This window comes from Cypionkella sp., from assembly GCF_034376685.1.
Classification (GTDB): domain Bacteria; phylum Pseudomonadota; class Alphaproteobacteria; order Rhodobacterales; family Rhodobacteraceae; genus Cypionkella.
On the sequence record NZ_JAXMJJ010000091.1, the window covers coordinates 1 to 55,643 of the forward strand.

The 55,643-nt window shown below is 60.0% G+C and carries 56 protein-coding genes and 1 pseudogene (1 of these 57 running past the window's edge); 31 read left to right on the top strand and 26 right to left on the bottom strand.

Going from position 1 to position 55,643, the window contains the following annotated elements:
- Positions 1-199: pseudogene (locus tag U1A24_RS16920) on the bottom strand (uroporphyrinogen-III synthase); the annotation flags it as partial.
- Between the two features lie 45 nt (positions 200-244).
- Here U1A24_RS16920 and tsaD point away from each other — a divergent pair.
- The 4 genes from tsaD to U1A24_RS16940 are packed head-to-tail and all read left to right on the top strand — an operon-like array spanning position 245 to position 2,978.
- On the top strand, positions 245-1,342 hold the full coding sequence (tsaD, locus tag U1A24_RS16925; RefSeq protein WP_322323158.1) for a tRNA (adenosine(37)-N6)-threonylcarbamoyltransferase complex transferase subunit TsaD: 1,098 nt from the start codon (positions 245-247) through the stop codon (positions 1,340-1,342).
- Positions 1,339-2,289: an NAD(P)H-dependent glycerol-3-phosphate dehydrogenase gene (locus U1A24_RS16930; protein WP_322323159.1), complete on the top strand. Its 951-nt coding sequence runs from the start codon at positions 1,339-1,341 to the stop codon at positions 2,287-2,289. The genes tsaD and U1A24_RS16930 overlap by 4 nt, the downstream gene beginning before the upstream one ends.
- A 3-nt stretch (positions 2,290-2,292) precedes the next feature.
- The gene (locus tag U1A24_RS16935) at positions 2,293-2,562 is read left to right on the top strand and encodes a YciI family protein (protein ID WP_322323160.1); all 270 of its coding nucleotides are present in this window, start codon (positions 2,293-2,295) and stop codon (positions 2,560-2,562) included.
- Entirely contained in the window at positions 2,562-2,978 is a 417-nt protein-coding gene (locus U1A24_RS16940; protein WP_322323221.1) for an EVE domain-containing protein, read from the top strand. The genes U1A24_RS16935 and U1A24_RS16940 overlap by 1 nt, the downstream gene beginning before the upstream one ends.
- A 179-nt stretch (positions 2,979-3,157) precedes the next feature.
- On the opposite strand, the gene U1A24_RS16945 is transcribed toward U1A24_RS16940, so the two are convergent.
- The 3 genes from U1A24_RS16945 to ahcY all read right to left on the bottom strand — a co-directional run bounded on the left by U1A24_RS16945 (position 3,158) and on the right by ahcY (position 6,363).
- Positions 3,158-4,354: an MFS transporter gene (locus U1A24_RS16945; RefSeq protein WP_322323161.1), complete on the bottom strand. Its 1,197-nt coding sequence runs from the start codon at positions 4,352-4,354 to the stop codon at positions 3,158-3,160.
- Positions 4,355-4,437: 83 nt separating this feature from the next.
- A complete protein-coding gene (locus tag U1A24_RS16950) occupies positions 4,438-4,782 on the bottom strand; it encodes a DUF2853 family protein (RefSeq protein WP_322323162.1) in 345 nt (114 codons plus the stop codon).
- Positions 4,783-4,974: 192 nt separating this feature from the next.
- On the bottom strand, positions 4,975-6,363 hold the full coding sequence (gene ahcY / locus U1A24_RS16955) for an adenosylhomocysteinase (RefSeq protein ID WP_322323163.1): 1,389 nt from the start codon (positions 6,361-6,363) through the stop codon (positions 4,975-4,977).
- 102 nt (positions 6,364-6,465) lie between these two features.
- On the opposite strand from ahcY, the gene U1A24_RS16960 reads away from it, so the two are divergent.
- Positions 6,466-7,059: an HD family hydrolase gene (locus tag U1A24_RS16960; protein ID WP_322323164.1), complete on the top strand. Its 594-nt coding sequence runs from the start codon at positions 6,466-6,468 to the stop codon at positions 7,057-7,059.
- On the opposite strand, the gene U1A24_RS16965 is transcribed toward U1A24_RS16960, so the two are convergent.
- Positions 7,056-7,184 (bottom strand): hypothetical protein, encoded by a 129-nt coding sequence (locus U1A24_RS16965; RefSeq protein WP_322323165.1) that lies wholly within the window; start codon positions 7,182-7,184, stop codon positions 7,056-7,058. The two genes, U1A24_RS16960 and U1A24_RS16965, sit on opposite strands and share 4 nt — an antisense overlap.
- A gap of 97 nt (positions 7,185-7,281) precedes the next feature.
- On the opposite strand from U1A24_RS16965, the gene U1A24_RS16970 reads away from it, so the two are divergent.
- A complete protein-coding gene (locus tag U1A24_RS16970; protein ID WP_322323166.1) occupies positions 7,282-8,157 on the top strand; it encodes a LysR family transcriptional regulator in 876 nt (291 codons plus the stop codon).
- A gap of 31 nt (positions 8,158-8,188) precedes the next feature.
- On the opposite strand, the gene U1A24_RS16975 is transcribed toward U1A24_RS16970, so the two are convergent.
- The 3 genes from U1A24_RS16975 to U1A24_RS16985 form a co-directional block, all read right to left on the bottom strand.
- Positions 8,189-8,503 (bottom strand): H-NS histone family protein, encoded by a 315-nt coding sequence (locus U1A24_RS16975; RefSeq protein ID WP_322323167.1) that lies wholly within the window; start codon positions 8,501-8,503, stop codon positions 8,189-8,191.
- A 67-nt stretch (positions 8,504-8,570) separates the two neighbouring features.
- Positions 8,571-9,125: an ActR/PrrA/RegA family redox response regulator transcription factor gene (locus U1A24_RS16980; protein ID WP_322323168.1), complete on the bottom strand. Its 555-nt coding sequence runs from the start codon at positions 9,123-9,125 to the stop codon at positions 8,571-8,573.
- Between the two features lie 63 nt (positions 9,126-9,188).
- A complete protein-coding gene (locus tag U1A24_RS16985; protein WP_322323169.1) occupies positions 9,189-9,809 on the bottom strand; it encodes an SCO family protein in 621 nt (206 codons plus the stop codon).
- A 92-nt stretch (positions 9,810-9,901) separates the two neighbouring features.
- On the opposite strand from U1A24_RS16985, the gene regB reads away from it, so the two are divergent.
- The 8 genes from regB (at position 9,902) to trxA (ending at position 21,821) form a co-directional block, all read left to right on the top strand.
- Complete coding sequence (regB, locus tag U1A24_RS16990) at positions 9,902-11,290, top strand: sensor histidine kinase RegB (RefSeq protein WP_322323170.1); 1,389 nt, start codon at positions 9,902-9,904, stop codon at positions 11,288-11,290.
- A gap of 146 nt (positions 11,291-11,436) precedes the next feature.
- Complete coding sequence (locus U1A24_RS16995) at positions 11,437-12,963, top strand: PAS-domain containing protein (RefSeq protein ID WP_322323171.1); 1,527 nt, start codon at positions 11,437-11,439, stop codon at positions 12,961-12,963.
- A gap of 50 nt (positions 12,964-13,013) precedes the next feature.
- Complete coding sequence (gene tsaE, locus U1A24_RS17000) at positions 13,014-13,481, top strand: tRNA (adenosine(37)-N6)-threonylcarbamoyltransferase complex ATPase subunit type 1 TsaE (protein ID WP_322323172.1); 468 nt, start codon at positions 13,014-13,016, stop codon at positions 13,479-13,481.
- On the top strand, positions 13,478-14,488 hold the full coding sequence (locus U1A24_RS17005) for an aminoglycoside phosphotransferase family protein (RefSeq protein WP_322323173.1): 1,011 nt from the start codon (positions 13,478-13,480) through the stop codon (positions 14,486-14,488). The genes tsaE and U1A24_RS17005 overlap by 4 nt, the downstream gene beginning before the upstream one ends.
- The gene (locus U1A24_RS17010) at positions 14,470-15,153 is read left to right on the top strand and encodes a nucleotidyltransferase family protein (protein ID WP_322323174.1); all 684 of its coding nucleotides are present in this window, start codon (positions 14,470-14,472) and stop codon (positions 15,151-15,153) included. The genes U1A24_RS17005 and U1A24_RS17010 overlap by 19 nt, the downstream gene beginning before the upstream one ends.
- Positions 15,146-18,121 carry a double-strand break repair protein AddB gene (addB, locus tag U1A24_RS17015; RefSeq protein ID WP_322323175.1) on the top strand — a complete coding sequence of 992 codons (2,976 nt, stop codon included), beginning with the start codon at positions 15,146-15,148 and terminating at the stop codon, positions 18,119-18,121. Before U1A24_RS17010 ends, addB begins: the two co-directional genes overlap by 8 nt.
- Positions 18,118-21,435 carry a double-strand break repair helicase AddA gene (gene addA / locus U1A24_RS17020; protein WP_322323176.1) on the top strand — a complete coding sequence of 1,106 codons (3,318 nt, stop codon included), beginning with the start codon at positions 18,118-18,120 and terminating at the stop codon, positions 21,433-21,435. The genes addB and addA overlap by 4 nt, the downstream gene beginning before the upstream one ends.
- A 59-nt stretch (positions 21,436-21,494) precedes the next feature.
- On the top strand, positions 21,495-21,821 hold the full coding sequence (trxA, locus tag U1A24_RS17025; protein ID WP_322323177.1) for a thioredoxin: 327 nt from the start codon (positions 21,495-21,497) through the stop codon (positions 21,819-21,821).
- A gap of 62 nt (positions 21,822-21,883) precedes the next feature.
- Here trxA and U1A24_RS17030 read toward each other — a convergent pair whose 3' ends face one another.
- Complete coding sequence (locus tag U1A24_RS17030; RefSeq protein WP_322323178.1) at positions 21,884-22,732, bottom strand: hypothetical protein; 849 nt, start codon at positions 22,730-22,732, stop codon at positions 21,884-21,886.
- A gap of 104 nt (positions 22,733-22,836) precedes the next feature.
- On the opposite strand from U1A24_RS17030, the gene hslV reads away from it, so the two are divergent.
- Entirely contained in the window at positions 22,837-23,394 is a 558-nt protein-coding gene (gene hslV, locus U1A24_RS17035; protein ID WP_322323179.1) for an ATP-dependent protease subunit HslV, read from the top strand.
- A 40-nt stretch (positions 23,395-23,434) separates the two neighbouring features.
- Here the strand turns inward: hslV and U1A24_RS17040 are convergent, their stop codons facing one another.
- Positions 23,435-23,917 (bottom strand): pyridoxamine 5'-phosphate oxidase family protein, encoded by a 483-nt coding sequence (locus U1A24_RS17040; RefSeq protein WP_322323180.1) that lies wholly within the window; start codon positions 23,915-23,917, stop codon positions 23,435-23,437.
- Between the two features lie 80 nt (positions 23,918-23,997).
- Between U1A24_RS17040 and hslU the strand changes: the two genes are divergently transcribed.
- Complete coding sequence (hslU, locus tag U1A24_RS17045; protein WP_322323181.1) at positions 23,998-25,293, top strand: ATP-dependent protease ATPase subunit HslU; 1,296 nt, start codon at positions 23,998-24,000, stop codon at positions 25,291-25,293.
- A 270-nt stretch (positions 25,294-25,563) separates the two neighbouring features.
- On the top strand, positions 25,564-26,670 hold the full coding sequence (locus tag U1A24_RS17050) for an alpha/beta hydrolase (protein ID WP_322323182.1): 1,107 nt from the start codon (positions 25,564-25,566) through the stop codon (positions 26,668-26,670).
- A gap of 658 nt (positions 26,671-27,328) precedes the next feature.
- Here U1A24_RS17050 and U1A24_RS17055 read toward each other — a convergent pair.
- The 3 genes from U1A24_RS17055 to U1A24_RS17065 form a co-directional block, all read right to left on the bottom strand.
- The gene (locus tag U1A24_RS17055; protein ID WP_322323183.1) at positions 27,329-27,919 is read right to left on the bottom strand and encodes a Smr/MutS family protein; all 591 of its coding nucleotides are present in this window, start codon (positions 27,917-27,919) and stop codon (positions 27,329-27,331) included.
- A 2-nt stretch (positions 27,920-27,921) separates the two neighbouring features.
- Positions 27,922-28,941 carry a murein transglycosylase A gene (locus U1A24_RS17060; protein ID WP_322323184.1) on the bottom strand — a complete coding sequence of 340 codons (1,020 nt, stop codon included), beginning with the start codon at positions 28,939-28,941 and terminating at the stop codon, positions 27,922-27,924.
- Between the two features lie 117 nt (positions 28,942-29,058).
- Complete coding sequence (locus U1A24_RS17065) at positions 29,059-29,718, bottom strand: Tim44/TimA family putative adaptor protein (protein WP_322323185.1); 660 nt, start codon at positions 29,716-29,718, stop codon at positions 29,059-29,061.
- A 111-nt stretch (positions 29,719-29,829) separates the two neighbouring features.
- Between U1A24_RS17065 and U1A24_RS17070 the strand changes: the two genes are divergently transcribed.
- Entirely contained in the window at positions 29,830-30,306 is a 477-nt protein-coding gene (locus U1A24_RS17070; RefSeq protein ID WP_322323186.1) for an FxsA family protein, read from the top strand.
- A gap of 54 nt (positions 30,307-30,360) precedes the next feature.
- Positions 30,361-30,837, top strand: a complete 477-nt coding sequence (gene secB / locus U1A24_RS17075; protein ID WP_322323187.1) for a protein-export chaperone SecB — start codon at positions 30,361-30,363, stop codon at positions 30,835-30,837.
- A 53-nt stretch (positions 30,838-30,890) separates the two neighbouring features.
- Here secB and U1A24_RS17080 read toward each other — a convergent pair whose 3' ends face one another.
- The 5 genes from U1A24_RS17080 to U1A24_RS17100 are packed head-to-tail and all read right to left on the bottom strand — an operon-like array spanning position 30,891 to position 34,671.
- Complete coding sequence (locus U1A24_RS17080; protein ID WP_322323188.1) at positions 30,891-31,904, bottom strand: NAD-dependent epimerase/dehydratase family protein; 1,014 nt, start codon at positions 31,902-31,904, stop codon at positions 30,891-30,893.
- Positions 31,905-31,963: 59 nt separating this feature from the next.
- Positions 31,964-32,659, bottom strand: a complete 696-nt coding sequence (gene dnaQ, locus U1A24_RS17085; protein WP_322323189.1) for a DNA polymerase III subunit epsilon — start codon at positions 32,657-32,659, stop codon at positions 31,964-31,966.
- Positions 32,652-33,239: a dephospho-CoA kinase gene (coaE, locus tag U1A24_RS17090; RefSeq protein WP_322323190.1), complete on the bottom strand. Its 588-nt coding sequence runs from the start codon at positions 33,237-33,239 to the stop codon at positions 32,652-32,654. Before coaE ends, dnaQ begins: the two co-directional genes overlap by 8 nt.
- Positions 33,236-34,075 carry a shikimate dehydrogenase gene (locus U1A24_RS17095; protein WP_322323191.1) on the bottom strand — a complete coding sequence of 280 codons (840 nt, stop codon included), beginning with the start codon at positions 34,073-34,075 and terminating at the stop codon, positions 33,236-33,238. Before U1A24_RS17095 ends, coaE begins: the two co-directional genes overlap by 4 nt.
- On the bottom strand, positions 34,072-34,671 hold the full coding sequence (locus U1A24_RS17100) for a Maf family protein (protein WP_322323192.1): 600 nt from the start codon (positions 34,669-34,671) through the stop codon (positions 34,072-34,074). The genes U1A24_RS17095 and U1A24_RS17100 overlap by 4 nt, the downstream gene beginning before the upstream one ends.
- Positions 34,672-35,069: 398 nt before the next feature.
- Here U1A24_RS17100 and hemJ point away from each other — a divergent pair, with 398 nt between their 5' ends.
- The 7 genes from hemJ to U1A24_RS17135 all read left to right on the top strand — a co-directional run bounded on the left by hemJ (position 35,070) and on the right by U1A24_RS17135 (position 42,566).
- Positions 35,070-35,519: a protoporphyrinogen oxidase HemJ gene (gene hemJ, locus U1A24_RS17105; protein ID WP_322323193.1), complete on the top strand. Its 450-nt coding sequence runs from the start codon at positions 35,070-35,072 to the stop codon at positions 35,517-35,519.
- A gap of 140 nt (positions 35,520-35,659) precedes the next feature.
- Positions 35,660-36,931 carry a transcription termination factor Rho gene (gene rho, locus U1A24_RS17110; protein ID WP_322323194.1) on the top strand — a complete coding sequence of 424 codons (1,272 nt, stop codon included), beginning with the start codon at positions 35,660-35,662 and terminating at the stop codon, positions 36,929-36,931.
- A gap of 126 nt (positions 36,932-37,057) precedes the next feature.
- Positions 37,058-38,341 (top strand): tRNA uridine-5-carboxymethylaminomethyl(34) synthesis GTPase MnmE, encoded by a 1,284-nt coding sequence (mnmE, locus tag U1A24_RS17115; RefSeq protein ID WP_322323195.1) that lies wholly within the window; start codon positions 37,058-37,060, stop codon positions 38,339-38,341.
- An 11-nt stretch (positions 38,342-38,352) separates the two neighbouring features.
- The gene (mnmG, locus tag U1A24_RS17120; RefSeq protein ID WP_322323196.1) at positions 38,353-40,218 is read left to right on the top strand and encodes a tRNA uridine-5-carboxymethylaminomethyl(34) synthesis enzyme MnmG; all 1,866 of its coding nucleotides are present in this window, start codon (positions 38,353-38,355) and stop codon (positions 40,216-40,218) included.
- Positions 40,215-40,841 (top strand): 16S rRNA (guanine(527)-N(7))-methyltransferase RsmG, encoded by a 627-nt coding sequence (gene rsmG, locus U1A24_RS17125; protein ID WP_322323197.1) that lies wholly within the window; start codon positions 40,215-40,217, stop codon positions 40,839-40,841. Before mnmG ends, rsmG begins: the two co-directional genes overlap by 4 nt.
- Complete coding sequence (locus U1A24_RS17130) at positions 40,834-41,661, top strand: AAA family ATPase (protein WP_322323198.1); 828 nt, start codon at positions 40,834-40,836, stop codon at positions 41,659-41,661. Before rsmG ends, U1A24_RS17130 begins: the two co-directional genes overlap by 8 nt.
- Complete coding sequence (locus U1A24_RS17135; RefSeq protein ID WP_322323199.1) at positions 41,661-42,566, top strand: ParB/RepB/Spo0J family partition protein; 906 nt, start codon at positions 41,661-41,663, stop codon at positions 42,564-42,566. The genes U1A24_RS17130 and U1A24_RS17135 overlap by 1 nt, the downstream gene beginning before the upstream one ends.
- Before the next feature lie 12 nt (positions 42,567-42,578).
- Here the strand turns inward: U1A24_RS17135 and hemW are convergent, their stop codons facing one another.
- The 4 genes from hemW to rph are packed head-to-tail and all read right to left on the bottom strand — an operon-like array spanning position 42,579 to position 45,437.
- A complete protein-coding gene (gene hemW / locus U1A24_RS17140) occupies positions 42,579-43,736 on the bottom strand; it encodes a radical SAM family heme chaperone HemW (protein ID WP_322323200.1) in 1,158 nt (385 codons plus the stop codon).
- A gap of 2 nt (positions 43,737-43,738) precedes the next feature.
- Entirely contained in the window at positions 43,739-44,113 is a 375-nt protein-coding gene (locus U1A24_RS17145) for a RidA family protein (RefSeq protein WP_322323201.1), read from the bottom strand.
- Positions 44,110-44,718: an RdgB/HAM1 family non-canonical purine NTP pyrophosphatase gene (gene rdgB, locus U1A24_RS17150; RefSeq protein ID WP_322323202.1), complete on the bottom strand. Its 609-nt coding sequence runs from the start codon at positions 44,716-44,718 to the stop codon at positions 44,110-44,112. Before rdgB ends, U1A24_RS17145 begins: the two co-directional genes overlap by 4 nt.
- Complete coding sequence (rph, locus tag U1A24_RS17155; protein ID WP_322323203.1) at positions 44,718-45,437, bottom strand: ribonuclease PH; 720 nt, start codon at positions 45,435-45,437, stop codon at positions 44,718-44,720. The genes rdgB and rph overlap by 1 nt, the downstream gene beginning before the upstream one ends.
- Positions 45,438-45,551: 114 nt before the next feature.
- Between rph and hrcA the strand changes: the two genes are divergently transcribed.
- On the top strand, positions 45,552-46,622 hold the full coding sequence (hrcA, locus tag U1A24_RS17160; protein ID WP_322323204.1) for a heat-inducible transcriptional repressor HrcA: 1,071 nt from the start codon (positions 45,552-45,554) through the stop codon (positions 46,620-46,622).
- Positions 46,623-46,660: 38 nt separating this feature from the next.
- Positions 46,661-47,194 (top strand): nucleotide exchange factor GrpE, encoded by a 534-nt coding sequence (locus U1A24_RS17165; RefSeq protein ID WP_322323205.1) that lies wholly within the window; start codon positions 46,661-46,663, stop codon positions 47,192-47,194.
- Between the two features lie 107 nt (positions 47,195-47,301).
- Here U1A24_RS17165 and mutS read toward each other — a convergent pair whose 3' ends face one another.
- Positions 47,302-49,947: a DNA mismatch repair protein MutS gene (gene mutS / locus U1A24_RS17170; RefSeq protein WP_322323206.1), complete on the bottom strand. Its 2,646-nt coding sequence runs from the start codon at positions 49,945-49,947 to the stop codon at positions 47,302-47,304.
- 114 nt (positions 49,948-50,061) lie between these two features.
- Between mutS and U1A24_RS17175 the strand changes: the two genes are divergently transcribed.
- Positions 50,062-52,317 carry an NADP-dependent malic enzyme gene (locus U1A24_RS17175; protein ID WP_322323207.1) on the top strand — a complete coding sequence of 752 codons (2,256 nt, stop codon included), beginning with the start codon at positions 50,062-50,064 and terminating at the stop codon, positions 52,315-52,317.
- Positions 52,318-52,329: 12 nt separating this feature from the next.
- Here the strand turns inward: U1A24_RS17175 and U1A24_RS17180 are convergent, their stop codons facing one another.
- The 3 genes from U1A24_RS17180 to U1A24_RS17190 are packed head-to-tail and all read right to left on the bottom strand — an operon-like array spanning position 52,330 to position 53,898.
- On the bottom strand, positions 52,330-52,740 hold the full coding sequence (locus tag U1A24_RS17180) for an NUDIX hydrolase (RefSeq protein WP_322323208.1): 411 nt from the start codon (positions 52,738-52,740) through the stop codon (positions 52,330-52,332).
- 9 nt (positions 52,741-52,749) lie between these two features.
- Positions 52,750-53,016, bottom strand: a complete 267-nt coding sequence (locus U1A24_RS17185; protein WP_322323209.1) for a hypothetical protein — start codon at positions 53,014-53,016, stop codon at positions 52,750-52,752.
- Positions 53,017-53,898, bottom strand: coding sequence for an SPFH domain-containing protein (locus U1A24_RS17190; RefSeq protein ID WP_322323210.1), 882 nt, complete (start codon positions 53,896-53,898; stop codon positions 53,017-53,019).
- Between the two features lie 181 nt (positions 53,899-54,079).
- On the opposite strand from U1A24_RS17190, the gene U1A24_RS17195 reads away from it, so the two are divergent.
- Together U1A24_RS17195 and gndA are read left to right on the top strand one after the other, a co-directional pair.
- Positions 54,080-54,973, top strand: a complete 894-nt coding sequence (locus tag U1A24_RS17195; RefSeq protein WP_322323211.1) for an SMP-30/gluconolactonase/LRE family protein — start codon at positions 54,080-54,082, stop codon at positions 54,971-54,973.
- Positions 54,970-55,643, top strand: partial view of an NADP-dependent phosphogluconate dehydrogenase gene (gene gndA / locus U1A24_RS17200; protein ID WP_322323212.1) — the 5' end (the start) only. 736 nt of this gene lie beyond the right edge of the window; only the first 674 of its 1,410 coding nucleotides appear in the window; its start codon is at positions 54,970-54,972; its stop codon lies off the right edge, out of view. Before U1A24_RS17195 ends, gndA begins: the two co-directional genes overlap by 4 nt.

Genomic DNA, 55,643 nt, shown 5'->3' on the forward strand with positions numbered 1-55,643 from the left:
CGGAAATCCGCCCGGCAGCTGCAGCTCCGGTTTCAGAGGTCAGCACCACGGCGGCAAAATCACCAGCTGGCAGCGGCGGGGTCAGAAACTCCGGCCGCATCAAGGGTGAAATCACCGCACCGCCGATCTGCCGCGCGAACCGCTGACTTTGCGCATCGGGCCGGGTCAGCAGGATGGTGGGGTGGGATTGTCTGGCCATGCCCTTGGTGTTACCTGCGATAAGGCAAGCAATCAACGGCGGACCATGACGGAAACCCTTACCTTTCTGGGCATCGAGTCCAGCTGCGACGATACCGCCGCCGCCGTGATCCGTCATGTGCCGGGGCAGGTGCCGCAGGTTCTGTCCTCGGTGGTCGAAGGCCAGACGGCTTTGCATGCCGCTTTCGGCGGCGTTGTGCCCGAAATTGCCGCACGTGCCCATGCCGAGCGGTTGGATCATTGCGTAGAACAAGCCTTGGCTGAAAGCGGCGTTGCACTGTCGGGGCTGGATGGCATTGCCGTGACAGCGGGTCCGGGGCTAATCGGCGGCGTGTTGTCGGGCGTGATGCTGGCCAAGGGTTTGGCACTGGCCACCGGACTGCCTATGGTCGGGGTAAACCATCTGGCGGGCCATGCGTTGACGCCACGCCTGACCGATCAACTGGCGTTCCCCTATTTGATGCTGCTGGTGTCTGGCGGGCATTGTCAGTTCTTGATTGTGCATTCTGCAGAACAATTTCAACGACTTGGCGGCACGATTGATGATGCCCCCGGTGAGGCGTTTGACAAGACCGCCAAGCTTTTGGGTCTGCCGCAGCCCGGCGGTCCCGCCGTGCAGGCCGAGGCTGCACTGGGTAACGCCAAGCGCTATGCCTTCCCGCGCCCTCTGCTGGATCGGCCTGGCTGCGATATGTCGTTCTCGGGCCTGAAAACCGCCCTGCTGCGCGCCCGTGATGCGGTTATCGCCGAGAATGGCGGTTTGACCATGCAAGACCGCCGCGATCTTTGTGCCGGGTTTCAACTGGCCGTGGCCGAGGTTCTGGCCGAAAAAACCCGCCGCGCCTTGGCGATTTATGCGGATCTTTCCCCCGCCCAGCCCGCACTGGCTGTCGCAGGTGGTGTGGCAGCAAATAGCCGTATTCGGGCCATGTTAGAGACTGTTTGTGCGCAATCCGGCACGCATTTCCTTGCCCCGCCACTGCGGCTTTGCACCGACAATGCCGCGATGATCGGCTGGGCCGGGATCGAACGCTATCGCGCAGGCAGTGTCGATGGCATGGATCTGATCGCCCGCCCACGCTGGCCTCTAGACCCCACCGCCGCGCCGATGATCGGATCGGGAAAGAAGGGGGCCAAGGCATGATCGGCATTGTCGGCGCAGGCGCATTCGGTACGGCCTTGGCAGTCGCTTTGGGGCGCGAAGGCCGGGAGGTTCAGCTCTGGGCGCGGGACCGCGATCATGTTGCTGAAATCCTGCGCTCGGGGGCCAATGAGGCCCGACTGCCGGGTGTGAAGCTGCCAAAAACAGTCTCTGTTACTGCGGAAATTGCGAATTTGACGAGGGCAGAGGCCGTGCTGCTGTCTTTGCCGATGCAGGCGCTGCGCGGGTTTCTCGTTGGCAATCCTACGCTGAACGGCCTGCCTCTGGTCGCCTGCTGCAAAGGCGTTGATCTGACCACGCTGAAAGGTCCGACGGCTCTGATTGAAGCCGCCTGTCCAGACTCGACCTGCGCCATTCTGACTGGCCCCAGTTTTGCGGCAGACATCGCACGCGGACTTCCAACCGCTTTGACGCTCGCCTGCGCCGATGGCGAGGCACTGCAACATTTGCTGTCGACGCCAAGTTTGCGGCTTTATCGCACCCCGGATGTGATCGGGGCCGAGTTGGGCGGCGCGTTGAAAAACGTGATCGCCATCGCGGCAGGTATCGTGATGGGTGCGGGTCTTGGCGATTCCGCCCGCGCGGCGCTGATGACGCGCGGCTATGCCGAGATGACCCGACTTGCACTGGCTTTGGGCGGACGGGCCGAAACGCTGGCTGGGCTGTCGGGCTTTGGCGATCTGGTGCTGACCTGCACCTCTGCACAATCGAGGAATTTTCGCTTTGGTCAGGCACTTGGCGCGGGTCAGGCTTTTGATACCAATGTCACCGTCGAGGGGGCTGCGACCGCAAGGGCAGTCTCTAACATGGCCAAAAAGATGAAAATTGACATGCCGATCACCAGTATGATCGCCGCACTGATCGACCAACAAATCACCTTGCCGCAGGCGATCTCGGCCCTGCTGTCCCGCCCTTTGAAACAGGAGTAACCCATGCGCGTCGCCCTTATCTGCAAAGACAAACCCGGCCATCTGCAAACCCGGCTGGACAATCGCGCAGCACACCTTGCGCATATCGAAGCCTCGGGCGTGGTCGAAATGGCGGGGCCGTTTCTGAACGATGGCGCGATGACTGGCAGCCTTGTGGTGCTGAACGTGGAAACCTTGGCCGAAGCGCAGGCTTGGGCCGCAGCTGACCCCTATGCGATTGCCGGGTTGTTCGATAGCGTGATGATCAGCGAATGGAAAAAGGTCATCGGCTGATGGGCTACTGGCTGTTCAAATCCGAGCCCGACACCTGGGGCTGGCCCGATCAGATCGCACGCGGTGCGGCAGGCGAGGAATGGCACGGTGTCCGCAACTATCAGGCCCGTAACAACATGCGGGCGATGAAGGTCGGCGATCAGGGTTTCTTCTACCACTCCAACATCGGCAAAGAGATTGTCGGAATTGTTGAGGTTTGCCGCGAATCCACGCCTGATAGCACCACCGATGATCCTCGCTGGGATTGCGTTTGCCTGCGCGCGGTACGGCCGTTGCTGCGGCCAGTCACGCTGGAAACCTGCAAGGTGCAGCCGGGGCTGGAGAACATGGTGTTGATCAACAACTCTCGGCTGTCAGTCCAGCCTGTTTCGCCGGAAGAATGGCAGATTATCTGCGATCTGGGCGGTTTGGGCTAAGCAGGTTGGAAACGGGGGGCCCATTACCCCTAAAGGACCCCCCATCCACCCCACGTGCTCCCTCCGCACCACACGTGTTCTGTAAAAGGTCCTAGGCTACTGCCTGTTCCTTCAACTTACGGAAGTGCCCCAAGTCGCGCAAACGACAAGTGCTTGGGAATTACATCAAATCGGAGCGATCAGGCCTTCGGCTCTGGAAGGAAGAACGCAGCCAGCCCCAACAGCGGCAGGAAAGCGCAGATTTTATAAACCGCTACAATGCCCCAAGCATCCGCCAGAACGCCAAGCCCCGCCGCACCGAAGGCTGCGATGCCGAACGCCAGACCGAACAGCAAGCCTGCCACCATGCCCGTGCTCTGCGGCATCAAATCTTGCGCATAAACCACCATTGCCGGGAAGGCAGAGGCGAGCATCAACCCTGCCAGTGCCGCGACAACAACGGTGGGCACCAAGGGCAACCAGGGCATCGCCAAGGTCAGCGGCAGGATGCCAAGGATCGACCACAATATCACCTTGCGGCGTCCGATCTTGTCGCCGATAGGCCCGCCAATGATCGTGCCAGCCGCCACAGCTGCCAGAAAGATGAACAGGCAAATCTGCGATTGCCCGACCGTCAGGTCAAACCGCTCGATCAGATAGAAGGTGTAGTAGTTCGACAAAGACACCGAGTAGAGGAATTTCGAGGTCATCAGCACGATCAAAATGAACATCCCCAGCTGCACCGTGGCTTTTGGCACCGCCACCGCTGATCGTGCCCTGCTCCGCCGTGCCAAAGCCCGCCCCGCGCCCACGGCAGTATACCAGCGCCCGACCAGCCACAGCAGCACCATGCCCAGCATGGCAACCCCGGCGAACCACTCAATCGAGACTTGCCCGCGCTCCATCACCACAAAGGCTGCCGCCAGCGGACCCAAAGCCGAGCCCGCATTGCCACCGACCTGAAACAAAGATTGTGCGAAACCGGGGCGCATCCCGGCTGCCAAACGCGCGATCCGCGATGCCTCGGGGTGGAAGATCGACGAACCCAGCCCGATCATCGCAACCGAACCCAGCACCGCGCCGAACGTCTGTGCATGCGCCAGCAGAATCAGGCCGATCCCGGTCGAGGCCATCCCTGCAGCCAGGGCATAGGGCAGGGGACGTTTGTCGGTATACAGCCCGATCAGCGGTTGCAGGATCGAAGCCGTGCCCTGAAACACCAATGTGATCAACCCGATCTGCGCAAAGGAAAGCGCCAGATTGTCCTTCAGCAGCGGATAGGCTGCCGGGATCAAGGATTGCATCAGATCGTTGAGAAGATGCCCTAAGGTGACGGCCAGAATGATCGGCAGCACCGTGGCATCGGCGGTTTGCGTAGGCTGAGCTTCGGCTGACATGATAGACCTTTCGCAGAAAGCCCCGCACCATCGCGCGGCTTTCTGGAAATGGCAATGTCTGACAAACCAGCGCGGCCCGCAGATTATTTCGCGTAGATCGCTTCTTTGCCGAAATGCTTGGTCAGCATGTAATAGACCACAGCGCGATACTTGTTACGCTCACCCCGGCCATAGGTGTCGATCACCGCGTTGATCGCTTCCATCAGCGCGGGGCTGTCGGCCAGACCCAGTTTTTTGACGAGGAAATTGTTTTTCACCGTCTCAAGCTCGGAATTGTCCGACCCCGCCACCGTCTCGCTGTCCGCGTTGTAGATCGCCGGTCCGCAACCGATGGTCACTTTGGTCAGCAGACCCATATCCGGGTTGATCTTGCACTTGGTTTTCAGATCTTCGGCATATTTGGCGATCAGATCGTCACGCTTGCTCATTCTATTTTCCCTCGTTTGTCGGACCGATAAAGCTGCCAGATCGGGCAGGCTGGCCGCACATTAGGGGATGGAGTAATTCACTCAAAGGGAAATATCGCCACAGGTTCCCCCCTCGGCAAAGACCCTCTGACGCAACGTCACAACGCAAAAGGCCCGAGGTTTCCCTCGGGCCTTCGCAGAAATAGTCAGAACTCAGTAGCGGTAATGCTCGGCCTTGAACGGGCCTTCGACCTTCACACCGATATAATCGGCCTGATCCTTGCGCAGTTCGGTCAGCTTGACACCGATTTTCTTCAGGTGCAGACGCGCAACTTTCTCATCCAATTCCTTCGGCAGAATGTAGACGCCCGGCGCGTAATCGTCGCCCTTGGTCCACAACTCAATCTGCGCCAGAACTTGGTTGGTGAACGAGGCCGACATCACGAAAGACGGATGGCCAGTGGCATTACCAAGGTTCAGCAAACGGCCTTCCGACAGCAGGATGATCCGGTTGCCCGAAGGCATCTCGATCATATCGACCTGCTCTTTGATGTTGGTCCACTTGTGGTTCTTCAGCGCGGCGACTTGGATTTCGTTGTCGAAGTGGCCGATGTTGCCGACAATCGCCATGTCCTTCATCTCGCGCAGATGCTCGATGCGGATCACGTCACGGTTGCCGGTGGTGGTGATAAAGATGTCGGCGTTGGCGACTTCATCTTCCAGCAGCGTCACCTCATAGCCGTCCATCGCGGCCTGCAGCGCGCAGATCGGGTCCACTTCGGTGACTTTCACGCGGGCGCCAGCACCGCGCAACGAAGCCGCCGAGCCTTTGCCGACATCGCCATAACCACAGACCACAGCGACCTTACCGGCCATCATGGTGTCGGTTGCGCGGCGGATGCCATCCACCAGCGATTCCTTACAGCCATACTTGTTGTCGAATTTCGACTTGGTCACCGAGTCGTTGACGTTGATCGCCGGGAACGGCAGTTGGCCGTTCTTATGCAGATCATACAGGCGGTGGACGCCGGTCGTGGTTTCTTCGGACACGCCTTTGATCGCCTCCTTGGTCTTGGTGAAGAAACCGGGGGTTTCTTTCATCCGCTTGGCGATCTGCTTCTTAATGACTTCCTCTTCCTCGGACTGTGGAACGGGGATGATTTCTTCTCCAGCCTCGGCGCGGGCACCAAGGAGGACGTACAGCGTCGCATCGCCGCCGTCGTCGAGGATCATGTTCGCGCCCTCTGGGAACATGAACGAACGATCCAGATAATCCCAATGCTCGGTCAGGGTCTGGCCCTTGATGGCGAAAACCGGGATGCCAGCTTCGGCAATCGCCGCAGCCGCGTGATCCTGGGTCGAGAAGATGTTGCACGATGCCCAGCGCACATCGGCGCCCAAAGCGGTCAGCGTTTCGATCAGGGCTGCGGTCTGGATCGTCATGTGCAGCGAGCCCACAATCCGCGCGCCTTTCAGCGGCTTGGTGGTGCCGAATTCCTCGCGGCAGGCCATCAGGCCCGGCATTTCGGTTTCAGCGATGACCAACTCTTTGCGGCCATACGCGGCAAGGCCAATATCCTTAACGATGTAATCATTCGCCATCTGGCGCACTCCTTGATCCTGTGGTTGCGGGGCAGATAGCATTTACAGGGCCTCTCGACAACCGAGGCCGTGAATGGCAGGAAATTGCGGCAGGAGACCGTCATGAAACAACCACGCGCATGGCAAAGGATGCTGTCTGGCCGCAGGCTTGACTTGCTTGACCCGACACCGATGGATATCGAAATCGCCGACATCGCGCATGGGCTGGCGTTCGTGGCGCGCTGGAACGGCCAGACGCGCGGCGATTTTGCCTATTCGGTGGCAGAACATTCTTTGCTTGTCGAAGAAATCTACGCGCGGCAGAACCCGGCCAATCCGCGCTGGCAGCTTGCAGCCTTGCTGCATGACGCGCCGGAATATGTGATTGGCGATATGATCAGCCCGGTGAAATCGGCGGTGGGGCCAAGCTATGGCGAGCTGGATCTGCGGCTGACAGCGGCGGTGCATCTGCGATTTGGTCTGCCGGCGGTGCTGCCGGTCGTGGTGAAAAAGGCGATCAAGGCGGCGGATAAGATCTCGGCCTGGCTGGAGGCGGTGCAGATTGCGGGGTTTTCTGAACCCGAGGCGGACAAGCTGTTTGGTCGGCCGGATACGGCGATGTTGCGTGGGCTGGAGATAAAACTACGTCCGCCCGCACAGGTGCGGGCGGATTATGTCGCGCGGCATCTGGATTTGCTGGCGGGCCTCAAGATCTAGACCCGATCGCTGGTTTGCTTGGTCCAACGGGTTTCCGTCGGGCGGCTGGGAAAGCGATCACGCGGCGTCGGCGTTGGGCTGGCGCGCAGGGCGATCAGCAGGGCATCTGCGAGAATGTTTAACATGACTTGCTCCTATTTGCTTGTCGTCATAGCGTATTTATAGCGCATTTCGGCCTAGGCACCGAGTCAGCGATTTTTCCAAACTGTTAGATTGGCTATCATGTCTGTAGACTGGAAAAGCTTCCCCTCACTGACGGCTTTACGGGCGTTTGAGGCGGCTGCGCGATTGCAAAACTTCTCCCGCGCGGCCCGCGATCTGAATGTCACCCACGCTGCCATCGCCCAACAGGTGCGCAGCTTGGAGACCGATCTGGGGCGCGAATTGATCTATCGGCAAGGTCGTGGGCTGGCGCTGACCGCCGAGGGCGCGAAGCTGGCGCAGGCGCTGACCGACGGCTTTCACGGCATCGAAGTGGCGATCAATGATCTGCGCGGTGCCGATCCCAATGCGCCGCTGCGGGTGACGCTGACCCCGGCTTTCGCCGCGCAATGGCTGATCCCGCGCTTGGGCACATTCTGGAAAGCGCATCCCGAAATCGGCCTGTCGCTGCATCCCGAACATCGGGTGATGGATCTGCGCCGCGACAGCATTGATCTTGCGATCCGCTTTGGCGATGGCAAATGGCCGGGGGTCGAAGCCGAGTTTCTGACCTCGGCGCATTACATCATCGTCGCAGCCCCCGCGCTGTTGCAGGGGCGCAAGGCGCTGACCACGGCAGAAATGTCCGCAATGCCTTGGGTGATTGAACCGGATTGGCCCGAGGCTTTGGTGTGGCTGCGCAGCTTTGGCCTTAAGCCAGATGCGATGAACATCACCTATATTCCAACTGAAGAATTGGCGCTTTCAGCCGCGCGTCAAGGCTATGGTCTACATGTCGAGGCGGCGGCCTTGGTAGAAAAAGATCTGGAAAACGGTGATCTGATTGCGGTCGGGGAAATTAAAGACGAAAGCCTTGCCTATTATTTGGTCACAAGACCGGGTCCAAAACGGGCAGAATTGAAAACATTCATGAAATGGCTAAAGGCCGCCATTTAAGGCGGCCTCAGTTTTCTCAACTACCACAAGTTTAGATTGCCATATCGTCTGGCTGCTTGCCTGCAGCCAATGCCGCTGCAAACCAACGCGGTTTGCGGCCACGCCCCGACCAAGTATCCGCTGAATCCGCCGGATTGGCATATTTCGCAACAGCGGGAGAGCGTTTGCGTGCAACCGTCACCCCGGTCAGTTCCGCCAGGGAAAAGCCTTTGGCACGTGCGAACTCTTCAATCTCTGCAAGGGCTTCTTTCTTTTTGCGATCCTCATAGGATCCAATAGCTTTTGCCACTTGCGATTGCAGATCTTTCAACTCTTTAAGCGACAGGCCGTTGATATCAATGGTCACGAAAGCATCCTTTCAGGATTTGGGTGTTGCCTTTTAGGCTGAAAGGATTGTTGGTTCAAGCGTTGGCTTATTTTGGGCTGCGTTTGGCAAGAATCCGCTGCAAAGTCCGCCGATGCATCGAAAGTCTGCGTGCGGTTTCCGAGACATTGCGCTCACACATCTCATAAACCCGCTGGATATGTTCCCACCGCACCCGATCTGCCGACATCGGATTTTCGGGTGGTTCCGGCATCGCGGCACCCTTTGCAAGCAGAGCCTGCGTTACATCATTGGCGTCGGCTGGTTTCGACAGATAATCTGTCGCGCCAATTTTAACGGCCGCCACCGCCGTTGCAATCGCACCATATCCGGTCAGCACCACAATGCGGCAATCCGGGCGACGCTCACGCAGGGTTTCCACCACATCCAGCCCGTTGCCGTCTTCCAGCCGCAGGTCAATCACCGCATAGGCTGGCGGCCGCGCCAAGGCTATCGCCCGCCCTGCCGCCACGCTCCCGGCGGTCTCTGGCACAAACCCGCGCTTCTCCATCGCTTTGGCCAAGCGCTTTACAAACACCTCATCGTCATCGACCAACAGCAAGCTGCGATCCGGTCCCAGTTCTGCGCCATGATCGTCTGCCATCAAATCCCCCCAAATACTCTGCTATCGAACCTAGGGCGCGACGGGCCCAGCGTCAAACACGGCTTAGCTTTTCTCGATAAAGCAAGCGGTACGCTCGGCCATTTGTTCCGCCGTGTCATCGCGCGTGAAGAAATCGGCAAAGCCGCTGCCCGGCAACATCAGATAGGTGAAGGTCGAGTGATCCATCAAGTAATACTGATCGCCGGTGTCCTGCTTTTTATAATAGGTCTTGTAGGCGCGCGACGCCGCCTGAATTTGCTCGGGCGTGCCGGTCAGGCCCACCATGTCGGGATGCAGGTTCTCGGTGAAATCCTTCAGTGCTTCGGGGGTGTCACGCTCGGGATCAATGGTGATAAACACCGGGGTCACATCCAGCCCCTTGGCCTTCAGCAAATCCACCGCCTCGGCATTGCGCGCATTGTCCAGAGGGCAAACATCCGGGCAAAAGCTGTAGCCGAAGTAGATCAGCGACGGCTTGGTCAGCACGTCTTTATCGGTGACGCTTTTGCCGCTTTCATCCACCAAGGTAAAAGGACCACCAATCGCCCCGCCGCCGCCCGCCACCGCCGAGGCCCGGCAATCGGCAAACGGATCATTGGCGCTCCGTTGCAACGCCACAAAGGCAGTGCCACCCAAAAGGCCTGCCACCGCAACAACCGCCAAGCCGGCATAGATTTTCAACATGGTGCTGCTCTCCTTTGCGCATTGATCCGCGCCGAACCAACCCTTATCAATCGTAAAGCCGCCGTAAAGGCCAGCCCTTGCCAAGGCAAACCATGTCAAACCAGCGTGACATAATCGCCCAATCCGCCAGTTTCCGGCCCGAGCGCGCCGATTGGCTGCGGCTGCGCACGTTGATTTTTCAGCGCTGGATGGCCAGCTTTGGCCAGCTGGCGGCGTTGGTGGTGGCGACGCGCTACTACGGCATGCAACTGCCATTGGGACTGTGCTTTCTGGCAGTTGGCCTTGCGATAATCGCCAATCTGCTGTCGATCTTCCTGTTTCCGCAGAACAAACGCCTCTCCGAAACCGAGGCGATGCTGACCCTGCTGTTCGACCTGGCGCAGCTGTGCTTTCTGTTGTTCCTGACAGGCGGTCTGACCAACCCGTTTGCCTTGCTGGTGCTGGCCCCGGTGACCGTATCAGCCAGCGCCTTGGCCCTGCGCAGCACCCTGATCATCGGCGCGATGGCGGCCGGTTTTGTCACGCTGATCGGCCTGTTCAACGTGCCGCTGCGTTTGGCCGATGGCCGCATATTCCAAATCCCCGGCCTGTTCACCTTTGGCTTCTGGCTGTCTCTGCTGATTGGCATCGCGTTTCTTGGTCTTTACTCGCGTCGGGTGGCGACAGAGATGCGGTCGATGTCCGATGCGCTGCTGGCCACACAGATGGCCTTGGCACGCGAGCAGAAGCTGACCGATCTGGGCGGCGTGGTGGCCGCCGCCGCACATGAGCTGGGCACGCCACTGGCGACGATCAAACTGATCAGCTCCGAAATGATTGACGAGTTGGCCGATCATCCCGATCTGGCCGAAGATGCGCGGCTGATTCGCGAGCAGGCCAACCGCTGCCGCGATATCCTGCGTTCGATGGGCAAGGCTGGCAAGGATGACCTGCTGCTGCGCCAAGCGCCGTTGGCAACGGTGCTACAAGAGGCCGCCGAGCCGCATATGGCACGCGGCATCGAGGTGATTTTCAGCATGGCGGGCTCGGGTCCGCCGCCGGTTGTGTTGCGCCGACCAGAGCTGATCCACGGCCTGCGCAATCTGGTGCAGAACGCGGTGGATTTCGCCCGCAGCAAGGTCTGGGTCGATGCGCAGTTCACCCCCGAGCATATCACGCTGCGCATCATCGACGATGGCGAAGGCTTTCCGGCGCAGGTGCTTGGCCGAATCGGCGACCCTTTCGTGCGCTCGCGTCGGGATGAGCAAGATCTTGACCGCCGCCCGGAATATGAAGGCATGGGGCTTGGCCTGTTCATCGCCAAGACATTGCTGGAGCGGACCGGGGCGGAATTGTCTTTCGCCAATGCGGCAGACCCTTTCCTGTCCCCGGAAGAGCGCCCAGCGCGGTCAGGCGCGATCGTGGAAGTGACATGGCAGGCGGCCGACATTGTTGCCGAAACGGCCGGCGGCTTAGGAGAGAACCAGTTGTTTGACCAATAGCGCAGAAAAGCCACGTTGCAGCTGCGTCCTTAACCCGCTGTTAACGATCCGCTCCCTAGGCTGAGTCAAGTATGGGGCTTTCCCCTTCTGGATGAGGCTTTCGGATGTTCCTCCCACTTGTTCTTGCCGCGGTTGCAGCCTCACTGATGGCGGCCAGTATTGCGATGATCGTGCTTTGGGTATTGCCGCCGCGAGAATCTCCAACGCAAACCAGCATCTTTGCCGAAACCGCCCCCGAGACGGTATTCCTGTTTGACGGCGAAACGCTGATCGACAGCACTGCCAGCGCGCGTGCGCTGCTGGCCGCAAGCCCGATGAAAGGCGCCGCTTGGGGTCGGCTCATGGCATTCTTGGCGGCACGGTTTGAAAATCTGGAGGCGCAACTGCTGCGAGTCCCGATTGAAGGCGCGATAGAGCTGGCACCGGCAGACCGTTCCAAACCATTGATCTTAAAAGCAGAGCACGCCGGTGGCCTCACGCGGTTGACACTGTTGGATGTCACGAAAGATATACCTGCCTCTGGTGGCGATGTGATCACCCAACGCGCAATCTCGGATGAACTGTCGCTGCTGCGCGACACGATTGCGGCCGCGCCGATGCTGCTGTGGCGCGAAAACGCTGCGGGCGATGTGATCTGGGCCAACGGCCCCTACCTGTTGCAAGCCTACGCCACGCTTGATGAGAGCAAAGAGATGGGCTGGCCATTGCCGCGCCTGTTTAGCCGCGCAGCGGCCAAATCCGGTAAAGATCAGCGGCAAAGCCTTTCGATCTCTGGCAAACCGACGATCTGGTTTGATATCTCCAGCCAACCAGAAACCAATAGCGATCTGATGTTCGCCATTCCCGCCGATTCTGCCGTGCAGGCGGAAAGCGCCTTGCGCGATTTCATGCAAACCCTGACGAAAACCTTTGCCCAGCTGCCCATCGGCCTCGCGATCTTTGATCGCCAGCGCAAATTGCAATTGTTCAACCCGGCGCTGATGGATCTGACCCAGCTGCCCGCCGATTTCCTCTCGCTGCGTCCCTCTCTGCTGGCCGTGCTGGACGCGATGCGAGATCGCAAAATGCTGCCCGAGCCGAAGGATTATCGCGACTGGCGACGGCAAATTATTGAGATTGAAAAGGCGGCGGCCACCGGGCTTTATGAGGAAACCTGGAGCCTGCCGGACGGCCAGACCTACAAGGTGATCGGGCGCCCGCACCCCAATGGGGCTTTGGCCTTGTTGATCGAGGATATCTCGTCTGAGATGCTGCGCACACGACGCTACCGTGCAGATCTGGAACTCGGCCAATCGGTGATTGATCACATGGACGACGCGATTGCGGTGTTTTCGCAATCGGGGCAGCTTGTGATGTCAAACAGCAGCTACGCCACACTTTGGGGCCATGATCCGGCGGAAACTCTGGCGGACAACACCGTCCGCACCTTGTCAGCACATTGGCGCGCACAATCGGCACCCAGCGCCATCTGGGCCGAAGTCGAAGAATACGTCGCCACCGTAGGCGACCGTGACAGCTGGCGCGGAGAGGCGCGCCTGCTGGATGGTCGGCTTGTCGGCTGTCGATTCGCCCCCCTGGCGGGCGGCTCGACACTGGCAACGTTCCGCTCAGTGCCGCCCTTGGAATCCGGCCAGACCCGGCTGGCCGACAGCGTGGGCTTGCGGCGCGCCTGAACTTCGCGACTTGCGGCGGCGGGTGGGCAGGATAGACTTGCAGCATGGAGATGCCACACACTGTTTCAGCCTTTCTGCCCTCTGAAGGGGAGACCGCCGATCTTGGCCGCTGGCTTGCTCCGCGGCTGGTTGCGGGCGATTGTGTCTTGCTGGAGGGGCCGATTGGGGCGGGAAAAAGCCATCTTGCCCGCGCCTTGATCCGCGCCCGGTTGGGGCGGATGGAAGATGTGCCCTCGCCAACCTTTACCCTCGTGCAGACCTATCAAGCCGATGTCGAGATCTGGCACGCCGATCTCTACCGGCTATCGCATCCCGACGAGGTTGCCGAGTTGGGGCTGGAAGAGGCGTTCTCGCAAGCGATTTGTCTGATTGAATGGCCGGACCGCTTGGGCCATCTGACACCCGCTCACGCCATTCGCATTGCGCTAACCGCCAGTGGCGAGGGCCGCAACGTCTCGCTGGCGGCACCCGGCCACCCCGACCTGCTGACGGACTTCACACAAAGTTGGCAAAGATGAACGCCCGATCCGTTCTATCACAGGCATTTCTTGCCAAAGCCGGCTGGGGCGATGCCAATCGTCGGTTTCTGGCCGGCGATGCTTCGGACCGCAGCTATGAGCGGCTAAGCCGGGGCTCGGAAACCGCCGTGCTGATGGATGCGCCGCCCGGAAAAGGCGATAACCCCGCAACATTTCTGGCAATTGCCGCGCATCTTTCAGCCATCGGCCTGTCTGCACCGAAGTGCTACGCGCAGGATCTGGAAAACGGGTTTCTACTGCTGGAAGACTTGGGCGACAGTATCTATGCCAGCCTTCTGAAAACCACTCCCGCCCTTGAAAACAGTCTCTATACAGCCGCAACGCAGGTTCTTGCACATTTGCAAAGCCATCTACCTGCCGCCAATCTTGCCAATCTGACCGCGCAGGACTGGGCCGATGCCGCCTGTTTTGCCCTCGATTGGTATCGCTTCGCAATCACAGGCGAACGCACCGACCCTGCCGATTTCCGCACCGCGCTCACCGAAGTAATGTCGCGCCACGCCGACGGCCCGCGCGTGATGATCCTGCGCGATTATCACGCTGAAAACCTGCTCTGGCTGCCAGATCGACCCGGCCTTGCCCGCGTCGGCCTGCTGGATTTCCAACTCGCGCAACTCGGCCAGCCCGGTTACGATCTCGTCTCGCTGCTGCAAGATGCGCGCAGGGATGTTTCACGTGAAACGGAGGCCGCGATGAGCCGCGCCTTCTGCCAACAGACCGGCACCCCAGTCGATAGCTTCCGCCCCGCCTATGCCACGCTTGGCGCCCAGCGCGCCCTGCGCATCATCGGTATTTTCGCCCGCTTGTGCCTACACGGCGGCAAACCCGGCTACCTCGCCCTGATCCCCCGCGTCTGGCAGCATCTGCAACGCAATCTCGCAGAACCAGAACTCGGCCCCCTCGCCAAAATCTGCGCCCGCTTGCTGCCCGAACCAACTCCCGAAGCCCTTACCCGAATAGGTGCCCAATGCGGCCACTTCCGTTAATGCTGTTCGCTGCGGGTTTTGGCGCGCGCATGGGCGCCCTGACCGCACATCGCCCGAAACCCCTGATCGAAGCGGCCGGAAAACCGTTGATTGATCACGCCCTGCATTTGGCCGAAGAGGCTGGGATCTCAAAGATCGTGGTGAATTTGCACTATCTCGGCGAGCAGATTGCAGACCACCTGCAACATCGCAACCTCATCCTGTCTTGGGAGCGCGATCAGATTCTGGAAACCGGCGGCGGGCTCAAGGCAGCTCTGCCACTGCTTGGCGACGGCCCCGTGCTGACCCTCAACACCGATGCCGTATGGAGTGGTGAAAACCCCCTTATCCAACTGCTGAACGCTTGGAATCCCGCGAAAATGGACGCACTTTTGCTGCTGCTTCCCGCTGAAAATGCGCTTGGGCACAGCGGTATCGGCGACTTCTTTCTTGATGACCAAGATCGGATTTCACGTGCAAACGGCAACAGCGCCCCGGTCTATCTCGGCGCGCAAATCCTGAAAACCCAAGGTCTTTCCGCCATATCAGAACCTGTTTTCAGCCTGAACCGCCTCTGGGATATCGCCATCGCCAACCAGCGCGCCTATGGTTTGATCCATAAGGGTGGCTGGTGTGACGTGGGCCGCCCCGAGGGTATTGCGCTGGCCGAAACCCTCCATGTTTAGCCCGGACACCTCCCGCATCTTCGCCCTTCCCCCCGGCACCGATTTCCCTGCGGAATTGGTCAGCGGATTGATCGAACGCATGGCCCAGCAGACACCACAAGCGATGGCGCGCGTGACGATCTATCTCAACACCGCCCGCATGGCGCGCCGCGTCCGCGATCTTTTCGCGGCCCACGGCGCACGGCTCTTGCCCCGCCTGCTGCTGCTCAGTGATCTCGCAAAAGACCCCAGCCTTAACCTTGCCCCCGCCATTCCCCCCCTGCGTCGCCGCCTGCAAATGGCCGAACTCATCGCCAAACTGCTCGACGCGCAGCCCGATCTCGCCCCCCGCTCGGCGCTCTATGATCTCGCCGACAGCCTCGCCAATCTGATGGATGAGATGCAGGGTGAAGGCGTTTCCGCCGAAGCCATCGCCGCCTTGGATGTTTCAACCCATTCCAAACATTGGGAAAGAACCCAAACCTTTCTGCGCATCGTAGCCCCACTGTTCACCGATTCCACCGATGCCGAATCCCGCCAGCGCCTTGCTGTGCAGCAACTCGCCCAGCGCTGGCAAAGCAACCCACCGCAACATCCGGTGCTGATTGCAGGCTCCACCGGTTCGCGCGGCACCACCGCCCTGCTGATGCAGGCCGTTGCAGCCCTGCCGCAAGGCGCTCTGGTCCTGCCCGGCTTTGATTTTGACACGCCCTCCAGCGTCTGGCAGGCGATGGACGATGCCCTGACAGCTGAAGACCATCCGCAATATCGCTTCCGACACCTGATAGACCTGCTGCAGATCTCCCCCGGCGATATCAAGCCGTGGCGCAACACAGCTCCCCCAGACCCTAACCGCAACCGCTTGATTTCACTCTCGCTTCGCCCCGCCCCTGTCACCGATCAGTGGCTGATCGAAGGCCCATCATTGCCCGACTTGCCCCGCGCCACCGAAAACCTGACGCTGATCGAAGCCGCCTCCCCCCGCGCAGAGGCGCTTGCCATCGCGATGATCCTGCGCGAAGCCGCCGAATCTGGCACCAAGGCCGCGCTGATCACGCCTGACCGCAACCTGACGCGCCAAGTCACCGCCGCCCTCGACCGTTGGGCAATCCTGCCCGACGATTCTGCAGGCCGCCCCTTGGCGCTCTCCGCCCCCGGCCGCTTCCTGCGCCACACCGCCGCCTTGCTGGGCCAAAGGCTGACCGCCGACATCCTGCTCACCATCCTGAAACACCCGCTGACCGCCTCTGGCCCCACACGCGGGCCGCATTTATTGCTGACCCGCTATCTTGAACTCAAGCTGCGCAAAACCGGCCCCGCCTTCCCGACTGGTCCCGATCTACTGGAATGGGCGAAAGCGCGCACCGACAACGCCCTGCCTTGGGCGCAGTTTCTCGCCGACACCCTGCACGGCCTTGACCAGATCCCGCACCGCCCGCTGTTCGATCACGTCAGCCAACACCGCGCGCTGTCCGAGGCCTTGGCGCGCGGCCTCGATCCCTCTGGCAGCGGCGATCTCTGGAACAAAGCCGCTGGGATCGAAGCCCTTGCCCTGATGGAAACCCTCACGGCCGAGGCTCCCCACGGCGGCACCTTCTCCGCCGCCGAATATCGCGATCTGTTTGAGGCGCTGGTGAACAAAGGCGAGGTCCGCGAACCTGTGCAAGCCCATCCCAACATCATGATCTGGGGCACATTAGAGGCCCGCGTCCAAGGCGCCGATCTCGTGATTCTGGGCGGCCTGAACGATGGCATTTGGCCGAAACTGCCCGAGCCTGACCCGTGGCTCAACCGCTCCATGCGCAAAAAAGCGGCTCTATTACTGCCAGAACGCCAAATCGGCCTGTCCGCGCATGACTATCAACAAGCCATCGCCGCCCCCCGCGTGATCCTCTCCCGCGCCACCCGCAATGCCGAGGCCGAAACCGTCCCCAGCCGCTGGCTCAACCGCCTGATGAACCTGATGGACGGCCTGCCACAGCAAAGCGGCAAGCAGGCACTGGCTGACATGCGCGCGCGTGGCACCAAATGGCTCAATCTTGCCCGCGCCCTGGAACAGCCCACCACCGCACAGCAGGCTGACACCCGCCTGCGCCCCGCCAAACGCCCCGCCCCACAGCCGCCCATCGCCGCGCGCCCGCCGAAACTGTCGCTCACCAATATCGAGCGCCTGATCCGCGACCCCTATGCCATCTACGCCCGCTACATCCTGCGCCTGAACCCGCTCGACCCGCTGCACCAAACCCCCGACGCCCGCGATCGCGGCATCATCGTGCATGAGGTGCTGGAGCGTTTCGTCAAAACCCGCCCGCCAAATGAAACCCGCGCCGAGGCCCGCACCCGCCTGCTCACCCTCGCCCGCGCAGTGCTGGCCGAGGAATCCCCCTTCCCCGCCGCGCGCGCGTTGTGGTTAGCCAAACTAGACCGCGCCGCCGATCATTTTCTAACCCAAGACGCCAAGCACAGCGGCACCCCGCTTGCGCTGGAAACCAAAGGCGCGCTCCCGCTTACCCCGCTCGATTTCGCCCTGTTCGGCACCCCCGACCGCATCGATCGCCTTCCCGATGGCACCCTGCATCTGATTGATTACAAAACCGGAGCTGCCCCCAAAGCCGCCCAACAAAAGCAATACGCCAAGCAACTGCTCCTCGCGGCTGTAATGGCCAATCGCGGCGGTTTCGCCGATCTCGGCCCCTCTGATGTCGCCAAAATCAGCTACATCGGCCTCGGCACCAGCGAGGATGTGGTGGAAACCGACATCACCGAAGCCCTGCTGACCGAACACTGGGAGAAACTGCTGAACCTGATCTCCCGCTACCTGCGCCGCTCCACCGGCTACACCGCCCGCCGCGCGCTATTTGAAACCCGCCACGCAGGCGATTACGACCACCTCTCGCGCTTCGGCGAGTGGGAAATGTCCGACCGCGCGATTCCTGAACAGGTTGGACCCGAACCGATTTGCCCCGAACAGATCGAGGCCCCAGAATGACCCGCAACGACGCCTCCGAACGCCAGGTTCAGGCCTCCAACCCCGCCGATACCGTCTGGCTTTCCGCCAACGCAGGCTCCGGCAAAACCCGCGTGCTGACCGACCGAGTCGCCCGCCTGCTTTTGCGCGGCGTCGAACCCCAGCACATCCTCTGCCTCACCTACACCAAAGCCGCCGCGACAGAGATGCAGAACCGCCTGTTCCGCCGCTTGGGCGAATGGGCGATGAAGCCCGACGCCGACCTGCACCGCGCCCTCGCCGACCTTGGCGACGATACCCGCCACGCCCCCGGCGCGCTGGCAAAGGCCCGCCAACTGTTCGCCCGTGCGATAGAGACCCCCGGCGGCTTGCGCATCCAGACCATCCACAGCTTCTGCGCCACCCTGCTGCGCCGCTTCCCCCTCGAAGCAGGCGTCTCCCCGCAATTCACCGAACTCGACGACCGCGCCGCTCGCCTGCTGCGCGAAAACATCATCGAAGAAATGGCCGAATTCCGTGCGCCCGAAGTCATGGCCGAAGTCGCCCGCGCCTACACCGGCGAAGACTTCACCGCGCTGATGGAGCAGGTTTCAGCCAAACGCGCAGGCTTCACCAAGCCGCTGACCGAAGCGCAATCCCGCGATTTGTTCAACGTTCCCAACGAAGAAACCACTCAAACCCTGCTGAATGATGTGCTGCTCGGCATTGAATCCGACCTGATCGCCAACATCCTGCCCGCTCTGCAAAGCGGCGGCCCGACCGATAGCAAAACCGCCGCCAAACTCGCCGCCCTTGATCTCACCGACCCCAGCCTTGTCACCCTCAGCGCCCTTGAAAACACCCTGCTCTATGGCGGCACCGCCAAATCCCCTTACGGCGCAAAGATCGGTGCCCTCCCCACCAAGCCCACACAAAAGCTGATCGGCAACCACCTGCCGCAACTCGATGCCTTGATGCTCCGCACGGAGTCCGCCCGTCCCCGCCGCATCGCCCTGCAAGCCGCCCAGAAAACCGCCGTCCTGCACCGCTTCGCCGCCGCCTTCCTCCCGCTCTACGAATCCGCCAAGTCCGCCCGTGGCTTCCTTGATTTCGACGATCTGATCACCCGCGCCAAAGCCCTTCTGACCGATCCTTCCGTCGCCGCATGGGTGCTGTTCCGTCTTGACGGCGGCATCGACCATATCCTTGTCGATGAAGCGCAAGACACCAGCCCAGACCAATGGCGCGTGATCGAACTGCTCTCCGCCGAATTTACCGCGGGCCTTGGCACCCGCGATGAAACCCGCACCCTGTTCGTCGTCGGCGATAAAAAACAGTCGATCTATTCCTTCCAAGGCGCAGACGTCGCCGCCTTCGATGAAAAGCAAAACGATTTTCAGGCCAAGTTCCACGCCGCCCAAAAGAACTTCGTCCGCCTCGATCTCGAATATTCCTTCCGCTCCTCCACTGCGATCCTGCGCGTGGTGGATGAAACCTTTGCCGACCGCTTCCCAACGGCGATGGGCGATAACGTCCACCACCTCGCCTTCAAATCCGATCTGCCGGGGCGCGTCGATCTCTGGCCACTGTTGGAGAAATCCGAAGACCCCAAAGACGAAAACTGGGAAGACCCCGTTGATCTGATTTCAGAAACGCACCACACCGCGCGTCTTGCCGAAAAAATCGCCAACCATATCAAAACACTGATCGCCGCGGGCACCCAGATCCCGACCGATGATGGCCCACGCTCCCTGCACGCAGGCGACGTGCTGATCCTCGTGCAACGCCGCTCGGCTTTGTTCTCCGAAATCATCCGCGCCTGCAAAAAAGCCAATTTGCCCATCGCAGGCGCAGACCGCCTGAAACTCGGCGCCGAACTGGCGGTGAAAGACCTCGCCGCGCTGCTGTCGTTCCTTTCCACCCCCGAAGATGATCTGTCGCTCGCAGCCCTCCTCCGTTCCCCGCTTTGTGGTTGGACCGAGGCCGAACTGTATACCCTCGCCCAGCCCCGCAAAGGCTTCCTGTGGGAAACCCTGCGCGACACCACCACCCACCCCGAAACCCTGTCGATGCTGCACGATCTGCGCAACAACGCCGACTTCCTGCGCCCTTATGATCTGATCGAGCGCGCCCTGACCCGCCACGACGGCCGCCGCCGCCTGCTGACCCGGCTAGGCCCAGAAGCCGAGGATGGCATTGACGAATTCCTCTCCCAAGCCCTCGCCTTTGAGCGCAGCGAGATCCCCAGCCTGACCGGATTTCTGATCTGGCTGGAAACCGACGACATCGAGGTCAAGCGCCAGATGGACAGCGAAGGCCACCGCATCCGCGTGATGACCGTCCACGGCGCGAAGGGTCTGGAAGCCCCCTTGGTGATCCTGCCCGACACCTGCGACCGCACCCCGCAAGACCGCGATGAGATTTACGCGCTGGATAACGGCATCCCGGTCTGGAAAACCCCCTCCGACGAAAGCCCAGCCCAGATTGCCACCGCCCGAGCCCTGCGCAAAGACAAGGGCGAGGAAGAAAGCCTCCGCCTGCTTTACGTCGCCCTCACCCGTGCGCGCACTTGGCTGATCGTCTGCGGCGCGGGCGAGGCGAAGAAAGACGGCGCTTGGTACAAGCTGGTTCAACAAGGCATACAGGCTGCCGGATGCGTGGCCATCGCTGACGGCGCGCTGCGCCACAGCTTTGGCAACTGGCCCGATCCGGTGACAAAACAGTCTCTAACACAGCCCAAAACAGCCGAACTTCCCCTCTGGGCCACCCAAGCCGCAACCGCGCCCGATCGCCCCGCACAACTGCTTTCGCCCTCTGATCTCGGCGGCGCAAAGCTGCTGCCGGGTGAAACCGATGGCTCTGGCGAAGACGCCGCGAAAGCCCGCGGCACCGCCCTGCATCTGCTGCTGGAACACCTGCCCAACGCCCCCCGCGTCGATTGGCCCACCCTCAGCGCCACCCTGATCCCCGATGCCGCCCAGCGCGCCGCCCTCTTGCCCGAGGCCGAGGCCGTCCTCACCGCGCACCCGCAGATCTTCGCAGCCGAAGCCCTCGCCGAAGTCACCTTCACCGCCACTCTCAATGGCCAACCCATGCTCGGCACCATCGACCGCCTGTTGGTCCAACCGGACTACGTCCTCGCCGTCGATTTCAAATCCAACTTCCGCACACCAACCACCGCAGCGGATACCCCCGAAGGCATCCTGCGCCAAATGTCCGCCTATGCCGAAGCCCTGCGTCAGATCTACCCCAGCCACCGCATCGACACCGCAATCCTGTGGACCCGCACCGCCACCCTGATGCCGCTGCCCCCCGATATTGTGAGGGCAGCTATGCAACGCAGCACTATCCCTTGACGCAGCAGCCTGCCGTCCCTAGGTTCAATGCCTGACATTTCCCCCTAGGAGATCCCATCATGGGTGCCAATACCGTCGCTGTAACCGACGCCACTTTCGACGCCGAAGTCCGCAAATCGGATATCCCGGTCGTCGTGGATTTCTGGGCCGAATGGTGCGGTCCTTGCCGCCAAATCGGCCCGGCTTTGGAAGAACTCGCCGCCGAATACGCAGGCCGCGTCAAGATCGTGAAGATCAACGTCGATGAGAACCCCGACAGCCCCGCCGCCCTCGGCGTGCGCGGTATCCCGTCGCTGTTCCTGTTCAAAAACGGCGAAGTCGTCTCGAACAAAGTCGGCGCGGCCCCGAAAGCTGCCCTCGCCAACTGGATCGCCACGGCGGTCTAAGCCTACCGAAAACCCGATCAAAGGCTCCCTTCGGGGAGCCTTTTTTCATAGCGGCCAAGTTTTCATAGTGGCCAACCATGCGCCCGCAGCCGCGCCGCGATCTGCGCAGCGCTGTCATCGCCCACCTCGCACAACGCTTGTTTCTTGAAAAACCAGTGCAGATAATCCGCATAGGGCGGCACCCGCTGCACCGCCTCAAACGCCCCCGCCACGCCCAACCGATGCACCGAGGCTGCGATGTGGTGAAAATCAATCCGCGCGAACAGCACCGCAGGCTTGCCCGCAAAGAACCCGGTCAGCGCCAGCGAGGAATTCTGCGTCACCACATAATCGCAGCCCGCCAGCCACGGCAACGAGCCCGTCACCAGTTCAAACCGCTCAATCCCCCGCAGCGCCTCCAGCTCCGCCTCAGAGTAAACCTCCCGAGGATGCAGCGTCGCCACGATCCGCCGCGCTGGGTCCGCCGCCAAAGTCGCCCGGATCATCTCAACCGGAGACGCAGTCTGAAAATGCCGCCGCTGCAGCAATTTCCCCTGCAACGGCATGAAAATATAGCCGCCTTGGGCAATCGTCAGCCCGCGAAACAGCCGCTCGGCCCAATAGTTTTGAAACCACGCCTGCCCCGGTTTGCCCGGAAACGGCAGCCCGGCAACCTCCCAGTCCCATCGGTCATTCGTCGCCTCAATCCGGTAATATTTTTCCAGATAACAACGCCTTAAGCTAAAGCAGAACGGCCCCTCCGTCGGGCGGTTATAGACAAGGTGATAACCCTCACCTGCAATATCTGCCTCTTGCCCGTGATATCGAACCTCCCAGCCCGCCGCGTTGACCACGCCCACCACGGCGCCAAAAATTCCCGCGCCTGCCTCGGCACGGGCACGCCTGCCGTCGTCCAGATAAAAATTCAGCACCGGTTTCATCCCGGCAAACTAGGCGTTTTCCCCCAGACCCGCCAGCAGCCGCTTGCACCCACCCACGCGGCCTTCCATATAAAGCCAGCATATGGGAGATCGACATGGCCGAAGACAAATTCCCCGGTTGGCATGGCACCACCATTCTCGCCGTTCGTCGCGGGGGCGAGGTTGTGGTGGCGGGTGATGGCCAGGTCTCGCTCGGCAATACCGTGATCAAAGGCACCGCTCGCAAGGTGCGCCGTTTGTCGCCCGGCGGGCATGATGTGGTCGCAGGCTTTGCCGGGTCCACCGCCGATGCCTTCACCCTGTTGGAACGGCTGGAGAAAAAGCTGGAGGCCGCCCCCGGCCAACTCGCCCGCGCCTGCGTTGATCTCGCGAAAGACTGGCGCATGGACAAGTATCTGCGCAATCTCGAAGCCATGCTGATCGTCACCGATGGCCGCGATCTTTATGTGATCACCGGCGCGGGTGACGTGCTGGAACCCGAGCATGACGTGACCGCCATCGGTTCCGGCGGCAACTTCGCCCTCGCCGCAGCACGGGGGTTGATGACCACCGATCTGCCAGCTGAAGACATCGCCCGCCGCGCCATGGCCATCGCCGCAGAAATCTGCGTGTTCACCAACGGCAATTTGACGGTGGAACGCATTGCGCGCTGATCGCAAAGCAAAGGCCAGCCCGAAAGCTGGCCCTGAAGCGTCAAGACAGCGAAACTTTCGCCACGTTGTCTTTGTAGTCGATCTTGGGATCAATCCCGACCAGCATCTTGATGCCCGCCATCAGGCTGGAGCCGTCTTTCCAGATTTCAGCCTGCTCGGCGTCAAGCCGCAGCAAAACCAGCTTGGGATCGTCCTTGCCGCTATACCATGCAGCCACGAAGGGGTTCCAAAGTCGGTCAATCACCGCCCGATCTTTGGTGGTCACAAGCTTGCCGTGCACGCTGGCGAAAAGTCCGTGCCCCTTCGAGACAAACGTAGCAATTGCCCGGTTGCTGGCTGCAAGATTTTTAACAATCTCACTGTCCGTGCTGGTGAAAAACCAGATCGGGCCCTTCTCGCCCTCAATCTGCGCCGTCATCGGACGGGTGTGGCTTTCATCCACGCCGACAAGACCCAACATCATGGTGCGGTCCGAGTCCACGGCCTGCCAAAATTCCGTTTCAAGTTCGTGGGGGATCGACATCGTATAGCCTCCGAATTGTTTCTGCCAAACCAACGTGCGGCCTGCCGGATGGTTCCGGTATTGCCGCGGAGGAGATCTGCATGACCAACCTCACCCCCCGCGAGATCGTGTCGGAACTTGACCGTCACATCATCGGCCAGCGCGATGCCAAGCGCGCCGTCGCCGTGGCTTTGCGCAACCGCTGGCGCTGCCGCAATTTGCCGGATGACATTCGGGATGAGGTGTATCCAAAGAATATCCTGATGATCGGGCCAACCGGCGTGGGCAAAACCGAGATCGCGCGGCGTCTGGCCAAGCTGGCGAAAGCGCCGTTCCTGAAGGTCGAGGCCACCAAGTTCACCGAGGTCGGCTATGTTGGCCGCGATGTTGACAGCATCATCCGCGATCTGGTCGATGCCGCGATGATCGACACCCGCGCCCGGATGCGGGAAGATGTCGCCGCAAAGGCCAAGCAAGCCGCGGAAGAGCGAGTGATCGAAGCTCTGGCAGGCAAAGACGCCCGCGAGCAGACCCGCGAGATGTTTCGCGGCAAGCTGCGGCGGGGCGAGCTGGACGCGACGGTGATCGAGTTGGAAATCGCTGACGCCGCCACTGCGATGCCGATGATGGGCGGGCAGGGCATGGAAATGCAGATGCAGGGCCTGCAGGATCTGTTCAAAGCCTTCGGCACGCGGACCACGCGCAAGAAGGTCACTGTGGCCGACAGTTATGATCTGCTGATCGGGCAAGAGGCGGATAAGCTGCTCGATGATGAGGCGGTAAAGACGGCAGCACTGGCTGCGGTGCAGGACAATGGCATCGTGTTTCTGGATGAGATCGACAAGATCTGCGCGCGGGCCGAGGCGCGGGGGGCGGATGTGTCGCGCGAAGGCGTGCAGCGGGATTTACTGCCGCTGATTGAAGGCACCACGGTGTCCACCAAATATGGCCCGGTGAAAACCGATCACATCCTGTTCATCGCGTCGGGGGCGTTTCACGTTGCCAAGCCTTCGGATTTGCTGCCGGAGCTTCAGGGCCGCTTGCCAATCCGGGTGGAACTCGCCCCGCTGACGGAGGGGGACTTTGTCCGCATCCTGACCGAGACGGATAATGCGCTGACCCGGCAATATGCGGCGTTGATGGGCACCGAGGATGTTGCGGTTTCTTTCACCGTGGACGGGATCGCGGCGCTGGCGCGGATTGCGGCAGAGGTCAACAAATCCATCGAAAACATCGGGGCGCGCAGGCTTTATACGGTGATGGAGCGGGTGTTTGAGGAGCTTTCGTTCACCGCGCCGGATCGGTCGGGCGAAGAGGTGGTGGTGGACGCGGCTTTCGTCGAGAAAAATCTGGGCGCGCTGTCACGCTCGGCGGATATCTCGCGCTATGTTTTGTAAGCGCCACGTGTGGACAGGGTGGCGGTTTATATGATTTCAAAGGGTTAGGGGGGTGCCCTTAACCCTTTATTCAGATTTGACCACGGCGCTGCCTGTGCTGATTTCGCCGCCGCCAGAGCCTTAACAAACCCTGAACGATACCACCTAAACCTTTGATAAATATGGCTTGTATCCCATTACCACGCGCGGACACATCTTTTCCGCATCTGCAACATAACGTCACTTGACCCGCCAGTTGAAACCCCAGAGTTTGACGGAAAAAGGCGTGCCATGATCCGATCTCTGCTTATCTTCTCGCTGACCCTGATGCTGGCCTGCTCGCCGCGCGGCCATGTCACGCTTGACCCGCAGGCGGCCTCTGTGGGGCAGGTGGAGCGGATCTTTATCGGCACCACCCGCAAGCAGGATCAGGACGGGTCTTTCGGAACCTATCGTTCAGAACAGATCAACTTTGCCCGCTATGATGTTTCGGTGCCGCCAGATCGCCAGCTGGGCGAGATCAACTGGCCACCCCGCCACGGCAAAGCCAATCCGGCCAAGCATTTCCTGACCACGGATCAGATCGTCTATCAAAACGACGTGCTGTTCCGCAAAGAGCTGCACGGCGAGTTGGCGGCGAATGGCGGCGAAGCGGTGATCTTTGTGCACGGCTATAACAACAACTTCTCTGAAGGGGTGTATCGGGTCGCGCAGTTTTCGCATGATCTGAAACTGCCCGGCGCGGTGGTGCATTATGCTTGGCCATCGGCGGCAGAGCCGCTGGGCTATGCGTATGACCGCGATTCCGCGTTGTTTGCGCGGGATGGGCTGGAAAGCCTGATGCATGAGGTGGCGGGGGCGGGGGCGAAGCGGATCTTGATCGTGGCGCATTCGATGGGGGCCGGGCTGACGATGGAAGCGCTGCGGCAAACCGCGATCCGGGGGGACAAGAAGACCTTGAGTCTGATCGGCGGGGTGGTCTTTATCTCGCCGGATATCGACGTCGATGTGTTCAAAATCAGCGCCCATGCGATGGGGGCATTGCCGCAGCCATTTGTGATCTTTGGCTCGGACCGGGATAAATATCTGCGGTTGTCGGCGCTGTTGACCGGGCAGGATGAAAGGTTGGGGTCGCTGACCGATGTGTCGCGGGTGGCGGATCTGAAGGTGACGTTCATGGATGTGGGCGCGTTCTCGAAAGGGTCGGGGCATTTTGTGGTTGGGGATTCGGCGGCTTTGATTGCGATTCTGGACCGGTTGGGCGACGTTTCCAACGCGTTCGAAGCGGACAGGCAGGCGCGGATCGGGTTGCTGCCGGGGGTGGTGATGACGGTGCAGAATGCGACCCAGATCGTGTTGCGGCCTGTGGCAACGGTGGCTTCGGATTTGACACGCTAGGTGTGGTCCCGAGTTGGGACCGTATTTTGAAATTAGTAAAATCAATGGCTTAAGGTTTTCGTTAAAGATTTGGTAACTAATTTCTTATCTAGGTTCATTTGAAATAATGCAGCATCTGGCTCAGCCTTCACCAGTCAAGCTTGATACTATCGAACCCTTTGATTTTGAATCGATTTTGTTCCAGAACCACACAAACACTGTATGATTCCAACGGCTTATTCGATCACACGTGCAAAAAGCCATTTTTCAGATTGATCGTCCCTGTTCAAAATGCATAATAGATGAAAGGCCCACGAAGGCGGGCCTTTCTTTGGTAATTGACCTGTCACCGTGAGAAGTTAAAGGTCAGTTGTCGCGGTTTCGGATAACGGCGGGTGTGCGCTTTAACGCATTCCCGTCTACCAAAGCGAGTTCTGTCGTATTGACGAACCTTTACCACAGTAGCCTCCTATTCAGTCCGCAGTATGCGCTACCGCTGCGACTTGGGACGGAGTGTCCCAAATTTTAGTTCCTCCCCTGTTTCCTGCTCAGTGTGTCCATAACATGAACAGATTACGACCCCGCATCCAATGCGACAACGTATTTTTCATCCTTATACACCAGATTTTGTGCTTGACCTGAAGTGGCGCGCTGCCCGTGGCATCACGGAATTGTAATCTTAGCGTCTGCGCAGGTAGATGTAATAGGCCCCGGAGCCGCCGTGTTTCAGGTGCGCTTCGGAGATTTGCAGCACGGTAGGGCCAAGCGGCGGCAGGCGCAGCCATTGCGGAACCTGATGGCGCAGCGCGCCCATGCGTTGCGGGATCGGGCCTACATCATGGCCGCGTTTGCCTTTTCCGGTGATCACCAGAACCAGCCGCATTCCCGCGCTTTGGGCGTTGAGGATGAAGCGGATCAGCTCGGGGTGGGCTTCGGAGAGGGTCATGCCGTGCAGGTCGATGCGGGCCTCGGGAGAGAGCTTGCCACGGGTCATTTTGCCGTGGGTTTTGGCATCCATCTGCAAGGGCGCTGCGGCGAGGCTTTCGGACAGGCTGGGCAGAATATCATGGCCGGGCTTGCTGCGGGATTTTTCGCCCAAGCGAAACAACGGCAGCCGCGGCGTGGCCGGGGCTGCGGTTTGTGTCGGTTTGGGCTTTGGCTCGGTGGGTTTGAGGAAGACATGGCCCATCGGGTGCATCGGCTTGGCGGTGCGGGCGACGGTTTGCCAGATTTCTTCTTCTTCGGGGCGCAGAGTGCGGCGGCGAACCATGATCAGCCTTCCGGCAACATGGCATAGGCGCGGTCGATCGGCAGCAGCAGGATCATCCGGCCACCATCTTTGATCGTGCCAGCGGCATCACCGGCGGCGTCGCCGGTGCCATAGAAAATATCGGCGCGTTGCGGGCCTTTGATGGCACCGCCGGTGTCTTGCGCAATCATCAGGCTGCGAATGGGATTGTCGCCGGCTTTCTCGATCCAGACCGGGACGCCAAGCGGGGTAAAGGCGGGATCGATGGCAACCGAGCGCAGGGTGGTGATCGAGCGGCCCATGGCCCCAATCGGGCCTTTGTCAGCGGGCAGATCGGCGATCTTGCGGAAGAAAATGTAGGACGGGTTGACCGACAACAGGGCATTGCCTGCGGTGGGGTTGGAGCGGACATAAAGCTTGATGTCTTGCGCCGAAACCTGATCGGGGGTGCGCATGCCGCGCGCGATCATTTCCTTGCCGACCGAGCGATAGGCATGGCCATTGCGGCCTGCGTAGCCGACACGGATGACATGACCATCGGTCATGCGAATGCGGCCAGAGCCTTGGATTTGCAGGAAAAACACCTCTACCGGATCTTCCAGCCAGGCGATTTCCAAGCCACGGCCGCGCAGGGCACCAGCCTCGATGGTGGCGCGGTCGTGGTAGACCTGACCATCGCGGAGATCTGGCGGGCGGGCGTAGATCGGGTAGGCGAAGCGGGGGGTGCGGGTGTAGGAGCCGTTGAGTTCGGGTTCAAAATAGCCGGTGAACAAAGCGGGTGGAGTGCCGATCAGCACCGGTTTGAACATCAGTTCGAAAAACGCTTTCGCCGAAGCGTCAGAAGCCCCGGCATCGGCGGCCAGCTTGCAGATCGGTTGCCAATCGGGCGCGTCGAGCCTGTCGCAGGTTGCCAGGAAAGACGTGAGGGCGGCGGCGTGGTTGTCGTCCGCCCAGCCGTCCAGCGCCTCAAAATCCAGCATTTGCGCCGGGGCGGGCGCGGCTGTCATGCCGAGGGCCAGAATGCAGGCGAGAAGCGCACGCATGCCTCTTGAGCGTGTTGCGTCGATTTGACCTTGGTTGCAAAGCCGAGCGCGTTTGCGCTGCAATCGCTGCCTCGGTTTCGCAAGCAAGGATTTGATTGCAGGGAGACGCAACACGCTTCAATCACTGGTGCCGACGAGTTGCCAATTCGGGTCTTGCACGCCCATGCGGCGCGCGAAGGTCCAGGATTCGCGCTGGCGTTTGACCTCGGTGGCGGAGCCTTCGATGATCTCGCCCGCCTTGTTGCGCACCAGCGAGGTCAGTTCGCCAGTGTAGCGCAAGGTGATTTCTGCGGTGCGGGTGGTGGCATCAAATTCAGCATCGGCGAGGTGCATTTCGCGCAAGCCAAGGAAATTGGCCTCGACGGTTTGGCCCGCACTTTCACGGGCATTGATGGCTTGGGTGAAGGAGGCTTCAACCTCATCGCCAAGGAAGGGGCGCACCGCGTCGATATCGCCGCGCTCAAACGCCATCAGGATCATCTCATAAGCGCCGCGCGCGCCGTGCAGGAATTCACCGACGGAGAAGCCGGGCTCGGCCTGTTTCATCGCGGCCAAAGCGAGGGCTGTGGGGCTGCCTGCCGGGGCGTGATCGATGATGTCGAGATCGACGCCATCCTCCGGGACGGGCGACACCAGTTTTGGCTGCGGATGGGTTGGGTCTGCCGGAAGCGGCGGCTTTTCAAAACCTTCGCGCGTGCCAAGCACAGCACGCAATTTCAGGATCAGGAACACAGCGATTCCGGCCAGAACGAGCAGTTGAATCAGGGAGGAATTCATCAGGCGCCTCAAATCGGGCCCGGGGGGTTGGTGATCCGGGCGTTGAAACCTTATGTAGGTGTTGGGGGCGTCCAAGTCTATGGTTTGGGCGCGCGAATGCACCGCGAATAGATGAGGACGACCGAGATGTGGGTTTTTGCGCTGATTCTGGCATGGCCTTTGCTGGAAATTGGGCTGTTTGTGGTGGTTGGCGGCTGGATCGGGCTGTGGGCCACGCTGGCTTGGGTGGTTTTGAGTGCGATGCTGGGGATCGGATTGATCCGCTGGCAGGGCATGGGGGCGTTGCGCGAGGTGCGGGGTGGTGGCGGTATCGCTGCGTTGCAGCCGATGGCGCATAGTGCGTTGATCATGCTGAGCGGGATGTTGCTGATCCTGCCGGGGTTTTTCACCGATTTTCTCGGGTTGCTGCTGCTGGTGCCGCCGGTGCGGACCGGGTTGATTGCGGTGCTGGCGGCCCGCGTGCAGCTGCATGGTGTTGTGCGGCGGCGGGGCGAGGCCGACTGGGTGGATGCGGAATATGAGGAAGTGGTGCCAGACCGCGACAAGATTGGCGGGACAACGCGGCCTTCCAAGTGGGGCGAGGATTGAGGCGCGCTGCATGACCTGCTAGGGGTATGCAGGATTTTTCAGGGAGTGGGTCTTATGGCCGAGGAAAATGGCGGCGCGCCGCAGATCAAGATGTCGGTTCTGGCGCAGTTTGTGCGGGACATGTCGTTTGAAAACCTGGTGGCACAGAAGGGGCTGACGGCTTCGGAAGTGCAGCCCGATATTCAGGTGCAGGTCAGTCTGGATGCGCGCAAGCGGGCGCAGGATCATCAGTATGACATCGTGACTAAGTTCAAGGTGACCTCGAAAAACAAGGTGAACGGCGATACGCTGTTTCTGCTGGAGGTCGATTACGGCGGGGTTTTCCATGTCGAAGGCGTGCCGGAAGAGCAGTTGCATCCGTTCCTGATGATCGAATGCCCGCGGCTGATGTTTCCCTTCGTGCGGCGGATTATCTCGGATGTGACGCGCGACGGGGGTTTCCCGCCGCTGAACATCGATACGGTGGATTTTCTGGCGCTGTATCGGCAAGAGATTGCGCGGCGGGCGCAGCCTGCTGCTGTTGCGAACTGATTTCACGCGATTGCGTTCTGAGGGCCGACCTTGCGGGGTCGGCCTTTTGCGTTTCAGATTTGGTAATAGTCGCGATACCAGCTGACGAAGGCGGTCATGCCGTCGCGGACATTGGTTTTGGGTTGATAGTTGGTGAGTGTTTTCAACAGGTTGGCATCTGCCCAAGTGGCCACGACATCGCCGGTTTGCATTGGCATGTAGTTGCGGATGGCTTTGCATCCGGTGGCGTCTTCAATCGCCTCGATGAAATCCAACAGTTTGACTTTGTCGGAATTGCCGATGTTGACGACGCGGTAAGGCGCGGCGGGCGAGAGGCTGTCGCCCGGGGGGATGTCTGCGGGGGTGGCGGGACGCTGGGGGGTGGCGTCGATCAGCAGGCGGATGCCGCGCACGAGGTCATCGACATAGGTGAAATCGCGCCACATATCGCCGTTGTTGTAAATGTCGATCGGGGTGCCTTCGAGGATGCCTTTGGTGAATTTATAGGGTGCCATATCGGGGCGACCCCAAGGACCGTAGACGGTGAAGAAGCGGAACATGGTGACAGGCAAGCCGTAGATATGGGCGTAGGAATGCGCCATACCCTCATTCGCCTTTTTGGTGGCCGCGTAGAAGGTCAGTGGGGTTTCGGTTTTGTGGGTCTCTAGAAACGGCATTTCGGTGTTGGCGCCGTAGACCGATGAGGTGGAGGCCATCAGCAGATGCTCGACCTGAAGCTCGCGGGCTAGATCGAGAACGTTGAAGCCGCCGACAAGGTTGGCATTCAGATAAGCGCGTGGGTTTTCAAGGCTATAGCGGACGCCAGCTTGGGCGGCGAGGTGGATGATCACCTGCGGATTGGCGGCGCGCATCGCGGATTCGAGGGCTGACTGATCTTCGAGCATGGCCTCGGTGTTGCTGAAATTGGGGTTTTGTTGCAGCATGGCGAGGCGGCGCTGTTTGAGCCTGACATCGTAGTAGTCGGTCATACCGTCGTAACCCGCGACGCGAAAACCCTCCGCCAGCAGGAGTTTGCAGAGGTGATAGCCGATGAAGCCTGCGGATCCGGTGACGAAGATGGTTTTCATAGGGGCCTTTTGGTTTGGGCGATCAGGCGACGAGGGTTCAACTTGCGTTTTCGGCGTTGTCAGAGCCGCTTTTTCCAGATCGCCGCTGCGCCAATTTTTTCGATGAAAGCGATGTGGGCGGCGGATTCCGCCTCGGTCAAGCGGGGCGGCAGCGGGATTGGGCGCGGGCGGGGCCGCCAATCGGAGGCGGTTTGTGTGGCAGTTGGATTGCTTTGTTGCGTCGGATTGAGGCCGAAATCGGGTTGTCGGCCGCCGACGAGTTCGAGATAGACCTCTGCCAGCAGTTCGGAGTCAAGCAGAGCGCCGTGCTTTTCGCGGCCTGAGTTGTCGACACCAAAGCGACGGCACAGCGCGTCGAGCGTGGCGGGTGAGCCGGGGAATTTCCGGCGCGCGATCATCAGCGTGTCGGTGGCGCGGGTCATCGGCAGGCTGGGCAGGTTGACCGCCGCCAGCTCGGCATTGAGAAACTTCATGTCGAAGCTGGCATTGTGGATGATCAGCTGCGAGTCGCCAATGAAATCAAGGAAGGCTTGGGCGATGGATCTGAACACGGGTTTGTCGCGCAGGAAGTCATCGCCAAGGCCGTGCACGTCGAAGGCCTCTTTCGGCATCATCCGTTCGGGGTTGATGTATTGGTGGTAGGTTTTGCCGGTCGGCAGGTGGTTGAACAGTTCGACCGCGCCGATTTCGACGATTCGATCGCCTTCGGAGGGCTCAAAGCCGGTGGTTTCGGTGTCGAGGACGATCTCACGCATGGCGGGCTCGGATATGGGCGATCAGGGCTTTGACATAGGCCTCGGTGGCGGAAAGGTCCAGCGTTTCAACGATATGGGTTGCGAGGCTGCGTTTCTGGGCGTCGGGCATTTGTCGCGCGAGGATGGTCTGAAAGTGGGATTCTGTCATGCCGGGGCGTTGCAACACGCGGTCGCGTTGCAGATCAGCCGGGGCGGTGACGAGAAGGGTGGCGTGAAATTCGTGCTGGCTGGATTTCTCGAACAGCAGTGGGATGTCGAGGACCGCAATGTCGGCGGTGGTTTTGGCGAGGAAAGCGGCGCGGTCGGCCGCGACAAGGGGATGGGTGATGGCTTCGAGTTTGGTCAGCAAAGCAGGATCTCTGGCTATCGCGCGCTTCAATGTTTCACGTGAAACATCCCCGTTTACAGCGGCTTCGGGGCAGATTTCGTGAATGGGGGCGACGGCGGAGCCGCCAGTGGCGTAGAGGCGGTGAACGGCGCTGTCGGCATCCCAGACCGGCAGGCCCGCTGCAGCGAACATCGCGGCGGTGGTGGATTTGCCCATGCCAATGGAGCCGGTGAGGCCGAGCCGGAAGGTCATGCGGATAGCACGGCTTGGCGGGTGGCTTCGTCAACCTCTGGCCTTTGGTCGAACCAGCGCTCAAAGCCGGGGGCCGCCTGATGGAGTAACATGCCAAGGCCGTCGACTGTGGTGCAGCCCTTTGCTTCGGCTTCCAGAAGGAATTTTGTTTTCAGTGGGTTATAGACCAGATCGGTGACAAGCGCATCGCGTTCAAGGCCGTCCAGCGGCACCCGGAAATCAGATTTTCCTGACATGCCCAGCGAGGTGGTGTTGATAACGGTGGCCGCCCCTTCCAGCATGTTGGGGGCCCGCACCCAATCATAAATCTGCAGTTTTGCGCCAAAATCCGCGCGCAGGGCCTGAGCCCGTGGCTGGGTACGATTGGCGATGCGAATCTCTGGCACGCCGACCTCGATCAAGGCGGCGACGACGGCGCGGGCGGCACCGCCTGCGCCAAACACCGCGGCGGGGCCAGCGGTGGGATCCCAATCTGGCGCGTTCTGCCGCAGATTGGCGATGAAGCCCGCACCATCTGTGTTGTCGGCGTGAATGCGACCATCTTTGCGAAAAATCAGCGTGTTGGCGGCACCGATCAGAGCGGCACGGTCAGTCACAACATCGGCGATTTGCAGGATGGCTTCTTTGTGGGGGATGGTGACGTTGACGCCAACAAAGCCAAGTTTCGGCAGAATTTCAAGCACTTGTCGCAAGTCTTCGGGGGCCACATCCATCGGAATGTAGTGGCCCTTGATGCCATAGCGCTGCAACCAGAAGCCGTGCAGCGCGGGCGAACGGCTGTGGGCAATCGGGTGGCCTATGACGCCGGCAAGCGGGATGCGGGGCAGATCGGTCATGTTGAGATAAAGCCTCTGGTACCTAAATAGCCGATCAAGGGGAGGAGGGGCAGGCCGAGAATGGTGAAATAATCGCCCTCGATCGCGGAAAACAGGCGGATGCCTTCTTCTTCGAGTTTGTAGCCACCAACGGCGTGCCGGAGCGCGTGCCAGTTGCGCGTGATGTAATCATCCAGATAGCTGTCGGAGAGATCACGCATCGTCAGTTTGGCCTCTGACATATGGCGCCAGATCGGTTTGCCGCCATCATAAAGCACCAAAGCCGAGATCAGCTGGTGGGTTTGACCGCGAAAGCCGGTCAGCTGCGCGCGGGCCTCTTCCCGGGTTTCGGGTTTGCCAAAGACCTGCCCCCTGAAGGCAAGGATCTGGTCGCAACCCAGCACAAGCGCATCGGGGTTTTTCTCGGCCAGTTTGCGCGCCTTCATTTCGGCCAGCGCATCGGCAATATCGCGGGGAGTGGCAGCATCCGCCTGAAGCGATTGCCGAATGAGGTCTTCGTCGATCCGCGCTGGCTGCGCTGTCACCTCAAGCCCTGCGTTGCGCAACAGCTGCAGGCGGATCGGCGATGCAGAGGCTAGAAGCAGGGGGCGCGGCATGGGGGCGGCCTTGTGGATAAGCTGTGTTTGTTCCGGCATGTGGATTTGGGGGTAAGCCCTCGTCAGCGCCGAAAAGGCGGGATGGGCGGGATTTTGTCAAGCACAGAGGCCAGGCTCGGCGGGTTTGCCCACATGGGGATGGCGCAAAAGTAAAGTTGTGCGCGAGCGATATATCCAGAAGCTGTGGAGCAACTTGTATCGGATAATTTTCGAGTATCACATTGATTTATAATGTATAAATTCGCACTCTCGAAACTGTTCTAAAGTTACACACAGCCCCGGACTTGGGGATAGATACCGGGAGAACCCGGGAAATTCTGTTATCCACGGCCCCTACATCATCATCTATCTTTCTAGAATCTATTCTTTAAGAAGAAGCTAAGAAGTGAGGTGATCCTGTGGGCGACTTTCTGGCGACGTATTATCCTTGGATAAAAGCTTTGCACGTGATCTCGGTGATTGCCTGGATGGCGGGGCTGTTCTACCTGCCAAGGCTGTTTGTCTATCATGTCGAACAGGTGGAGGCAGGATCTGCCACCGATGCGATGTTTCAGGTGATGGAACGTCGATTGCTGAAGGCGATCATCAATCCCGCGTCTGTGGCGACCTGGGTGTTTGGTCTGGGCTTGGTGTTCACGCCGGGCATTGTGGATTGGACGGCGGTTTGGCCCTGGACCAAGGCGTTCTGTGTGATTGCGATGACGGTGTTTCATCACTGGCTGGGGTGGCGGCGGAAGGATTTTGTGGCGGGCAGCAACCGCCTTACCGGCCGACAGTATCGTATGATGAACGAAGTGCCGACGTTGCTTATGATGATTATCGTGATCTCGGTCATCGTGAAGTTCTGAAATCGCTCATTTGAAATCCTTGACTTGGGCGCAGGCTGGTCTTAGGTGGACGCCAGCGCGGCCATTCGGCCATTCCGCTTTCCATTGACATTGCTGCTGCTGGCCCAAGTGTGGGGTCGCGCGCCTGAGGTGAATTCCCGATGACCGTTGAGCATTTGAATCTTGCTGATCTGAAAGCCAAGACCCCGGCCGAGCTGCTGGCGATGGCAGAAGAATGGGAGATTGAGAACGCGCCAAGCATGCGCAAGGGCGAGATGATGTTCTCGATCCTGAAAGAGCATGCCGAAGAAGGTTGGGAAATTGGCGGCGATGGTGTGCTGGAAGTGCTGCAGGATGGCTTTGGATTTCTGCGCTCGCCGTCCGCCAACTATCTGCCCGGACCAGATGATATTTATGTCTCACCCGATATTCTGCGGCAGTTCAGCTTGCGCACCGGCGATACCATTGAGGGCGTGATTCAGGCACCACGCGACAATGAGAAGTATTTCTGCATGACTAAAGTCACGCGGATCAACTTTGATGACCCCGAAAAAGCCCGTCACAAGGTGCATTTCGACAACCTGACGCCGCTTTATCCGGATGAACGGTTGAAGATGGAAGTCGAGGATCCGACGATCAAGGATCGCTCGGCCCGAATCATTGATCTGGTTTGCCCGATCGGCAAGGGCCAGCGCGCCTTGATCGTGGCACCGCCGCGTACCGGTAAGACCGTGTTGTTGCAGAATATTGCCAACTCTATCGCGGTCAACCACCCGGAATGTTATCTGATCGTGCTGCTGATCGACGAGCGGCCCGAGGAAGTTACCGACATGCAGCGCTCGGTGAAGGGCGAGGTTGTATCCTCGACCTTCGACGAGCCGGCGACGCGGCATGTGGCGGTGGCCGAGATGGTGATCGAGAAGGCCAAGCGTCTGGTTGAACACAAACGCGATGTGGTGATCTTGTTGGACAGCATCACCCGTCTGGGCCGCGCATTCAACACGGTGGTGCCGTCTTCGGGTAAGGTGTTGACCGGTGGTGTGGATGCCAATGCGCTGCAGCGGCCGAAGCGGTTCTTCGGTGCGGCTCGAAATATCGAAGAAGGCGGATCACTGACAATCATTGCCACTGCGCTGATTGATACCGGCAGCCGGATGGACGAGGTGATCTTTGAAGAATTCAAGGGCACGGGTAACAGCGAGATCGTGCTGGATCGTAAGGTCGCCGATAAGCGGGTGTTCCCGGCGATTGATATTCTGAAATCCGGCACCCGGAAGGAAGATCTGTTGGTCGAGAAGACCGATTTGCAGAAAACCTATGTGTTGCGTCGGATTCTGAACCCGATGGGCACGACAGATGCGATTGAATTCCTGATCTCGAAGTTGAAGCAAACCAAAAGCAACGGTGAGTTCTTCGAGTCGATGAACGCATAACCAGCGTTTCTGGAGCGCGGCGGGTTCAGATTGAATCGAAAACGCTGGCTCCTGCATCCGCTTGAACGCGTTTTCGATAAGAACGTTTCTATTCAAACCTGACACGCTTTCATCAAGGGCTTGGCTATGGACACGATTTTTGCCCTCGCCTCGGCGCGGGGTAAGGCGGGCGTTGCGGTGGTCCGGCTTTCCGGGCCAATGGCACATGATGCCGTGGCCAAGCTGTGTCTGCCACCTCGGCTGCGGCAGGCTGGGCTGCGGCGTTTGATCTGGCAGGGTGAAGTGTTGGACGAGGCGCTGGTGGTGCTGTTTGCGCAGGGTGCAAGCTTTACCGGCGAGGCCAGTGCCGAGTTGCAGCTGCATGGCAGCACGGCGGTTGTGGCGCGGGTGTTGCAGGTTCTGGCGGCGCTTGATGGCTTGCGGATGGCCGAGGCAGGCGAGTTTACCCGACGGGCGCTGGAGAACGGTCGGCTTGATCTGTCGCAGGTCGAGGGCCTTGCCGATTTGATCGACGCAGAGACCGAGGCGCAACGCAAGCAGGCGTTGCGGGTGTTGTCGGGGGCTTTGGGGCAGCGGGTCGAGGCGTGGCGGTTGGATCTGGTGCGCGCTGCGGCCTTGATCGAGGCGACGATTGATTTTGCCGATGAGGATGTGCCACTGGATGTGACGCCGGAGGTTACAGCTCTGATCGACGGGTTGTTGGTGCAATTGCGCGCCGAGTTGGCGGGCGCGGTCGCGGCAGAGCGGATACGCGATGGTTTTGAGGTGGCGATCGTTGGCGCGCCAAACGCTGGAAAATCTACACTTCTCAATGCTTTAGCGGGGCGGGAGGCGGCGATCACCTCGGAAATTGCGGGGACCACTCGGGATGTGATCGAGGTGCGGATGGATATCGCTGGGCTGTCGGTTACTTTGTTGGACACGGCAGGGCTGCGCGATTCAACGGATTTTATTGAGCGTCTTGGCGTCGAACGCGCGCTGGATCGGGCGCGGCAGGCTGACCTGCGGGTGTTTTTGCAGGCAGATGCTGATGAGGTGTTGATGCTGACGCCAGAGGTTGATGATCTGGTGGTGTTGGGTAAAGCGGATATGCGTGAGGGCGTGGCGCGCGCGGTTTCGGGCAAGACCGGGGCCGGAGTTGATTGGCTTATCGCCGAGATTGCGGAGCGGCTGTCAGGGCGGGCGGCCTCTGCGGGCTTGCTGATCCGTGAGCGTCAGCGTATCGCGATGCAGACGGCGGTGTCTGGATTGGAATCGGCGCAGCGGCACATGGTTCAGGCGCAGGATTTGCCAGAGTTGGTTGCGGCGGATTTGCGCGCGTCAATGCGCGCTTTGGAAGCTATGCTGGGAAGAATCGATGTCGAGAATCTGCTCGATGAGATATTCTCTAGTTTCTGCATCGGGAAGTGAGGTTGTTTCACGTGAAACATTTTGATGTGATTGTCATTGGCGGTGGCCATGCTGGCGCTGAAGCGGCAGCGGCCTCTGCACGGATGGGCGCACGGACGGCTTTGATCTCGTTGCGCCGTGATGGCATCGGTGTGATGTCGTGCAATCCGGCAATCGGCGGGCTTGGCAAGGGCCATCTGGTGCGAGAAATCGACGCGATGGACGGCATCATGGGTCTTGCGGCGGATCGTGCTGCGATTCAGTACCGTTTGCTGAACCGGCGCAAGGGCCCGGCAGTGCAGGGGCCGAGGGCACAAGCCGACAGAAAACTGTATCGGGTTGCGATTCAGGATTTGTTAAGTGCTGAGGCGAACCTGACGATACTGGAAGGCGAAGTCGTTGCATTGAAACAGGAAAACGGCAGAGTGACTGGTGTTACTCTGGCAGATTCTGTGGATGTGACGACGGGTGCAGTTGTCCTGACGACGGGCACTTTCTTGAATGGCGTCATTCACGTCGGCGACCAGCGGCGGCCGGGTGGGCGGATGGGGGATCGACCATCCGTGCTGCTTGCAGAGCAGTTGGCAGCGCTGGGACTGGCGCGCGGCCGGTTGAAAACCGGTACGCCGCCGCGTCTGGATGGTACCACGATCAATTGGGATGTGTTGGAAGTGCAACCGGGTGATGAAGATCCCGTGGTATTTTCCTTCATGAACAAGCAACCGCAGGTGCGGCAAATTGCCTGCGGGATCACCCACACGAATGAGAACACCCATGAGATCGTGCGCAAAAATCTGAGCCGGTCGGCGATGTATGGCGGTCATATTGAGGGGATCGGGCCGCGGTATTGCCCGTCCATCGAGGATAAGATCGTTCGGTTCGCCGACAAGACGTCGCATCAGGTGTTCCTGGAGCCTGAAGGGCTGGATGATAGCACGGTCTACCCCAACGGGATTTCGACCTCCTTGCCGCAAGATGTGCAGGAGGCCTATGTCCGCTCTATTGTCGGGCTTGAGAATGTGCGGATCACGCAGCCAGGCTATGCGATTGAGTATGACTATTTTGACCCGCGCGCGCTTGATCTTTCGTTGCAGTTGAAGGCGATGCCGGGCCTGTTTCTTGCCGGTCAGATCAATGGCACCACCGGTTATGAAGAGGCGGCAGCACAGGGTCTGCTGGCCGGTCTGAACGCAGCGGCCTTGGCGCAAGCAAAGGATCCTGTGCATTTTAGCCGTGCTGAAAGCTACATCGGAGTTATGGTTGACGATCTGACAACGCGTGGTGTCACCGAACCCTATCGCATGTTCACATCGCGCGCAGAATATCGCCTGACGCTGCGAGCCGACAATGCAGATCAAAGACTTACGCCGGTAGGGCTTGATTTGGGGTGTGTTGGGGATGACCGCAAGGCAGCGTTCCTGTCGAAGAGCGAGAGGCTTGCAGCTGCGGCGGGCATTTTGCAGCAAAAGGCATTCTCACCGACAGAATTGCACAAGGTTGGCATTATGCTTAGTCAGGACGGCGCACGGCGCACCGCGCAGGCGCTGATGGCCTTGCCGGATGTGACTGTTTGGCAAATTGCCGAACTGGTGCCGGAGTTCGCAAGATTCACGCCAGAGATTCAGCAGCAGACAGCGACGGATGCGTTGTATGCGCAGTATGTTGACCGGCAAAAGCTGGAGATTGCGGCTTTGAAGCGGGAGGAATCCGCGGAGATACCGGGCGGTTTCGTGTTCACGGGTTTGCCGGGTCTTTCGAACGAGCTGGGATTGAAGTTGTCGCATATCCGCCCTGCTAATCTTGCACAGGCGGCGCGGATCGAAGGCATGACACCGGCAGCGCTGACGCTGATTTTGGCGCATATCCGCAAAGCTCGGCGAGAGGCCGTCGCACAATGAATCGTGCCGAGGTTGTGGTTCCGGACTGGCTGAATGTTTCACGTGAAACATTGGAGAGGCTCTTTGACTATTGCGAACTGGTTGAAAAATGGAATCCTGCGATTAATCTTGTTTCAAAAGCGGGTATCGCTGATCTGTGGCACAGGCACCTTCTTGATTCAGCCCAACTCATCCAGCACATTCCGTTTCAAGGCAAGCTTTGGTGCGATCTGGGCAGCGGTGGTGGGTTTCCGGGTATGGTTCTGGCGATTCTTGCGAAAGAACTGCATCCCGGAACCAATATGGTTCTGGTGGAATCGGATCGTCGAAAATCGGTGTTTCTGTTAGAGGCCGCGCGGCTTCTGGATGTGGCTGTCAGCGTTAAAACGCAGCGTATTGAAGATCTTGAGCCACAGAATGCGGATGTGTTGACGGCACGCGCGCTGGCGCCATTGTCCAGCCTGTGTGATTTTGCATTCCGGCATCTGAAGCCCGAAGGTGTGGCGATCTTTCCAAAAGGGGCAGCGGCTGCGCGCGAAGTTCAGGACGCCAAGCAGCTATGGCGATTCGACCTTGAGCAGGCGCAAAGCCACACTGATCCCGCTGCGCTGGTTTTGGCCTTGAGGGGTATTCGCCATGCATGACCTCATCGGCACTGACGGGCCGCGCATTCTCTCGATTGCCAACCAAAAGGGTGGAGTGGGCAAGACAACCACCGCGATCAATCTGGCTGCGGCTTTGGTTGAACAGGGCGCGCGGGTGCTGTTGGTGGATCTGGATCCACAAGGCAATGCTTCGACCGGGCTTGGATTCGCGCCGACGGATCGCAAGAAAACCACATATGATCTGCTGTTGGATGAAGCACCGCTTGTCGAAACGGTCGTCGGCACCGAGTTCCCCGGGCTGCTGCTCTGTCCCTCCAGTGCCGACCTGTCTTCCGCCGATATTCAGCTGGTGGCGAATGAGAAGCGCAGCTTTTTGTTGCATGATTCCCTGCGTGAACCTCGTGTTGAAACGCTAGATCTTGATTTCATTCTGATAGATTGCCCGCCGTCGCTGAGCCTGCTGACGGTCAACGCAATGGTGGCCAGTCATGCCGTTCTGGTTCCTTTGCAGGCCGAGTTTTTTGCGCTTGAGGGCTTGTCGCAGCTGATGCTGACCATTCGGGAGGTCCGGCGCAGCGCCAATCCGGGGCTGCGCATTGAAGGCGTTGTCCTGACAATGGTGGATGGCCGCAACCGGCTTTCACAGCAGGTCGAGCATGATGCGCGCTCGACCTTGGGTGATTTGGTGTTCAAGACCATGATTCCGCGCAATGTGCGGCTCAGTGAAGCGCCGTCTTATGCGCAACCCGTCCTCAGCTATGACAGTGCCTCAAAGGGATCGGAGGCGTACCGGGCCCTTGCGTCCGAGATTTTACTGCGGCATCCGGTTCGGAATCGTTTCAAAGAGGAGATCATCTGATGGAAAAGAAGTTCGATCGGCGCGGGCTGGGCCGCGGCCTTTCTGCGCTTATGGCGGATGTGAACCTTGACGTGATCTCTGCCGCAGCCGAGACGCGTCGTTCTGAGCTGATGCTGCCGGTTGAAAAGATCGTTCCGAACCCCGATCAGCCGCGCCGCGATTTTGAGCCACAGGCGTTGCAGGATCTTGCCGATTCGTTACGTCAAAAGGGGGTCATCCAGCCGCTGATCGTGCGCAGGAAGGCCAATCAGGATCTTTACGAAATCGTTGCCGGGGAACGACGTTGGCGGGCGGCTCAAATCGCGCAACTGCATGAATTACCAGTGATTGTTCGTGAGTTCAGCGATTCTGAAGTGCTGGAAATTGCAATCATCGAGAATATCCAGCGCGCAGAACTGAATTCCATAGAGGAAGCGCTGGCATATCGACAGCTGATGGACCGATTTGGCCACACCCAGGAAAAAATCGCCGAGGCGTTGTCGCGCAGCCGCAGCCATATTGCCAATCTGCTGCGATTGTTGGCATTGCCCGATGATGTGCAGCAGATGGTTAAATCTGGCACGCTGTCGGCCGGACACGCGCGGGCGCTGATCACCAGCGGTAACGCCACGGAACTGGCGCGGCAGGTGGTTGGACGCGGGCTTTCGGTGCGGGATACCGAAGAACTGGTGCGAAAATCCGCCGTCGACCCGGCGAAGCGTCGGGCCCTGCGGCAGCGCGGCGAAAAGGATGCCGATACACGGGCGCTGGAGTCGGATCTTTCGGCCAATCTGCACATGTCAGTGCAAATTGATCACCTGCCAGGCGGGGAGGGCGGCAAGCTGACAATCAGCTATCGCTCGTTGGATCAGCTGGATTTGCTCTGCCGGGTTTTGTCGGTGATACCGCGCGATGCTGAATTCTAGACCCGCGAAGCCTTAACACGTTGCGAGATCGCGGAGGATGGCGTTCAGTACCATGCGGCCCTGCGGCGTCGTCCGCAGCCGGTCGCCATGCGTCTCAACCATGGAAATTTCTGACAGATCCTGGATTTTCTGCGAATTGAGCGCTTTGCCTGAAATGTTCTGATAACGCGTCAGATCCAGGCCTTCGCTCAGCCGCAACGACATCAGCAGATACTCCAGGCTGTGCTCTTCCATCGTCAGAACGCTGCGCGGCAATTCGGGGATTTTGCGAGATTGCACCATGCCCAGCCACAGCGCTGGGGATTTCGGGGCCTCGGTCGCGCACCGCTGCCCGTTGAGCGTCATCCGTCCGTGCGCTCCGGGACCGATGCCAATGTAATCCCCGCCACGCCAATAGATCAGATTATGACGGGATTCGCAGCCGGCTTTGGCGTGGTTTGAGACCTCATAAGCCGGCAAGCCCGCCATCTCACACAGCTCTTGTGTCGCCTCAAACATCTCGGCGGACAGATCTTCGCTGGGCAGGCCCTTCAGCCCGCCCTTTGCAAACCGGTCAGCGAAAGCGGTACCGTCTTCAATGGTCAACTGATAGAGCGACAAGTGATCAATCGCCAATTCCAGCGCGCGGCCAAGCTCTTCGCGCCACGCGGTCAGGGTCTGATCTTGGCGCGCATAAATCAGATCAAAGCTGACGCGATCAAAGCAAGATCGTGCAATGTCAAAGGCTTGTCTGGCCTCTTGCGCAGTGTGCTTGCGGCCAAGTTTGCGCAAATCCTCATCGTTCATCGCCTGCATGCCCATTGATACCCGCGTCACGCCTGCCTGCTGAAACCCCCTGAAGCGACCCGCCTCAACCGAGCCCGGATTGGCTTCAAGGGTGATTTCGGGATCGTTCGACATGGGCCAGGTCGCGCGGATACGCTCGATGATCGCCGCAACCAGATCTGGGGCCATCAGAGACGGGGTGCCTCCACCGAAAAAAACGGAGTTCAGAATCCGACCTTGGGTTTCCTGCCCCAGTCGATCAATTTCTGAGAGATAGGCGCGCTGCCACTGGCTTTGGTCAATCTGCGTCGCGACATGGCTGTTGAAATCGCAGTAGGGGCATTTCGACTCGCAATACGGCCAATGCAGATACAGCCCAAAGCCGCCATGTTGCCAGTCTTCCATTGCTAGCCTTTGAACGCGGTGATTTCGATTTCGACTTTCATCTCGGGGCGAATCAATCCCGCAATCACCATGGTTGCGGCGGGCCGGATCTGCCCCAAGACTTCACCCAGCACCGGCACCAGATCATCGACCAAATCTGCTGCGATCACGGTATATTGCACGCGGACGATATCAGCCATGTCAAACCCGGCCTCAGCCAGAACGCCGGTGATCGTGGTAAAGCAGTTGCGTGCCTGATCGGCAATGCCGTCGGGCATCTGCATCGTGGCATAGTCATACCCGGTGACGCCCGAGACAAAGCACCAGCCGCCCTTCACCACGGCGCGGCTGTAGCCCATCGTCGCCTCAAACGGCGAGCCTGTCGAGATATGTTTCACGTGAAACATCCTTCTACCAATTTGCGAAAGGCATCAGCCCGGTGGCTGATCTGGTTCTTCTGCCAGCGGTCCATTTCCCCAAAGGTCAAATCGCCGCCCAAAGGCTGGAAGATCGGGTCATACCCATGCCCCTGATCGCCCCGCATCGGCCATACCACCTGTCCGGGCATCACACCCTCAAACACTTCATCATGGCCATCCGGCCATGCCAAAACCAAGGTGCAGCGAAACTGCGCTAACCGAGGCTCCGGCGCGGCAATCTCTTCCAACCTGCTCCAGGTCTTCTGCATCGCCATGACAAAATCCCGCCCGGTCGGGGTCTCTGCCCAATCTGCCGTATAAACACCCGGAGCGCCATCAAGGGCATCAATCGTGATGCCGGAATCATCGGAAAGCGCAGGCAGGCCGCTTGCCTGTGCTGCGGCATGGGCTTTGATCCTGGCATTGCCAACAAAACTATCCTCGGTTTCAGCAGGCTCCGGCAGGCCAAGTTCGCCCGCCGACACCACCGAAATTCCAAATCCTTCCAACAGCTTGGCGATTTCCTCAAGCTTGCCGCGATTATGCGTCGCCACCAAAAGCCGGTTGCCCGAGAATTTCCGCATCACGCCAACCCCAAAGCCGCCTTCTGTGCCGCAACCAGCCTGGCAACCCCGGACTCGGCCAGATCCAGCAATTCGCCCATCTCATCGCGCGAGAAGGTGGCACCCTCGGCCGACATCTGCACCTCAATCATCCGTCCCCGTCCGGTCAGGATGAAATTGCCATCCGTTCCCGCTGCGGAATCCTCAGGGTAATCCAGATCCAACACCGGCTGCCCGGCATAAATCCCACATGACACCGCTGCGACATGGTCGATCATCGGATCACTGACAATCACCCCAGCCTTCAACAGCTTGTTCATCGCCAAGCGCAAAGCCACCCAGCCGCCGGTGATCGAGGCACAGCGGGTGCCGCCATCGGCCTGGATCACATCGCAGTCGATCACGATCTGCCGCTCGCCCAAAGCCGAGCGGTCCACGCCAGCGCGCAATGCCCGCCCGATAAGCCGTTGAATTTCTTGTGTTCTGCCAGATTGTTTGCCTGCTGCCGCCTCGCGACGCATCCGCGAATTCGTCGCGCGCGGCAGCATGCCATATTCTGCCGTCACCCAGCCCAAACCAGTATTCTTCAGAAACGGCGGTGCCTTGTCTTCAATCGTGGCCGAGCACAGAACATGGGTCTCGCCCATCTTGATCAGGCAAGAGCCTTCTGCATGTTTCATCACGCCGATTTCCATAGAAACCGCGCGCATTTCGTTCAATTTCCGACCAGAGGGGCGCATCGCATCATCCTTTTTCGCTTTGTTCCAGATAGTCCCGCGCCCCACTCCGATGCAACCCTCATTGACGTTCGCAGCCGAGCCTCCTTAATGGAGGTGAGCAGCAGGGATTCCCAAATGAGCGATGGCGCCAAGATCCTGTCCGAGATGAACGACCGCTCCCGCGAAGTCTTCCGCCGCGTCGTCGAAGGCTACCTTGCCTCCGGTGATCCGGTCGGCTCGCGCACGCTGACCCGCAGCATGTCGGAACGGCTTTCTGCCGCGACCATCCGCAATGTCATGCAGGATCTTGAACTTCTGGGCCTGCTCGACAGCCCGCACATCTCGGCGGGCCGGATTCCCACCCAGCAGGGGCTGCGGATGTTCGTCGATGGCCTGCTCGAAGTCGGCACGGTGGCCGCCGAGGATCGCCAGTTGATCGACACAGCTTCGGCCAGCAATGATCAGGATATCACCAGCCTGCTGGATCATATCGGCGGCACGCTCTCGGGCATCACCCGGGGGGCCTCCGTCGTGCTGGCCCCGAAAGCTGAAGCACCGATCCGCCATATCGAGTTTGTCAGCCTCGCCGCCGACCGCGCCCTTGTCGTGCTGGTCTTTGCCAATGGCCATGTCGAAAACCGTGTCTTTACCCCGCCGCCCGGCCAAACCCCGTCGTCGATGCGCGAGGCGGCGAATTTCCTCAACGCGCTGGCCGAGGGCAAGACGCTTTCAGAACTGCGCCGCAATATCGTCCAGGATATCGCCAACCGGCGTCAGGAGATTGATTCGCTGGCCCGCGCGCTGGTCGAAAGTGGCATCGCACTTTGGGACAATTCAGATGAACATGCCGAGCGTCTGATTGTGCGCGGCCGTTCCAATCTGATCGAAAACTCGGCCGAATCCCAAGACATCGACCGCATCCGCATCCTGTTCGACGACCTCGAACGCAAGCGTGATATCGCCGATTTTCTGGAATTGGCCGAAACTGGCGAAGGTGTGCGCATTTTTATCGGTTCCGAGAACAAACTCTTCTCACTTTCGGGTTCCTCTCTGGTGGTCTCTCCCTATATGAACGCTGATCGCAAGATCATTGGTGCGGTGGGCGTGATCGGACCGACCCGGCTGAACTATGGCCGGATTGTTCCGATCGTCGACTACACCGCCCAACTGGTCGGCAGGCTTTTGTCCGAACGTGGTTCGGGCTAAGGCAGGCCAAAGACGGAACGTATGTAAGGAAGACGAAGATGGCGCAGGAAAACACCGCCCCAGAGGCCGAAGATCTCGCAGGTCTGGAAGATTTTGTCGCAGCTGAAGAACTCGACGCCCTGCGCGCCGAGCGCGATGATATGCGTGACCGCTTCATGCGCGCGCTGGCTGATGCCGAAAACGCCCGCAAGCGCGGTGAGCGCGATCGCCGCGAGGCCGAGCAATATGGCGGCTCGAAACTAGCGCGGGATATGTTGCCGGTCTATGACAACCTCAAGCGCGCGCTGGATGCCGCCACCGAGGAAACCCGCGCGCAGGCCGGAGCTTTGATCGAAGGGTTGGAACTGACCCTGCGTGAGCTGACCAATGTGCTGAAAAAGCATGGCGTGGATGAGATCAACCCCGCGATTGGGGAGGTTTTCGATCCGCAGCAGCACCAGGCGATGTTCGAAGCCCCGTTGCCGGGCACCAAAGCGGGGCAAATTATTCAGGTGATGGGCGTCGGCTTCATGCTGCATGACCGCCTGCTGCGTCCGGCGCAGGTTGGCGTGTCGTCGAATACCCAAGGCTGATTGCTTGGCTGGAGCCGGAGGGTTTCACACCCTCCCAGTCACATTGGCCGATGGCCAATGTGACCTCCCTCCCGTGGAGTATCTCCGAAAGAGCAAATAAACTTGACTCAATTTTTCAGCATATCTTTCAACTCATAGACCAGCCGCAGCGCCTGCATCGGTGTCAGCTCGTCCGGCAGCACGTCTTTCAGCGTCGCCTCCACCTTAGACTCCTTCACAACCACCTTCGGCGCAGGCGCTGGCATCGCCCGAAACAGCGGCAGATCGTCAATCAGTGCTTTCTGTCGCGACCCGCCCTCGCGTTCGCCGGATTCCAGCGCCTCCAATACCACCTTTGCTCGTTCAATCACCGTGGCAGGCAGCCCGGCCAGCCGCGCCACCTGCACGCCATATGAGCGATCCGCAGCACCCTTCTTGACTTCATGCAGGAAAATCACCTCACCGTCCCACTCCTTGACGGTGACGGTGGCATTTTCAACCCCCGCCAGCTTACCGGAAAGCGCTGTCATTTCATGGTAATGCGTTGCGAACAAAGCGCGGCAGCGGTTGGTTTCGTGCAGATGCTCCATCGTCGCCCAAGCAATCGACAGACCGTCATAGGTCGCGGTGCCGCGGCCAATCTCGTCCAAAATCACCAAGGCGCGATCATCGGCTTGGTTCAGGATCGCCGCAGTTTCGACCATCTCAACCATGAAGGTTGAGCGCCCGCGCGCCAGATCATCCGAGGCGCCGACGCGGCTGAACAACTGGCTGACCAGCCCAATATGCGCCGAAGCCGCAGGCACAAAGCTGCCCGCCTGCGCCAGCAGCGCGATCAAAGCGTTCTGTCGCAGGAAGGTCGATTTACCCGCCATGTTCGGCCCGGTCAAAAGCCAGATCGCCGGGGTTTTTTCTTCGGTCAAGCCGCAGTCATTGGCAACAAACGCAGCCCCGCCCTGTCTGCGCAGGGCGCGTTCGACAACCGGATGCCGCCCGCCCGTCACCATGAAGGCGTGGCTGTTGTCCACCCTCGGCTCAGACCAGTTCTCCGCCGCAGCCAGATCAGCAAAAGCCCCGCTCAGGTCGATCTCCGCCAGCCCGCGCGCCGCCGCGCCAATCGGGCCAGATTGATCCAAAATTGCGGCTCTAAGCGCCTCATAGTGACGCTTTTCGATCTCCAGCGCCCGATTGCCAGCGTTGAGGATCTTCGTCTCAATCTCGTTCAAGGGAATGGTGGTGAAGCGCACCTGATTGGCGGTGGTCTGGCGGTGGATAAAGGTTTCCGACAAGGGGGCTGCGAACATCTTCTCGGCGTGCAGCGTGGTCGTTTCAATGAAATAGCCTAGCACATTGTTGTGCTTGATCTTCAGGCTTTGCACCCCGGACAGCGCGATATATTCCGCCTGCATCTGCCCAATCACGCCGCGGCCTTCGTCGCGCAAACGGCGGGTTTCATCCAAATCGGCGTCAAATCCCGTCGCGATATAGCCGCCATCGCGCGCCATCAGGGGCGGTTCGGCGATCAGAGCTTCATCCAGCAGGTCGATCAGCGTGCCATGACCAACCAGCGCTTTCGCGGCTTCGGCCAGCAGAGGCGGCACGTCTGATAGCCGAGCGGCGATGCTTTCTGCCTGCGTCAGCCCGGTCCGAATCGCTGTCAAATCGCGCGGCCCGCCGCGTTCCAATGCCAGCCGCGACAGCGCGCGGTCGATATCCGGCACGCGGCGCAGATCTTCCCGCAGATCTTCGCGCAAACGGCTCTGCCCTAGCAGAAACCGCACCGAGTCCAACCGCTGATGGATGACGCTCAGATCGCGCGAGGGGCTGGAAATACGGCGCTCCAACAGCCGCGCGCCTGCTGCGGTGGCCGTGCGATCCACGGCGGCCAGCAGAGACCCCTCGCGGCCGCCCGATAAGGCTTGGGTCAGTTCCAGATTGCGCCGGGTTGACGCATCAATCTGCATCGCACTGTTGGCGCTTTCGCGCACGGGCGAGCGCAGCAACGGCAATTTTCCACGCTGGGTGAGGTCGAGGTAATCAACCAGCGCGCCCATCGCGGCAATCTCGGCCCGACCAAAGCTGCCAAAAGCGTCCAGCGAGCCGACATTCCACAAAGCACACAGCCGACGTTCGGCGCTGGTGGAATCAAAACTGCCGCGCGAAAGCGCCGTCACAGCCGCCCCGGCTTCGGTCACGATCAACGCCAGATCGCGTTCCCGCGCCTCGGACACCAACACCTCACGCGGGGCAAGCCGCGCCAGTTCCGGCCCCAAGCGCACCTCGGGGCAGGGCATCACCCGCAATTCGCCGGTGGAAATATCGACCCAAGCCAGCGCGGACTCATCGCGCACTTCGGCAAAAGCCACCAGATAGTTGTGCCGCCGGGCTTCCAGCAGCGAATCCTCGGTCAAGGTGCCGGGGGTCACCAGCCGCACCACATCGCGCTTCACCACCGATTTGGAACCGCGCTTTTTCGCCTCGGCGGGGTCTTCCATCTGCTCGGCAATCGCCACCCGAAAACCCTTGCGGATCAGCGTCAGCAGATAGCCCTCGGCGGCATGGTAGGGCACGCCGCACAAGGCAATCGGCTTGCCGTTGTGAAAGCCGCGCTGGGTCAAAGTGATGTCCAAAGCCTCGGCCGCGGCGACGGCATCCTCAAAAAACATCTCGTAGAAATCGCCCAGACGGTAGAACAGCAAAGCGCCGGGGTTCTGCGCTTTGATTTCCAGATACTGCGCCATCATCGGCGTTACGGTGTCGTCGCTCACATTCATCCCCCTGATCGCCCCGCACCCTACAAAACCGGGTGCGCGACGGAAAGGCTCTATGCGTGCGGGCTGCGCATCGCTATCACCGACAGACTTGCAGACAAACAGGATGGCCCCCTGATGACTAAAATGAAAATCACGCCGGAAGAGGCGCTTGCGTACCATTTGGAACCGCGCCCCGGTAAGTATGAGATTGTTGCCTCGACCCCTATGGCGACGCAACGCGACCTGAGCCTTGCGTATTCGCCCGGCGTTGCGGTGCCTGTGCAGGCAATCGCTGACAATCCGGCCACGGCCTATGACTACACCGTCAAGGGCAACATGGTGGCGGTGATTTCCAATGGCACCGCCATTCTGGGCATGGGCAACTTGGGCGCGCTGGCGTCAAAGCCGGTGATGGAAGGCAAGGCGGTGCTGTTCAAGCGCTTTGCCGATGTGAACGCCATCGACATTGAGCTCGACACCGAAGACCCGGAAGAGATCATCAAGGCGGTTTCCCTGATGGGGCCGACCTTTGGCGGCATCAATCTTGAGGATATCAAGGCGCCCGAGTGTTTCATCATCGAGCAAAGATTGAAGGAAATCATGGACATCCCAGTGTTCCATGACGATCAGCACGGCACGGCGGTGATCTGTGTAGCGGGGCTGATCAATGCGCTGGAGATTTCTGGCAAGAAAATCGGCGAAGTGCGCATTGTGCTGAATGGCGCGGGGGCGGCGGGGATCGCTTGCCTTGAGCTGATGAAGGCGATGGGCGCTGCGCACGACAACTGCATCATGTGCGACACCAAGGGCGTGATCTATCAGGGCCGCACCGAGGGCATGAACCAGTGGAAATCCGCGCATGCCGCGCGCACCGATCTGCGCACCTTGGATGAGGCGATGGTGGGGGCGGATGTGTTTCTGGGCGTTTCGGCCAAGGGCGCGGTGACGCAGGATATGGTCCGGTCGATGGCCGATAATCCGGTGATCTTCGCGATGGCGAATCCCGATCCCGAGATTACACCGGAAGAAGCTCATGCGGTGCGCGCCGATGCGATTGTGGCAACGGGGCGCAGCGATTATCCCAATCAAGTCAATAACGTGCTGGGTTTCCCCTATCTGTTCCGCGGCGCTTTGGACATTCATGCCCGCGCGATCAATGATGAGATGAAGATCGCCTGCGCCCGCGCTTTGGCCGCCTTGGCGCGCGAAGATGTGCCGGACGAGGTGGCGATGGCTTACGGGCGCAAGCTGTCGTTTGGCCGCGATTACATCATCCCGACGCCGTTTGATCCTCGGCTGATCTATGTGATTCCGCCTGCGGTCGCCAAAGCCGGGATGGATACCGGGGTCGCGCGGCGTCCGATCATCGACATGAAGGGCTATGCACACAGCCTGAAGGCGCGGATGGACCCGACCGCCAGCATCCTGCAGGGCATCCATGCGCGGGCCAAGCAGGCCCAGGCGCGAATGATCTTTGCCGAGGGGGATGATCCGCGGGTGTTGCGGGCTGCGGTTGCCTATCAGCGCGCCGGTTTGGGCAAGGCCTTGGTGGTCGGCCGCGAGGCCGATGTGAAGGAAAAGCTGGAAGCCGCAGGGCTTGGCGATGCGGTGCGCGAGTTGGAGATCGTCAACGCCGCCAATTCGCGGCATCTCGAAGCCTATAAAGAGTTTCTGTATCAGCGCCTGCAACGTGATGGCTTTGACCGCCATGATGTGCATCGTCTGGCTGGCCGGGATCGGCATGTGTTCTCGGCGCTGATGCTGCATCACGGTCATGGCGATGCGCTGATCACCGGGGTTACCCGCAAATCGGCGCATGTGCTTTCGCTGATCAACCATGTGTTTGACGCCAAAGCCTCGGATGGCGCGGTGGGGGTGACCGCGCTGTTGCACAAGGGCCGGATCGTGCTGATTGCCGACACGCTGGTGCATGAATGGCCGGATGAGGTTGATCTGGCCAATATCGCGGTGAAAGCTGCCGGGGTGGCGCGCAATCTGGGGTTGGAGCCTCGGGTGGCGTTTGTCAGCTTTTCAACCTTTGGCTATCCGGTGTCGGAACGCGCGACCAAAATGCACGCAGCCCCCAAGGTGTTGGACAAGATGGGCGTGGATTTTGAGTATGAGGGCGAGATGACGGTAGATGTCGCGCTGAATGCTGAAGTGATGGCGCAATATCCGTTCTGCCGACTGTCAGGCCCGGCGAATATTCTGGTGGTGCCGGCGCGGCACTCGGCGTCGATCTCGGTCAAACTGATGCAGGAAATGGCCGGTGCGACGGTAATCGGGCCGATTCTGACCGGGGTGAAAAAGCCTATTCAGATTTGTTCCACCAATTCGACGGTGAACGACATTCTGAACATGGCGGTGATGGCGGCCTGCAAGGTCGGCTAAAGCGGGCATATTCTAAAGATCGGGCAGCGCCACGGCAACGCGGCGCTGCAATTCCGGGATGGCTTGTGGGTGGGCCAAATACTCGGCCACCCGCATCATTTGCCAATACTGGCCTTCGTCGCCAAAGCGGATGGCAGCGATTTCGGCGGCGGTGATCTTGCCCGCGAAGAACACCGAAGGCCGGGCGGCATCCATCATGCTGGGCCAAACTTTGCGCCTGATCAGCCGTTCGGGCGGCAGCAGCAGGCCAAATTCCTCGTGCAACTCGCGCAGCAAACAGGCCTCAGCCGTCTCATCGCCTTCACGACCGCCACCGGGAAGATCCCACATCGCAGCCCAAGCCAGACCCGGTTTGTCATCGCGCAGATAGGTCAGCAGGGTGTCGCCGCACAGCAGCGCCACCTTTGCACCGACAAAATCCATCAGCGCGCGTCAGTTGTCATTGATGTCTTTGTCCCACAGCTTGACCTGGCCCTTTTTCACCCCAACCGTGAGGCGCAGGCCGATCCACGATGCCAGCGACAGCAGCGCGAAGATCAGCAGAAGCAGCGGCAGGCTGACCGACAGACCGATGCCCAACAGCACCCCGGTCAGCACCGCGCCCGCAGCGAAACCAAGGAAGATGTAGCCGGGCAGCAGCACCTCGGCCACGCCCAGAGCAAAGCCGCCAGCGATCCACACCCACCAGACATTCCACATTTATACACGCCCTTTCAACATCTTGAAGGCATCGCCAAAGGCATCCAAAGCCTGTGCCGGCACGATGATCATCTGCTTGCCCGCGCCCTGGCCCACGGTGGTCAGCGCCTCGACTTGCTTCAGCGCCACCTGATACTGCGCGGCCTCGATGCCGTTTTCCTTGATCGCGCCTGCGATCACTTCGGTCGCATAAGCCTCGGCATCGGCCAGCACCCGGCGGGCTTTAGCACCCTGTTCGGCGGCGTAAAGTTCAGCATCGGCGTTCAGCTCGACCGCGCGCTTTTTGCCCTCGGCTTCCGTGACCTGCGCCCGACGTGCGCGTTCAGCGTTCAGCTGCTGCATCATGGCGTGGCGGGTGGCTTCATCCAACGACACGTCGAGAATCTCGGCGCGGGTCACCTCGATGCCCCAATCTTCCACCATCGCGCGGACATGTTCGCGGATATTGGCGGTCAGCTCGTTGCGGTTGGATTGCACCTGATCCAGCTCCATCTTGCCGATCTCAGATCGCACGATCCCGGCCACGGTGGTGGCAATGGCGCTATCGACATCCTTGATCCGGTAAACGGTCTTTTCCGGCGCGATCACCCGGTAGAACACGCTGGTTTCAACCTTGACCAGCACGTTATCGGTAGTGATGGCGTCTTGGTGCGCGGTAGGCAACTGACGCTCCAGAATCGAAACCTTATGCGCCACGCGGTCCAGAAACGGCACGGTAAAGTTGATGCCTGGCCCCAGGACCGAGCGCAGACGGCCCAAACGTTCGACGACGTATTTGTCGCTTTGCGGCACAATCCGCACGGCCTTGAACAAGGCGACGATGATGAAAAGCGCGATGGCAGCGAAGACCGCACCGCTGCCGAGGAACTGGTCGAAGTCCATGAAAATCTCCTGTCTTAAATCAGATGGGGGCGGGTGGCCCTGCACCAAGGTGCCTTGAAATCGAAGTTTGCGCAACCGACCGCTGAGCGTGGCGCGTACGGCTTACCCGGTATGCCGCAGGATACCTTTCGGTTTGACCTTGCGCTATGTTATCGCTCACATGAGGGCGGGAGGCGGTGCCATGTCATGCTTTGAAATCCACGACCCGGCGTTTGGCCGTTTTGTTTTGGGCAATGCGCCCGTGAAACAACTGGCGACGGGGTTTGATTGGGTGGAAGGTCCGGTGTGGTTTGGCGACGCCGGCTGCCTGCTGTTTTCCGACATCCCGAACGATAAAATCCTGCGCTATACGCCGGGCATTGGGATTTCGACCTATCGCGCGCCGTCGCATTATTCTAACGGCCACACCCGTGACTTGCAGGGGCGGCTGGTGTCGTGTGAACACGGGTTGCGGCGGGTGACACGGACCGAGTTGGATGGCAGCATCACGGTGATTGCCGACAGCTATCAGGGCAAGCCGTTGAATTCACCGAATGATGTGGTGGTAAAGTCGGATGGCTCGATCTGGTTCACCGACCCGCATTACGGCATCGGCTCGAACTACGAGGGTTTTGCGGCGGTGCAGGAACTGCCCTGCAATGTCTATCGCGTCGACCCGGATGGAACGATGGAAGCCGTGCTGACCGATTTCAACTGCCCGAACGGGCTGGCGTTCAGCCCGGACGAGTCGGTGCTATATGTCGCCGATACCGGTCGGATGTATCAGGATGATCCGGCGCACATTCGCAGCTTTTCCGTGGAGTCGGGACGGCTGAAAAGCCGTGGCATCTTCCACACCATTGCTCCCGGAAAGGCCGACGGTATCCGCTGCGATACCGAGGGCAATCTGTGGTCTTCGGCGGGCGACGGCGTGCATTGCATCGCCCCGGATGGGCATCTGATGGGCAAGATCCTTGTCCCCGAGAAAGTCTCGAATATTTGCTTTGGCGGGCGCGCCAAGCACCAGCTTTATATCACGGCTACCACGAGCCTATACGCCATCACCTTGAACCGCGTCGGAGCACAGAAACCATGACCCAATCGCAAATCGGCCTGATCGGCCTTGGCACCATGGGGGCAATGTTGGCCCTGAACATTTCTGAAAAAGGCTTTCCGATTGCGGTGTGGAACCGCACGGTTGCAGTGACGCATGGTTTCAAAGCCGAGGCGGGCGCGCTGGCCGACAAGATCACCCCCTGTGAAACGCTGGCCGATCTGGTGGCCGCGATTGCGCCGCCGCGTGCGATCATCCTGATGGTGCCTGCGGGGCAGGCGGTGGATGACATGATCGCAACTTTGCGCCCCCTGATGGCGGCGGATGATCTGATCATTGATGCCGGCAACGCCTTGTTCCACGACACCGATCGGCGCTCGGCTGAGGCGGCGAAGATTGGGCCGCATTTCATGGGCATCGGCGTGTCGGGTGGCGAAGAAGGCGCGCGGCATGGCCCGGCGATCATGGGCGGTGGCTCGCGGTCGGATTGGGATCGTGTCGCCCCGGTGCTGAACGCGATTGCGGCGAAGTATAAGGGCGAACCCTGCGCTGACTATATGGGGCCAGCGGGGGCAGGGCATTTCGTCAAAGCCGTGCACAACGGCATCGAATACGCCGATATGCAGATGATCGCCGAGGTTTATGGCGTGATGCGTGATGGCCTTGGGATGGATGCGGCTGCCATTGCCGAGACGTTCAAGGCGTGGAACCA

Excerpts from the sequence above, each read along its gene's own strand:
- tsaD (WP_322323158.1), top strand. The coding sequence starts at position 245 with ATGACGGAAACCCTTACCTTTCTGGGCATCGAGTCCAGCTGCGACGAT.
- U1A24_RS16930 (WP_322323159.1), top strand. The coding sequence starts at position 1,339 with ATGATCGGCATTGTCGGCGCAGGCGCATTCGGTACGGCCTTGGCAGTC.
- U1A24_RS16935 (WP_322323160.1), top strand. The coding sequence starts at position 2,293 with ATGCGCGTCGCCCTTATCTGCAAAGACAAACCCGGCCATCTGCAAACC.
- U1A24_RS16940 (WP_322323221.1), top strand. The coding sequence starts at position 2,562 with ATGGGCTACTGGCTGTTCAAATCCGAGCCCGACACCTGGGGCTGGCCC.
- U1A24_RS16945 (WP_322323161.1), bottom strand. The coding sequence starts at position 4,354 with ATGTCAGCCGAAGCTCAGCCTACGCAAACCGCCGATGCCACGGTGCTG.
- U1A24_RS16950 (WP_322323162.1), bottom strand. The coding sequence starts at position 4,782 with ATGAGCAAGCGTGACGATCTGATCGCCAAATATGCCGAAGATCTGAAA.
- ahcY (WP_322323163.1), bottom strand. The coding sequence starts at position 6,363 with ATGGCGAATGATTACATCGTTAAGGATATTGGCCTTGCCGCGTATGGC.
- U1A24_RS16960 (WP_322323164.1), top strand. The coding sequence starts at position 6,466 with ATGAAACAACCACGCGCATGGCAAAGGATGCTGTCTGGCCGCAGGCTT.
- U1A24_RS16965 (WP_322323165.1), bottom strand. The coding sequence starts at position 7,184 with ATGTTAAACATTCTCGCAGATGCCCTGCTGATCGCCCTGCGCGCCAGC.
- U1A24_RS16970 (WP_322323166.1), top strand. The coding sequence starts at position 7,282 with ATGTCTGTAGACTGGAAAAGCTTCCCCTCACTGACGGCTTTACGGGCG.
- U1A24_RS16980 (WP_322323168.1), bottom strand. The coding sequence starts at position 9,125 with ATGGCAGACGATCATGGCGCAGAACTGGGACCGGATCGCAGCTTGCTG.
- U1A24_RS16985 (WP_322323169.1), bottom strand. The coding sequence starts at position 9,809 with ATGTTGAAAATCTATGCCGGCTTGGCGGTTGTTGCGGTGGCAGGCCTT.
- regB (WP_322323170.1), top strand. The coding sequence starts at position 9,902 with ATGTCAAACCAGCGTGACATAATCGCCCAATCCGCCAGTTTCCGGCCC.
- U1A24_RS16995 (WP_322323171.1), top strand. The coding sequence starts at position 11,437 with ATGGCGGCCAGTATTGCGATGATCGTGCTTTGGGTATTGCCGCCGCGA.
- tsaE (WP_322323172.1), top strand. The coding sequence starts at position 13,014 with ATGCCACACACTGTTTCAGCCTTTCTGCCCTCTGAAGGGGAGACCGCC.
- U1A24_RS17005 (WP_322323173.1), top strand. The coding sequence starts at position 13,478 with ATGAACGCCCGATCCGTTCTATCACAGGCATTTCTTGCCAAAGCCGGC.
- U1A24_RS17010 (WP_322323174.1), top strand. The coding sequence starts at position 14,470 with ATGCGGCCACTTCCGTTAATGCTGTTCGCTGCGGGTTTTGGCGCGCGC.
- addB (WP_322323175.1), top strand. The coding sequence starts at position 15,146 with ATGTTTAGCCCGGACACCTCCCGCATCTTCGCCCTTCCCCCCGGCACC.
- addA (WP_322323176.1), top strand. The coding sequence starts at position 18,118 with ATGACCCGCAACGACGCCTCCGAACGCCAGGTTCAGGCCTCCAACCCC.
- trxA (WP_322323177.1), top strand. The coding sequence starts at position 21,495 with ATGGGTGCCAATACCGTCGCTGTAACCGACGCCACTTTCGACGCCGAA.
- hslV (WP_322323179.1), top strand. The coding sequence starts at position 22,837 with ATGGCCGAAGACAAATTCCCCGGTTGGCATGGCACCACCATTCTCGCC.
- U1A24_RS17040 (WP_322323180.1), bottom strand. The coding sequence starts at position 23,917 with ATGTCGATCCCCCACGAACTTGAAACGGAATTTTGGCAGGCCGTGGAC.
- hslU (WP_322323181.1), top strand. The coding sequence starts at position 23,998 with ATGACCAACCTCACCCCCCGCGAGATCGTGTCGGAACTTGACCGTCAC.
- U1A24_RS17050 (WP_322323182.1), top strand. The coding sequence starts at position 25,564 with ATGATCCGATCTCTGCTTATCTTCTCGCTGACCCTGATGCTGGCCTGC.
- U1A24_RS17055 (WP_322323183.1), bottom strand. The coding sequence starts at position 27,919 with ATGGTTCGCCGCCGCACTCTGCGCCCCGAAGAAGAAGAAATCTGGCAA.
- U1A24_RS17060 (WP_322323184.1), bottom strand. The coding sequence starts at position 28,941 with ATGCGTGCGCTTCTCGCCTGCATTCTGGCCCTCGGCATGACAGCCGCG.
- U1A24_RS17065 (WP_322323185.1), bottom strand. The coding sequence starts at position 29,718 with ATGAATTCCTCCCTGATTCAACTGCTCGTTCTGGCCGGAATCGCTGTG.
- U1A24_RS17070 (WP_322323186.1), top strand. The coding sequence starts at position 29,830 with ATGAGGACGACCGAGATGTGGGTTTTTGCGCTGATTCTGGCATGGCCT.
- secB (WP_322323187.1), top strand. The coding sequence starts at position 30,361 with ATGGCCGAGGAAAATGGCGGCGCGCCGCAGATCAAGATGTCGGTTCTG.
- U1A24_RS17080 (WP_322323188.1), bottom strand. The coding sequence starts at position 31,904 with ATGAAAACCATCTTCGTCACCGGATCCGCAGGCTTCATCGGCTATCAC.
- dnaQ (WP_322323189.1), bottom strand. The coding sequence starts at position 32,659 with ATGCGTGAGATCGTCCTCGACACCGAAACCACCGGCTTTGAGCCCTCC.
- coaE (WP_322323190.1), bottom strand. The coding sequence starts at position 33,239 with ATGACCTTCCGGCTCGGCCTCACCGGCTCCATTGGCATGGGCAAATCC.
- U1A24_RS17095 (WP_322323191.1), bottom strand. The coding sequence starts at position 34,075 with ATGACCGATCTGCCCCGCATCCCGCTTGCCGGCGTCATAGGCCACCCG.
- U1A24_RS17100 (WP_322323192.1), bottom strand. The coding sequence starts at position 34,671 with ATGCCGCGCCCCCTGCTTCTAGCCTCTGCATCGCCGATCCGCCTGCAG.
- rho (WP_322323194.1), top strand. The coding sequence starts at position 35,660 with ATGACCGTTGAGCATTTGAATCTTGCTGATCTGAAAGCCAAGACCCCG.
- mnmE (WP_322323195.1), top strand. The coding sequence starts at position 37,058 with ATGGACACGATTTTTGCCCTCGCCTCGGCGCGGGGTAAGGCGGGCGTT.
- rsmG (WP_322323197.1), top strand. The coding sequence starts at position 40,215 with ATGAATCGTGCCGAGGTTGTGGTTCCGGACTGGCTGAATGTTTCACGT.
- U1A24_RS17130 (WP_322323198.1), top strand. The coding sequence starts at position 40,834 with ATGCATGACCTCATCGGCACTGACGGGCCGCGCATTCTCTCGATTGCC.
- U1A24_RS17135 (WP_322323199.1), top strand. The coding sequence starts at position 41,661 with ATGGAAAAGAAGTTCGATCGGCGCGGGCTGGGCCGCGGCCTTTCTGCG.
- hemW (WP_322323200.1), bottom strand. The coding sequence starts at position 43,736 with ATGGAAGACTGGCAACATGGCGGCTTTGGGCTGTATCTGCATTGGCCG.
- rdgB (WP_322323202.1), bottom strand. The coding sequence starts at position 44,718 with ATGCGGAAATTCTCGGGCAACCGGCTTTTGGTGGCGACGCATAATCGC.
- rph (WP_322323203.1), bottom strand. The coding sequence starts at position 45,437 with ATGCGCCCCTCTGGTCGGAAATTGAACGAAATGCGCGCGGTTTCTATG.
- hrcA (WP_322323204.1), top strand. The coding sequence starts at position 45,552 with ATGAGCGATGGCGCCAAGATCCTGTCCGAGATGAACGACCGCTCCCGC.
- U1A24_RS17165 (WP_322323205.1), top strand. The coding sequence starts at position 46,661 with ATGGCGCAGGAAAACACCGCCCCAGAGGCCGAAGATCTCGCAGGTCTG.
- mutS (WP_322323206.1), bottom strand. The coding sequence starts at position 49,947 with ATGAATGTGAGCGACGACACCGTAACGCCGATGATGGCGCAGTATCTG.
- U1A24_RS17175 (WP_322323207.1), top strand. The coding sequence starts at position 50,062 with ATGACTAAAATGAAAATCACGCCGGAAGAGGCGCTTGCGTACCATTTG.
- U1A24_RS17180 (WP_322323208.1), bottom strand. The coding sequence starts at position 52,740 with ATGGATTTTGTCGGTGCAAAGGTGGCGCTGCTGTGCGGCGACACCCTG.
- U1A24_RS17185 (WP_322323209.1), bottom strand. The coding sequence starts at position 53,016 with ATGTGGAATGTCTGGTGGGTGTGGATCGCTGGCGGCTTTGCTCTGGGC.
- U1A24_RS17190 (WP_322323210.1), bottom strand. The coding sequence starts at position 53,898 with ATGGACTTCGACCAGTTCCTCGGCAGCGGTGCGGTCTTCGCTGCCATC.
- U1A24_RS17195 (WP_322323211.1), top strand. The coding sequence starts at position 54,080 with ATGTCATGCTTTGAAATCCACGACCCGGCGTTTGGCCGTTTTGTTTTG.